Annotated in this window: 49 protein-coding genes, 2 tRNA genes and 2 pseudogenes (1 of these 53 running past the window's edge); 29 read left to right on the top strand and 24 right to left on the bottom strand. The window is 49.0% G+C overall.

The window, feature by feature from the left end:
- The 6 genes from JW881_05630 to JW881_05605 all read left to right on the top strand — a co-directional run.
- On the top strand, window positions 1-784 hold the 3' portion of the coding sequence (locus JW881_05630) for a hypothetical protein (protein MBN1696971.1). Its footprint begins 143 nt before the window's first position; only the last 784 of its 927 coding nucleotides appear in the window; its start codon lies off the left edge, out of view; the stop codon is at window positions 782-784.
- A 79-nt stretch (window positions 785-863) separates the two neighbouring features.
- The gene (locus JW881_05625) at window positions 864-1,100 is read left to right on the top strand and encodes a helix-turn-helix transcriptional regulator (GenBank protein MBN1696970.1); all 237 of its coding nucleotides are present in this window, start codon (window positions 864-866) and stop codon (window positions 1,098-1,100) included.
- 189 nt (window positions 1,101-1,289) lie between these two features.
- Window positions 1,290-1,697, top strand: coding sequence for a hypothetical protein (locus JW881_05620; protein ID MBN1696969.1), 408 nt, complete (start codon window positions 1,290-1,292; stop codon window positions 1,695-1,697).
- Between the two features lie 23 nt (window positions 1,698-1,720).
- Window positions 1,721-1,939, top strand: a complete 219-nt coding sequence (locus tag JW881_05615) for a winged helix-turn-helix transcriptional regulator (protein MBN1696968.1) — start codon at window positions 1,721-1,723, stop codon at window positions 1,937-1,939.
- Window positions 1,940-1,960: 21 nt separating this feature from the next.
- Window positions 1,961-2,272, top strand: a complete 312-nt coding sequence (locus JW881_05610; GenBank protein MBN1696967.1) for a hypothetical protein — start codon at window positions 1,961-1,963, stop codon at window positions 2,270-2,272.
- 66 nt (window positions 2,273-2,338) lie between these two features.
- Window positions 2,339-2,434, top strand: coding sequence for a hypothetical protein (locus JW881_05605; GenBank protein ID MBN1696966.1), 96 nt, complete (start codon window positions 2,339-2,341; stop codon window positions 2,432-2,434).
- 175 nt (window positions 2,435-2,609) lie between these two features.
- Here the strand turns inward: JW881_05605 and JW881_05600 are convergent, their stop codons facing one another.
- The 11 genes and pseudogenes from JW881_05600 to JW881_05550 all read right to left on the bottom strand — a co-directional run bounded on the left by JW881_05600 (window position 2,610) and on the right by JW881_05550 (window position 13,486).
- Window positions 2,610-3,464: a hypothetical protein gene (locus JW881_05600; GenBank protein MBN1696965.1), complete on the bottom strand. Its 855-nt coding sequence runs from the start codon at window positions 3,462-3,464 to the stop codon at window positions 2,610-2,612.
- Window positions 3,439-4,128, bottom strand: a complete 690-nt coding sequence (locus JW881_05595; protein ID MBN1696964.1) for a hypothetical protein — start codon at window positions 4,126-4,128, stop codon at window positions 3,439-3,441. Before JW881_05595 ends, JW881_05600 begins: the two co-directional genes overlap by 26 nt.
- Before the next feature lie 53 nt (window positions 4,129-4,181).
- Window positions 4,182-5,369: a serine hydrolase gene (locus JW881_05590; protein MBN1696963.1), complete on the bottom strand. Its 1,188-nt coding sequence runs from the start codon at window positions 5,367-5,369 to the stop codon at window positions 4,182-4,184.
- Window positions 5,370-5,573: 204 nt separating this feature from the next.
- On the bottom strand, window positions 5,574-5,891 hold the full coding sequence (locus JW881_05585) for a hypothetical protein (protein MBN1696962.1): 318 nt from the start codon (window positions 5,889-5,891) through the stop codon (window positions 5,574-5,576).
- Window positions 5,892-6,046: 155 nt separating this feature from the next.
- Window positions 6,047-6,274: a glutathione S-transferase N-terminal domain-containing protein gene (locus JW881_05580; GenBank protein ID MBN1696961.1), complete on the bottom strand. Its 228-nt coding sequence runs from the start codon at window positions 6,272-6,274 to the stop codon at window positions 6,047-6,049.
- 11 nt (window positions 6,275-6,285) lie between these two features.
- Window positions 6,286-7,773, bottom strand: coding sequence for an HDOD domain-containing protein (locus tag JW881_05575; protein MBN1696960.1), 1,488 nt, complete (start codon window positions 7,771-7,773; stop codon window positions 6,286-6,288).
- A gap of 132 nt (window positions 7,774-7,905) precedes the next feature.
- The gene (locus JW881_05570; protein MBN1696959.1) at window positions 7,906-10,311 is read right to left on the bottom strand and encodes an AAA family ATPase; all 2,406 of its coding nucleotides are present in this window, start codon (window positions 10,309-10,311) and stop codon (window positions 7,906-7,908) included.
- Window positions 10,312-10,321: 10 nt separating this feature from the next.
- A complete protein-coding gene (locus JW881_05565; GenBank protein ID MBN1696958.1) occupies window positions 10,322-11,293 on the bottom strand; it encodes an electron transfer flavoprotein subunit alpha/FixB family protein in 972 nt (323 codons plus the stop codon).
- Window positions 11,294-11,344: 51 nt separating this feature from the next.
- Window positions 11,345-11,509 (bottom strand): annotated as a pseudogene (locus JW881_05560) (4Fe-4S binding protein).
- Window positions 11,506-12,321 carry an electron transfer flavoprotein subunit beta/FixA family protein gene (locus JW881_05555; GenBank protein MBN1696957.1) on the bottom strand — a complete coding sequence of 272 codons (816 nt, stop codon included), beginning with the start codon at window positions 12,319-12,321 and terminating at the stop codon, window positions 11,506-11,508. The pseudogene JW881_05560 and the gene JW881_05555 overlap by 4 nt, the downstream one beginning before the upstream one ends.
- Window positions 12,322-12,325: 4 nt before the next feature.
- The gene (locus tag JW881_05550; protein MBN1696956.1) at window positions 12,326-13,486 is read right to left on the bottom strand and encodes an acyl-CoA dehydrogenase family protein; all 1,161 of its coding nucleotides are present in this window, start codon (window positions 13,484-13,486) and stop codon (window positions 12,326-12,328) included.
- 146 nt (window positions 13,487-13,632) lie between these two features.
- Between JW881_05550 and JW881_05545 the strand changes: the two genes are divergently transcribed.
- The 3 genes from JW881_05545 to JW881_05535 all read left to right on the top strand — a co-directional run bounded on the left by JW881_05545 (window position 13,633) and on the right by JW881_05535 (window position 15,379).
- The gene (locus JW881_05545; protein ID MBN1696955.1) at window positions 13,633-14,394 is read left to right on the top strand and encodes a Nif3-like dinuclear metal center hexameric protein; all 762 of its coding nucleotides are present in this window, start codon (window positions 13,633-13,635) and stop codon (window positions 14,392-14,394) included.
- 146 nt (window positions 14,395-14,540) lie between these two features.
- Window positions 14,541-15,113 carry a signal peptidase II gene (locus tag JW881_05540; protein MBN1696954.1) on the top strand — a complete coding sequence of 191 codons (573 nt, stop codon included), beginning with the start codon at window positions 14,541-14,543 and terminating at the stop codon, window positions 15,111-15,113.
- Window positions 15,110-15,379 carry a leader peptide processing enzyme gene (locus JW881_05535; GenBank protein MBN1696953.1) on the top strand — a complete coding sequence of 90 codons (270 nt, stop codon included), beginning with the start codon at window positions 15,110-15,112 and terminating at the stop codon, window positions 15,377-15,379. Before JW881_05540 ends, JW881_05535 begins: the two co-directional genes overlap by 4 nt.
- A gap of 23 nt (window positions 15,380-15,402) precedes the next feature.
- Here the strand turns inward: JW881_05535 and JW881_05530 are convergent, their stop codons facing one another.
- Both JW881_05530 and JW881_05525 read right to left on the bottom strand, forming a co-directional pair.
- A complete protein-coding gene (locus JW881_05530; protein ID MBN1696952.1) occupies window positions 15,403-17,019 on the bottom strand; it encodes a hypothetical protein in 1,617 nt (538 codons plus the stop codon).
- Between the two features lie 26 nt (window positions 17,020-17,045).
- Window positions 17,046-17,119, bottom strand: a tRNA-Ala gene (locus tag JW881_05525).
- A 225-nt stretch (window positions 17,120-17,344) separates the two neighbouring features.
- Between JW881_05525 and JW881_05520 the strand changes: the two genes are divergently transcribed.
- The 6 genes from JW881_05520 to JW881_05495 all read left to right on the top strand — a co-directional run bounded on the left by JW881_05520 (window position 17,345) and on the right by JW881_05495 (window position 25,288).
- Entirely contained in the window at window positions 17,345-18,700 is a 1,356-nt protein-coding gene (locus JW881_05520) for an MATE family efflux transporter (protein ID MBN1696951.1), read from the top strand.
- A 121-nt stretch (window positions 18,701-18,821) separates the two neighbouring features.
- Window positions 18,822-19,256 carry a MarR family transcriptional regulator gene (locus tag JW881_05515; protein MBN1696950.1) on the top strand — a complete coding sequence of 145 codons (435 nt, stop codon included), beginning with the start codon at window positions 18,822-18,824 and terminating at the stop codon, window positions 19,254-19,256.
- Between the two features lie 24 nt (window positions 19,257-19,280).
- Entirely contained in the window at window positions 19,281-20,723 is a 1,443-nt protein-coding gene (locus JW881_05510) for a TolC family protein (GenBank protein ID MBN1696949.1), read from the top strand.
- 15 nt (window positions 20,724-20,738) lie between these two features.
- On the top strand, window positions 20,739-22,469 hold the full coding sequence (locus JW881_05505) for an ABC transporter ATP-binding protein (protein ID MBN1696948.1): 1,731 nt from the start codon (window positions 20,739-20,741) through the stop codon (window positions 22,467-22,469).
- Window positions 22,470-22,552: 83 nt separating this feature from the next.
- Window positions 22,553-24,376 carry an ABC transporter ATP-binding protein gene (locus tag JW881_05500; protein MBN1696947.1) on the top strand — a complete coding sequence of 608 codons (1,824 nt, stop codon included), beginning with the start codon at window positions 22,553-22,555 and terminating at the stop codon, window positions 24,374-24,376.
- 21 nt (window positions 24,377-24,397) lie between these two features.
- Window positions 24,398-25,288, top strand: a complete 891-nt coding sequence (locus tag JW881_05495; GenBank protein ID MBN1696946.1) for an HlyD family secretion protein — start codon at window positions 24,398-24,400, stop codon at window positions 25,286-25,288.
- Between the two features lie 107 nt (window positions 25,289-25,395).
- On the opposite strand, the gene JW881_05490 is transcribed toward JW881_05495, so the two are convergent.
- Window positions 25,396-25,812 (bottom strand): YjbQ family protein, encoded by a 417-nt coding sequence (locus tag JW881_05490; GenBank protein MBN1696945.1) that lies wholly within the window; start codon window positions 25,810-25,812, stop codon window positions 25,396-25,398.
- Window positions 25,813-26,106: 294 nt separating this feature from the next.
- Here JW881_05490 and JW881_05485 point away from each other — a divergent pair, with 294 nt between their 5' ends.
- The 4 genes from JW881_05485 to proC all read left to right on the top strand — a co-directional run bounded on the left by JW881_05485 (window position 26,107) and on the right by proC (window position 31,409).
- On the top strand, window positions 26,107-27,069 hold the full coding sequence (locus JW881_05485; GenBank protein ID MBN1696944.1) for a MoxR family ATPase: 963 nt from the start codon (window positions 26,107-26,109) through the stop codon (window positions 27,067-27,069).
- The gene (locus JW881_05480) at window positions 27,062-28,291 is read left to right on the top strand and encodes a DUF58 domain-containing protein (protein MBN1696943.1); all 1,230 of its coding nucleotides are present in this window, start codon (window positions 27,062-27,064) and stop codon (window positions 28,289-28,291) included. The genes JW881_05485 and JW881_05480 overlap by 8 nt, the downstream gene beginning before the upstream one ends.
- The gene (locus JW881_05475; protein ID MBN1696942.1) at window positions 28,284-30,530 is read left to right on the top strand and encodes a hypothetical protein; all 2,247 of its coding nucleotides are present in this window, start codon (window positions 28,284-28,286) and stop codon (window positions 30,528-30,530) included. The genes JW881_05480 and JW881_05475 overlap by 8 nt, the downstream gene beginning before the upstream one ends.
- 90 nt (window positions 30,531-30,620) lie before the next feature.
- Window positions 30,621-31,409: a pyrroline-5-carboxylate reductase gene (gene proC, locus JW881_05470; GenBank protein MBN1696941.1), complete on the top strand. Its 789-nt coding sequence runs from the start codon at window positions 30,621-30,623 to the stop codon at window positions 31,407-31,409.
- 303 nt (window positions 31,410-31,712) lie between these two features.
- On the opposite strand, the gene serS is transcribed toward proC, so the two are convergent.
- On the bottom strand, window positions 31,713-33,002 hold the full coding sequence (serS, locus tag JW881_05465) for a serine--tRNA ligase (protein ID MBN1696940.1): 1,290 nt from the start codon (window positions 33,000-33,002) through the stop codon (window positions 31,713-31,715).
- Window positions 33,003-33,118: 116 nt separating this feature from the next.
- Here serS and JW881_05460 point away from each other — a divergent pair, with 116 nt between their 5' ends.
- The 6 genes from JW881_05460 to JW881_05435 all read left to right on the top strand — a co-directional run bounded on the left by JW881_05460 (window position 33,119) and on the right by JW881_05435 (window position 42,672).
- Window positions 33,119-34,219 carry an N-acetylneuraminate synthase family protein gene (locus tag JW881_05460; GenBank protein MBN1696939.1) on the top strand — a complete coding sequence of 367 codons (1,101 nt, stop codon included), beginning with the start codon at window positions 33,119-33,121 and terminating at the stop codon, window positions 34,217-34,219.
- On the top strand, window positions 34,216-34,719 hold the full coding sequence (locus JW881_05455; protein MBN1696938.1) for an NUDIX domain-containing protein: 504 nt from the start codon (window positions 34,216-34,218) through the stop codon (window positions 34,717-34,719). The genes JW881_05460 and JW881_05455 overlap by 4 nt, the downstream gene beginning before the upstream one ends.
- A 108-nt stretch (window positions 34,720-34,827) precedes the next feature.
- Entirely contained in the window at window positions 34,828-35,619 is a 792-nt protein-coding gene (locus JW881_05450; GenBank protein MBN1696937.1) for a hypothetical protein, read from the top strand.
- A gap of 4 nt (window positions 35,620-35,623) precedes the next feature.
- A complete protein-coding gene (locus JW881_05445; GenBank protein ID MBN1696936.1) occupies window positions 35,624-39,865 on the top strand; it encodes a hypothetical protein in 4,242 nt (1,413 codons plus the stop codon).
- A gap of 149 nt (window positions 39,866-40,014) precedes the next feature.
- The gene (locus JW881_05440) at window positions 40,015-41,226 is read left to right on the top strand and encodes a glycosyltransferase (GenBank protein MBN1696935.1); all 1,212 of its coding nucleotides are present in this window, start codon (window positions 40,015-40,017) and stop codon (window positions 41,224-41,226) included.
- Between the two features lie 27 nt (window positions 41,227-41,253).
- Complete coding sequence (locus tag JW881_05435) at window positions 41,254-42,672, top strand: sigma-54-dependent Fis family transcriptional regulator (protein ID MBN1696934.1); 1,419 nt, start codon at window positions 41,254-41,256, stop codon at window positions 42,670-42,672.
- A gap of 139 nt (window positions 42,673-42,811) precedes the next feature.
- On the opposite strand, the gene JW881_05430 is transcribed toward JW881_05435, so the two are convergent.
- From JW881_05430 to JW881_05410, 5 genes are all read right to left on the bottom strand, one after another.
- Window positions 42,812-43,570: an SPOR domain-containing protein gene (locus JW881_05430; GenBank protein ID MBN1696933.1), complete on the bottom strand. Its 759-nt coding sequence runs from the start codon at window positions 43,568-43,570 to the stop codon at window positions 42,812-42,814.
- A 139-nt stretch (window positions 43,571-43,709) separates the two neighbouring features.
- Window positions 43,710-46,412, bottom strand: a complete 2,703-nt coding sequence (gene polA / locus JW881_05425; GenBank protein ID MBN1696932.1) for a DNA polymerase I — start codon at window positions 46,410-46,412, stop codon at window positions 43,710-43,712.
- A 219-nt stretch (window positions 46,413-46,631) separates the two neighbouring features.
- The gene (locus JW881_05420) at window positions 46,632-47,063 is read right to left on the bottom strand and encodes a hypothetical protein (GenBank protein MBN1696931.1); all 432 of its coding nucleotides are present in this window, start codon (window positions 47,061-47,063) and stop codon (window positions 46,632-46,634) included.
- Window positions 47,064-47,089: 26 nt separating this feature from the next.
- Window positions 47,090-47,515 (bottom strand): flagellar export chaperone FliS, encoded by a 426-nt coding sequence (gene fliS, locus JW881_05415; protein ID MBN1696930.1) that lies wholly within the window; start codon window positions 47,513-47,515, stop codon window positions 47,090-47,092.
- A gap of 253 nt (window positions 47,516-47,768) precedes the next feature.
- Window positions 47,769-50,057: a polysaccharide deacetylase family protein gene (locus tag JW881_05410; GenBank protein ID MBN1696929.1), complete on the bottom strand. Its 2,289-nt coding sequence runs from the start codon at window positions 50,055-50,057 to the stop codon at window positions 47,769-47,771.
- Window positions 50,058-50,478: 421 nt separating this feature from the next.
- Between JW881_05410 and JW881_05405 the strand changes: the two genes are divergently transcribed.
- From JW881_05405 to JW881_05395, 3 genes are all read left to right on the top strand, one after another.
- Window positions 50,479-51,024 carry a hypothetical protein gene (locus JW881_05405; GenBank protein MBN1696928.1) on the top strand — a complete coding sequence of 182 codons (546 nt, stop codon included), beginning with the start codon at window positions 50,479-50,481 and terminating at the stop codon, window positions 51,022-51,024.
- A gap of 711 nt (window positions 51,025-51,735) precedes the next feature.
- Complete coding sequence (locus JW881_05400) at window positions 51,736-53,670, top strand: glycoside hydrolase family 9 protein (GenBank protein MBN1696927.1); 1,935 nt, start codon at window positions 51,736-51,738, stop codon at window positions 53,668-53,670.
- Between the two features lie 117 nt (window positions 53,671-53,787).
- Window positions 53,788-53,946 carry a transposase gene (locus tag JW881_05395; protein ID MBN1696926.1) on the top strand — a complete coding sequence of 53 codons (159 nt, stop codon included), beginning with the start codon at window positions 53,788-53,790 and terminating at the stop codon, window positions 53,944-53,946.
- 349 nt (window positions 53,947-54,295) lie between these two features.
- On the opposite strand, the pseudogene JW881_05390 reads toward JW881_05395, so the two are convergent.
- Window positions 54,296-54,448 (bottom strand): annotated as a pseudogene (locus JW881_05390) (IS256 family transposase).
- Between the two features lie 208 nt (window positions 54,449-54,656).
- Here JW881_05390 and JW881_05385 point away from each other — a divergent pair.
- Complete coding sequence (locus JW881_05385) at window positions 54,657-54,854, top strand: hypothetical protein (GenBank protein ID MBN1696925.1); 198 nt, start codon at window positions 54,657-54,659, stop codon at window positions 54,852-54,854.
- Between the two features lie 55 nt (window positions 54,855-54,909).
- Here JW881_05385 and JW881_05380 read toward each other — a convergent pair whose 3' ends face one another.
- From JW881_05380 to JW881_05370, 3 genes are all read right to left on the bottom strand, one after another.
- Entirely contained in the window at window positions 54,910-56,964 is a 2,055-nt protein-coding gene (locus JW881_05380; protein ID MBN1696924.1) for a DUF2264 domain-containing protein, read from the bottom strand.
- Window positions 56,965-56,977: 13 nt separating this feature from the next.
- Entirely contained in the window at window positions 56,978-57,445 is a 468-nt protein-coding gene (gene queF, locus JW881_05375; protein MBN1696923.1) for an NADPH-dependent 7-cyano-7-deazaguanine reductase QueF, read from the bottom strand.
- 62 nt (window positions 57,446-57,507) lie between these two features.
- A tRNA-Ala gene (locus JW881_05370) sits at window positions 57,508-57,581 on the bottom strand.
- Window positions 57,582-57,671: the final 90 nt, after the last annotated feature.

The raw sequence follows: 57,671 nt of genomic DNA, 5'->3' as shown, positions 1-57,671 counted from the left end.
AGCATTTCTGAACGCCCCGATAAAACTGCACGACGCCCGATACGCGATTGCCCTTCACTACGGTTTCAAAAGCTGGCGGCAATTATCCGATTACTGCACTCAGATCAATAAGGAGGATACTATGAGTGGAACCATCAAAGAAGAATTCGATCGGCTCAAAGGATTAAAGAACAGGGCGATGCAAAGGCTGTTGAGACAGGTTGATTCTCAGATCCTTGCCATGGCGCTGCTGGATGCGGATGAAGGGGTAAAACAGAAGGTATTTGTCAATATGTCCGGACGGGCATGTACTCTGCTGAAAAGCGATATCACGGCATTGACGGATACACCCGAAATGGCAGTTACAGCATCAAAGGAAAAAATCCTCGGCGTTTATAAAAGGCTGGTAAAAGCAGGTGAAATTATGAGTGAAAAAGCCGGTAAAGAAGAGACCCCTGTCAAAAGCGAACCTGTCGGGATATTAAAAAAGAAAAAATCGAGTGGGTTTACCAACGCGGAACTAAAAGAGTTTTTTTACGAATTATGCAGGAAAGCCCACACGAAAGGCCTTCTTCAACTCGAAAGCGACGCGGAGATGGTCGACGACGAGTTGATCAAAAAGGGTCTGGAATTAATCGTCGACGGAACCGACCCGTCTCTCGTGGAAAGCATATTAAAAACAAAACTCGAAAAAGCGATCCGCGATTACCGGGTGAAATACGAAAGCTCGATCAACGCGCTCCTGGATATCCAGAAGGGGCATTATCCTGAAATGGTCAGGGAAAGACTCGACGCCTCGCTTTAGCTGGCGGTGGGGAAAATAATATTTATTTTTTCGCTTGCAAATGATATAACATCCGCTATAATACAAATGAAATTATTTAATGGGAAGAAATATGGATAAAAAGAAAAAAGATTTCTCCATAATAATCAAGGAAATCAGAAAGCAACTGGATTTCAGCCAGGAAGACCTAGCCCGCGAACTCGGGGTGAGTTTTGCTGTGATCAACCGGTGGGAAAACGGGCAGACGTCTCCTTCGAGGCTGGCCATGAAACAGTTTAATGATTTTATCGGAGAGATGACGGAAAACGGAAAACTGACACTCGGGGAGATGAAATAGATGGTAAAAACAAGCGGAGTGAATCTCGGATTCGAAGACAAGCTTTGGGCCTCGGCGGAATACCTTGATAACACAATCAAGGAAAATTTTGCATGGCTATGATTCAGGGAATAATGCGGCTTTTTTGTTCTTTGGGAAAAAACAGTAAGGCTCCTTCGCTGCGCCGTTTTTGGCGGGACCGCCAGTTCCATGATAATCGACAGGCATGATTTTGAGGGAGATATCCTTAACCTAATAGATGAAGCCCATAAATATGTTTTAAAGAATATCAACATCGGGATGAAGCTTAAAGGAATAGAACGGGAAGATGTACCGGAAATATCTTCGGAAGCTACACGGGAAGCAATCATTAATGCATTTTGTCATAGGGATTACCGTGATCCAGATTTTATCCGGATAGCCATATTTAAAGACCGGGTGGAAATTAGAAATCCGGGCGGTCTTTACGAAGGACTCACCATAGAAGAATTGAGAAATGGCAATATTTCAAAGCGAAGGAATCCTTTAATAGCAGAACTTTTGCGCAGAATTGGATTGGTGGAAGCCTGGGGACGAGGTATTCCACTTATCCTGGAAAAGGGACCGGAATATTCATAACCGGTTTCAACCGTCCTTCCTTTATGAAAACTACCGATAAGGGATTAACCCTACAAGAAATAACAGTAATTGATTTGATTAAAGGATATCCCAGGATAACCCGGAAAGAAATGGCAGATAAATTAGGACTTTCAGAAGATGGTATCCGGTATCATACTGACAAATTGAAGAAAATAGGTCTTTTAAAGCGTGTTGGAGGGAAGAAGGCTGGCTACCGGGAGGTTGTGGATAGGTTATTGTAAAGTGTATAAAGGTAATAAATTATGAAGAATCAACCAAGTCAAAGTCTTGATAAAATCTATTTTATACGATATTTAAATACAATTATGCTGTCAAATGAAGATAATTTTATTGATTCAGAATGGAATGAATTGCTGCAAAGTATTGATGAAGGTTTTAAAAAGGAAGTCAATCAACTTAATCAGCTTTCTGAGAATACTGATCCAAGAGATTATGAGTTCTTGGGTGAAGGTTATTCCATTGCATTAGATATATCAAGCAATATGTTTGCTGCATTACTCGTATCAGTTTGGGCAGAGATTGAATTACTGATGAAAAAGTACAATAATGAGTGATTGGAAAGTCGGCACTTGGGAAATAGAAATATCACTCGAATATAGGAAACGTTTGACAAACTTGGTCTGAATGAGGATGAGATAGCGTTCTATGATGCCCTTTCGGACAACCGGAGTGCACGGTATTCCTCACTTCCCGTCGATCATTATTTTAGCTTTTGATTCTATCAGATCGGTCTTGACTCCGGTAATGTCTCCTGTTTTTTCATTGAAAAGGAAAAACCTGATTTTGTACTTCGAAAAATTTTACGAAAATATACAACGGGAGGTTTTTTATCAGTCGACAGAAAATTACCTGTCTTGTTTCAACAGGGATGGGGTAATGATTTTTGTGTTTTTATCGATCGCCCTCGAGATAACCATGGAGTTCGCCGAACATCTTCACGATGCGCTTTTTGACGACCTGTTCCGGGAAGACCGTCTTGAGAAAACCGGTCAGATCGTCAAGCCCCTTCGGTTCGTTTCCGGTGAAATATTCCCGTATGTTGGCGATAAAATAGTCATAGTATTCCTTTTCTTCCTTTTTATATTCGGTGAGTTCCGAAAGGAATGTCTTTTTTTCCCGCAATGGAATCGTGTCGAGGACGAAATAAAGACTCCACATATCCTTGATATATTTGTAATCGCTTTCATTCGTGCTTCTGTTGGCAAAGGATATTCCCTTTACAAAAAAGTAGGCCGAAGGTTTGAGTATATTGTATCGTATGCCGGTTTTCCCGGCCGGAATCGCCACTTCCTGCCGGTGCGATTCTTTTAACATAAACTCGACGGTTTCAAGCGGTATCAGATTGACCCCGGCGCCGAGGATTTTTTTCTGAAAAAGGGCGGGGTCGGCGAACTCGTGACTCAGGAAATCGAGTCTCATCTTTTTCTCGTTTCCATCGCCGTATAACGCCCAGATGTCGAATGGTGCCGCTTCACCCTCGTACACCGGTTCGGTCATGTAATCGCCGGATTTCATCAGTTTGTCCAGAATAAGGGGGGAAAAAGGCTTGTATCGTTCGTGCAGGGCGAAATCGATATCGACTGTTTTGACGACAAAGACGTCCTCTTTCAGTTTCCAGAGGTAATTGATATAGATGAAAGGAAGCCAGCCGCCGATGAGGACGATCGTTTCCCTGTATTGTTCCAGATCTTTTAACACGTTCAGGAATCTTTTTTCCTGTTCATCGCCATGCAAGAAAGTTGCCATCGACTCCTCCCAATTGTTTTTCGAAATACGCTTTTTGCGGTTCCGCGATGACCGTATCCGTGACGGACAGAAAGAGATATGTATAAAAATCCGACGGCAGCATGACACCGTTCCGTCCGGCCGCGTATTTCCTCAGGAATAATTTGTAACGCGGCAGGATGACGGTGATGTTTCCCCCGAACCCGACCTTCAATAATTTAAAATCCATTTGAAATTCGGCGAGGCGTTCACCGTAAAAAATCCTCCGGTCCGGGATGAGGAGGGATAACCCCGTCACCGTCGCCTGGATCAGTTCTCCGCGTATGCCTGAAAATCTTCCGGGATAGAATTCGATTCCGCGGCCGATGAGGTCGTTGACGAGTTCGGTATCCGGGCGTTTCGATACGAAGCCGATCGCTTTCTCTTCGTTATTTCTGAAGTTTTCGACGCACATGCCGAGAAGCTGCTGAGGATTGACGAGTTTCGAAATACTGTTCCGGCCGCGCGGGCTTTTCCTCTCGAGGACTCCCTGCCCGATGAGATAATTGAAAAAAGAAACGACGGAAGGCCTGTGGCAGTCCGCAAAATCTCCCGTTTTCCATTGCCTGTCGGGTTCGCAGAGAAGACGGTATGCAATAATGAAATGGGTATCGGTAAAACGCATAAATTGTACCGTATTTAACATTTTATTATATCCGGTACATTTAATCAAGCAGAAAAACTATTGTTTTCCGCCCCTTATTCCTCCGGGAGTGTTGTGATGAAATCGGCGACCAGATTGAGGTTCGCTCTTTCATGCCTCCACGATGTATCGCCGTGTTTCCCATACTGGGGATCAGCCGCAACGACAATGACCATATTCAGCTTTTTTAAAAACGCGATCTGCTGGCCGCCGTGTCCCCACGCGAGACTGTAGGTATGCTTCCCCGACGTGACCGACCACCATTGATACCCGTAGCCGATATCCCGGAAGTTCCTGCCGACGTGGTACTGCCACGCGTTTTTTGAATACACTTCAAGCGATTCGGCGATCCAGGCGGCGGGCACGATCTGTGCGCCGTTATACGCACCGTCATTGAGATACAGCAGGCCGAATTTCGCCATATCGCGGGCTGTCAGGTGGAGTTCGGCGTGACCGAGGTAATACCCTTCCCAGTCCTGCGTCCATTTTCCGGGATCGATGCCGAGCGGTGAAAAAAGATGTTCTCCGGCAAACGCCCTGAGATCGGTTTTCACCGCCCTTGCGACAATGACGCCCAAAAGGTGTGATGTCAGGTTGCTGTAGTGAAACGAAGACCCCGGGTCCTTAATGAGGGGCACATCGATCAGATCGGAGGGCCGGAATCCGTGATACAGGAGTTCGAATAATTTCGGGGTCGACTCCTCCCAGGGGTACCCGGCGCGCATCTGAAGCATGTGCCGTATCGTAATTTGTTTTTTGCGTTCGTCCTTTATGCGTGCGGCCAGTTCCGGAAAGAATGACATCATCTTCTCGTTTATTCCCGTGATGTGCCCCTGTTGTACGGCAATTCCCACCAGCGCGGAAACGAAGCTTTTCGTTACCGACTGCAGGCTGTTCTTTATCCAGATCGCGCCCTTGTTGTAATAGTCTTCTGCGATAATAAAGCCGTTTTTTACGACAAGAAGGCCGTATATCGACTCGACGTTCATCGCATTGTAATAAAGCCGCGCAAGCAGCATCGGATCGACACCCTGTTCTTCGGGAGTGGATGTTTTCCAGCCGTCGTCCTGTACATGCGGTGTGTAATCGATTTTCGCAAGGACTTCCGGGTCCGGTGCGGAGCTGCATTGCGTACAGCCGGTTACTATGGAAAGAACAAGGATGATAAGAAAATTAAAAGAAGAGAATCGGCATGTATGACGCAGGTCATATGGACTGCCGGTTTGTTTTTTGTTTATTTTCATAATTAAATTTTTCATTGAACGGGATCATTGTCAATGATCGAAATGACCTTTTTATTCGATTATCATCCGTTTTTACAGAATAAACCGGCGTCAGGCGGAATGGTGCATCATTTAACGGCAATTACCGGGCGTGATGTCCGCAGATGTGCCGGCATCGCGATAGAATTCCGGCCGGTTTAACTGGATGAATTACCGCATAATATATCATGCCGTCTGTGCGGGGTATGTTCCCCGTTCATACCTGTAGTCGATCCTTTTAAGTATTTTCCGGCTGACTATCAGAAATATGAGGACGATACTATATAATATAATGCCGGGAAAGAACGTATGAAACACAAGCATGAGAAGCAACGATGAGGATAGGCAGATCAACTCAAGAATTAAAAATAAAACCGCAAGCCCGTAAACAAAAACCGTGTGAAATTCTTTGCTTTTGTAAACCGATATTCGTAACGACATTTTCTGGATGATGAGGATTAATGAAAGAATAAATAAAACGATAACGGCAAAGGGAATAATCACGGATCCTCCTTTTCGATCAAAGGACCGATAAGGGAAATAATCCCGATAATGTCAGCTGAATGCTTGTGAGATGTCCGGGCCGTAAGTGCAAAAAGAAAGCGGACTTTCTTTCAGTCAATCCGTCATATCTTGCATTAAATTACGCTTTGATACCGCTATTTGAGTGCCTTATCGATTTCCGGTTTGTTGAATCCCACGATGATCTTGCCGTTGATATCGACGACCGGGACACCCATCTGCCCCGATTTTCTCACCATTTCTTCCGCTTTTTGTCTGTCATTCGCGACATTGTATTCGGTGAATTTGACTCCTTTTTCCTTCAGGTAGTCTTTCACCTTTCCGCAGAATCCGCATGCGGGGGTCGAATAAACGATAATAGCCATACCGGTCTCCCTTATATTGTCTTTTTTCCGTCTTCGAACAATTTCTGAAGACGCGAGGTCAGTTCCCTGAATTTTGCTTCATCGGTCAATTTGAAATACGCGCGGACCGCCGGGTCTGATTGATCGAATACCACGATATCCTTTTCCACGCTGCAAATGAAATTTGCGAGGTAGACGGGGAATATGACATTCATGTATTCTCTGGGTCCGGCGGTCGGCTCATGATGCCATCTGATTGCGGCAACGAGTTGTTTTGGGAAACTCCATTTTTCCGCCATCTGTGCTCCCGTTTCGGCATGATTGAGTCCGACGGTGATATCTTCGACGAGATTGATCGAAATTCCCTTTTCGATGCAATATTTCACGATCTTGTCGACGACATCCGGATGAAGTGAGGAGAGGATGATTTTTCCGAGGTCATGGAGAATGCCGCCGATAAACACGTCATCGAGGACATCTCCCCGCAATCCGTTGTTCCGTGCGATGTTATACGCGTAGGTGGCGACCCTGAAGGAGTGTTCCCAGAGCTCTTTCATCTCCCTGTATTTTTTTTCAAGGATTGTCTGTGTTCCGTAGGAATAGAGAATATTCCGTAATGCCCGCATGCCTACGAGTTTGACCGCGTCCGCGATTCTTTCGATACGTTTGGCGACACGGTAGATGGGAGAATTGACGAGCTTGAGCAATTCCGCAGTGAGTGCGGGGTCCGCCTTGATGTGTTTCGCTATTTCATTGATATCGACTTCCGGATCAGCGGTCAGCTTCTGGAGGTACAGTATCGTATCCGGGAAACTGGGAAGCGAATTGATCTCCTTCACTACCGCGTTTGTTAATAGATCGACCTGTTCGACATGAATGTTTGAAAAGGGAACGCTGATCCGCGAAATTGTCTCGTCGTTTTTGACTTCGAGTTCGAAGGCGTCTTCGCTCAGTCCGATCTTTTTCAGCATGAGAATGAGAATGATAATACCAAGTCCGGCGCCCTCCGTGTTGTCCATCACCGTGTTGAATGCGTCGGTAATCGATTTATAGGCCCTCGCCCGCGCGATCCTGTCGAATACCCTCATGTGTTCCACCCGGTTGATGGTGACATTGTTATGGACCGATATGATAAATGATTTTCCTTTTGTCTGAAAGACGATTTTGATATAGAGGCCTTTCTGTTTTTGCATCTCCAGATAATGATTGATATTGTCGAGGGTTTCCGTCTTGAAGTTTTTCATGCCGATCTGGTAGTCGTCCTGGTTTTCGATATCGAGGTCCTTCTCCTCGAAATAGACGCGTTTCGTATTCGCTTTTTTCGCGTTAACGGCAAGTTCCTTGAGGCAGTAGGAAAGGGGATTTTTCAGTTTTTCATATCCCAGTTCGACAAGAAATTTTCCCAATATCTTTTCCACATACATTTCCGTTTCGTGTGACAGGGTAAAGGATTTTATAATGATGGGAATTGAATTGCTGATCGCCTTCCGGATCTCAGCGCTGCCCAGTTTATCGACCATCTCGCTTTTTACCTTGAATAATGTGCGTGACGTATCACGTCCCGTAACGGGTAATTTAAACTATACCGGTATTTAAAAAAAAGTCAAGAGTAAGACGGTGATAGGTCGTTCGTCCGGTCGTTTGCGAATGCACTATCCGCTGTATTCCTTGACCCGTTTGGCAAGTTCTCTGAGTCTGTCTTCGACAAGCCTGTTAAGGGAGCCTTCGGGGTATTTTTTCGAATCGTCCCGCTCGCCGGCATCCATGCCGGTCAGGATTTGGATGCCCTCGTCAATGGTCCGGATCGCGTAGATATGAAAGCGACCTCCCTTTATCTCTTTTTTGACGTCTTCCGAAAGGATGAGATTCTTGATATTCTGAACGGGGATGATGACCCCCTGGTTTCCCGTAAACCTCCGCTGCTTGCAGACATTGAAGAATCCTTCCACTTTTTCCGTTACCCCCCCGATGGGCTGGATTTCTCCCATCTGGTTGACGCTTCCGGTCACGGCGATATCCTGCCTGAGTCCGACATTGGAGATGGCGGACAACAGGGCGTACACTTCCGCTGACGATGCCGAATCGCCGTCGATATTCGTGTAGGATTGTTCGAAACAGATACTGGCCGTTACGGAAAGCGGGAAATCCCGTGTATAGCGGCTTCGGAGGAGGCCTTCGAGAATCAGAATGCCTTTGTCGTGAAACTCCCCGGAAAGGCCGGATTCCCGTTCGATGTTGATAATGCCGGAATCGCCGGGAGAAATTCTCGCGGTGATAAGCGTGGGTTTACCGAACGAATAATATCCCCTGTCATAGATACTCAGGCCGTTCACCTTTCCCACTGCCGTTCCGTCCACAGAGAGAATGATATCCCCATTGACGATAAGTTCCCGGATTTTTTCTTCCGGCAGATTGAAAAGGTAGTTTCTTTCTCTGATCGCCCGCTTTACGGCGTCTTCGTCGATGTATTTTTTTTTCATCTTTCCCGCCCAGTAATCCGATTCCTTGATAATGTCGGAAATCATCGAAAACCTTGTTGAAAAACAGTCCTTTCGCTCCGCGATCCGTATGCCGTATTCGATCACCCTCACGATCCCGTCCGGACGAATCGGCTTGAGATTGTGTTCCTCCGCGATACGGACAATAAAGGAAACATAACTCCGAAGGTTGCCGGGGGTTCTGTCGATCACCGAATCGAATTCCGCGTTTACTTTGAAGAGCTTCTGGAAGTCTTCATCCATTGAATAGAGGATATCGTAGAGATGGGGATTGCCGATAATGATGACCTTCACATCGACATCGCAGGCTTCCGGCTTGATTTTCGACCCCGGTATAAGCACGGAGCCCTCGATCTGCTGTATATCGACCTTGCCGGTCATAAGCGCGTTTTTAAGGCTGAACCAGCAGAAATCGTCCCGCAGGACATCGTCCGCATTGAGGACGAGGAAACCGCCGTTTGCGTGAATGAGGGAGCCGGCCCTGATCATCAGAAAATTGGTTTTTACCTCACCTCCCAGTTCGACCCTGGATTCTATCGAACCAAAGAGGTTGGTGTAGGTGGGGTGCTGTTCGAATATGATGGGCACAGATGTACTGTCGGCATTATCAACAACGATATTCACCCCGTAGCGGACCAGGGCGGATCTTCCTTCCCTGTTTTTTTCAAGTGACCCCAGAGTGAATAAAAAGATGTTCTCGGAAATATCCTCGCACAGATCCTCGAGGTATTCCTTGATTTTCTCACCTGAATATTTGCCCGTCAGATGTTCGATTTCAGTTTCGATAAGGGGCCGTGTCTCCCGTATACCGAGATCGCGGATTTTTTCATCGGTTTCGGCCCTGGATGCCCTGAGTACCTTGAATATTTTTTTCATTTCGTCCATGTATTCGAAATATTTCTGCCTGGTTTTATTCCAGTACGAGCTGTCGATCTCGCCCGACTGGACGAGTGATTGCAATTCGTCGAAATCCACGGCACGGCCCTGATACAGGGGAACGATATCGGTGACCTGTTCGTCTCCCTCCCCGATCTGTACGATCTGAAACCCTTCCCTTGAAAGATGGGATTCGAACTCGGTGAGTTTCCTGTTTTCGTTCTGCTCCAATACCTTGACGATTTTGTCTTTTTTTGTTTGAAACATCCTGCTTTCGAGGCGCAATTTTATTGCCGATTTGAGATGTTCGATAAGCTGATGCATGTCCTTTTTAAAGGCCTTTCCCTCTCCTCTGGAAAAGTAAAGCACACGCGGCCTGTCCGGTCTCCGGAAATTATAGACATAGCCGATATCCCGGAGGTTTTTTTTGCTCGACCTGACGTTTTTGAGAATTTTTCTGATTGCGGTTCGCTTTCCCGTGCCCGAAAGTCCCGTGACGAAGATATTATATCCTTTCGCCTGAATTTCCGTTCCCATTTTCAACGCTTTCAGAGCGCGGGGCTGACCGATGATCTCGAACTCCTCCGATGTCTCGAGGCATGATTCGATATCCTCGATGGAAATATCCAGAGAAAGCTCTTCCACGGAGAGTGTTTCAGGCGAACCATGTTTTTTTTGTTTCAAAAAAGACCCTCTATGAACTCTTTATTTGTCTGATGAATTCGGGGATGACCTCAAAGAGATTCCCGACAATGCCATAGTGTGCCACGTCAAAAATCGGAGCACGGGGATCCGAGTTGATTGCCACAATGATATCCGATCCTTTCATGCCCGCCAGGTGCTGTATGGCCCCAGAAATACCGCATGCGATATATACCGTGGGATTCACCGTTTTTCCGGTCTGTCCTACCTGATGCGAGTACGGAATCCAGTCCGCGTCCACCGCGGCACGGGAAGCACCGACGGCGCCGCCCAGCGCCTTTGCGAGCTCTTCGATCAATGCGAAATTCTTGGGGTCCCTGACGCCCCTTCCCCCGGAAACGATGATGTCGGCTTCGGAAAGATTGACGGTATCCGTCTCCTCTTCGACGAACTCGAGCACTTCTATCTGGGCTTCGGGAATCGGGATATGATTCATTTCCGTGATCTTCCCTTCGTATCCGTCGATCAGCGCGGCCGGTTTCATCACCTTGTGACGGACCGTCGCCATCTGCGGCCGGTGGTTTTTGCAGAGAATCGTTGCCATGATATTGCCCCCGAAAGCCGGTCGTGTCTGTTTCAGGAGGTTTTCAGCCGTATCCATGGCCAGCTCCGTACAATCGGCGGTTAGTCCGGTAAGCAGCTTTGCCGCGACTTTTGGCAGCAGCGACCTGCCGATGACCGTTCCGCCGCCCAAAAATATTTCCGGTTTTGTTTCGATGATGATATCCGAAACCAGTGACGCCTGGATATCTTCGGCAAAGTCGCCGATCCGGGGGTTGTCGATCATAAAGACTTCATCCACCCCGTATGAAATGATCTCTTCGGCAAGCGGTTTTACCTTGTGCCCGACCAAAATCGCGCTGATGGGGACGTTTCTGCTTTCTTTGAGATTTCGCGCCACACCGATTATTTCGGGAACCACGGAGGAGAGTTTCCCGTGCCTGTGCTCCGCGTACAGGCAGATGCCGGAATAATCTTCCGTTTTCTGACCGACAAATGTCCGTCTCGTAATGACGATCGCATTGAATTTTTTACAGGCATCGATACAGGCCCCGCAGAGTGTGCATTTCTCGTTGATCACCGCTTTCTTGTCGATGAGGGCGATCGCCGCATAGGGACACACCTTGATGCACAGCCCGCAGCCGACACATTTTTCAGTAATCACCTTGATTCCGCTCATGAGGCGTCCTCCTTCTTCGTTCCCATAGGAAGTCCCGCCGCGTGCAGATGATCGATAAGCTGTTTGACCATATCGCCGGGCTCTCCCTGAAATATTTTTCCTCCACTCGGTTTTGGCGGGGTAAAGATTTTTATCACCTGGGTGGGAGAGCCGGTCAGGCCGATACGTTCCATATCGACATCGAGGTCGTCTTTCGTCCAGACCGCGACCTCTTCCTTTTTCGCACGCATTTTCCCTTTCAGCGAGGGAAGCCGCGGTTCGTTGATTTCCTTGACAACGGTGAGAATCACGGGAAGTTTCGTTTTCAACCGCAGGTAACCGTTTTCGAGCAGCCGTTCTACAACGATATAACCGGATGAGTCTATCGCTTCGATTTTTCTCACATCCGTGATATGCGGAAGCGAAAGGTTTTCGGCTACCCCCGGACCGACCTGTCCGGTATCGCCGTCGATCGCCTGTTTGCCCATGAGAATGATATCCGCGCCGTCCAGTGCGTTGATTCCCGCCGCAAGGGTATAGGCCGTTGCCAGGGTATCCGACCCTGCAAAAGCCCTGTCGGAAAGGAGGTACGCATTATCGATTCCAAGGCTGATCGCCTCCTTCAGTGAGATCGATACCTGCGGTGGGCCCATTGATAAGGCGATCACTTCTCCCCCGTACTTTTCCTTGATACGGAGGCCTTCTTCGAGGGCATACATATCGAACGGATTGATGATAGATTCGACCCCTTCACGGATGAGGGTATTTGTTTCGGGATTGATCTTGACGTTCGTCGTATCCGGTACCTGTTTTATGCATACTATCACCTTCACCTGTTCAATCCTTTCCCCGTGCGCTTTCCTTGATAAGCTGAAGTGCGATAACTTCCCGCTGAATCTGGTTGGTCCCCTCGTAGATCTGGGTTATCTTCGCGTCGCGCATCATCTTTTCCACCGGGTACTCTTTCATGTACCCGTAGCCGCCGAAGACTTGCACCGCGTCCGTTGTGACCTTCATTGCGGTATCCGAAGCAAAGAGTTTCGCCATGGACGATATCTTCGAGACGTTTTTGACACCCGAGTCGATGGTCTTTGCGGCCTGGAGAGTGAGCGCCCGTGCCGCCTCGACTTCCGTCGCCATGTCCGCGAGGAGAAACTGTATCCCCTGGAATGAGGAAACGGGTTGTCCTTTCTGGTGCCGTTCGCGGGAATAGGCGACCGCCTTTTCCAGGGCGCCTGCGGCAATACCGACCGCCTGTGAGGCGACTCCCGGTCTCGATTGGTCGAAGGTCTTCATCGCGATAAGAAAACCCTGGCCTTCCCTTCCCAGAAGATTTTCCTTCGGGACCTTGCAGTCCTGAAAAATAAGTTCCCGGGTCGCCGAAGCGCGGATTCCCATCTTGTTTTCCTTTTTCCCGAACTCGAATCCGGGCGTTCCCTTTTCGACCAGGATGGCCGAAGAGCCGCGCGCTCCGCGTGAGGGATCGGTGATCACGATGACCGTATTGATAAATGCTTCACCCCCATTGGTAATCCACTGCTTGGTGCCATTAATTATATAATTGTCGCCGTCGAGCTCGGCGCGCGTTTTGATCGCGGCCGCATCGCTTCCCGCATCCGGTTCGGTGAGGGCGAACGCGGCAAGAATTTCTCCCGTTGCAAGCCGCGGCAGGTATTTTTTCTTCTGTTCCTCATTCCCGAAAAGGATGATGGGAATCGTGCCCAAAGCGGATGCGGCGTAGGAGAGTGAAATACCGCCGCATGCCTTTGAAAGTTCCTCGACAACAAGACACATTTCAAAGACACCGCCGCCCAGGCCGCCGTATTCTTCAGGTATGAAGACGCCGAAGAGATCGGACTGGCCCATGATTTTGACAATGTCCCAGGGGAATATCCCCGCCTCATCGTATTCCAATGCAACAGGCTCTATTTTTTCTTTGGCGATTTTTGCAGCAAGATCTTTGATCATCTGCTGTTCTTCTGTTAGAAAGTAGTTCAACGTAGGTCCTCCATAAAAAAGATCTATCCCTGATTTTTTTCTTTTTGATACGTACAAGGATGTCATGTATATTAGTAGTTGTTTCCTTTCATTGTCAAGGGGTGAAAAAGACTTGATCAAAGCGGTGAAAAGGCTATAATGATGGCATGACAGCGGGTGAATTCGATGCCGTCATGCATGAACTCCTTCAGATTGATCTTGTCAGGGGAACGGACGCTTCTCTCAATGGATTACAGGTCGGAAGGAAGGAAAAGGAGATTCAAAAGGTCGCGTTCGCCGTGGATGCATCGCTTCAAAGTTTCGAACAGGCCGCGCGGGAGGACGCGGACCTCATCTTTGTCCATCACGGACTGCTCTGGAGCAAACAAGAACGGATCGTCGGGAATTTGTACAAACGTCTTGCTTTTCTCGCCGGCCGCGATCTTTGTCTCTATGCGGTCCATCTTCCCCTCGATATGCATCCCGAACTCGGGAACAACATCGGAATCGCAAAGCGACTCGGCCTTGCTTCACCGGAACCCTTTGGGTCGTACAAGGGTGTGAAAATCGGTTTTAAGGGGCGATTCGAAACACGAAAAACAATCGATGAGATCACGGACCTTCTTTTGAGTAAAAAGGAAAACCGGCCGTTTGTCCTTCCTTTCGGACCGGAAAAAATAGAGACGGTCGGTATCGTGTCCGGCGGTGATCCGAAGTCGGCACTGCAGGCGATCGAGGAAGAACTCGATCTCTTCATTACCGGTGACGCTTCTCATGAGATCTATCACGAGTGCCTCGAAGCGGGACTCAACGTCATCTTTGCGGGGCATTATCTTACCGAAGTGTGGGGTGTCAAACAGGTCGCGGAGTATCTGAAAAAAAACACGGATCTCGAAACGCTTGTCCTCGATATCCCCACCGGTTTGTAAACCGGAGGTCTTGAATATCCCCGCATTATCGAATACTATTTGACTACCGGGCTTATGTGGTTATTTTCTATGAAATGCGTCCCGGTTCTCGTGCCGGGCTTGCCGTATGGGCACGTTATCAATGTAATATAGAGGAGAGAACATTCGTGAGCGACGAAACGAATCGGAACACAACAGGAAAAGATTTCCTCATCACAAGGGTCGTCCCGTTCAGCCTTTCTGCGGGAATACTCCTCATCGATCAGATCGTGAAGCTGCTGATTGTCATCAACCTTCCCCTTCGCGCATCGATAAATATTCTGGGAGATTTTCTCAAGTTAACCCATGTGCGGAACAAGGCGATTGCGTTCGGTATCGGTGGAAACCTGCCGGGAGGGCTAAAAGAGGTGCTTTTTTTCGTGCTGCCCCTGCTGGTAATCGTGTTTCTGGTAATTTTTATTCTCCGTTCCAACGATCTCAAACCCCTTCAGCGATGGACGCTTTGTGCCATCGTTGGCGGCGGACTCGGCAATATCATGGACAGAATTATCCGGCCTGAGGGGGTCGTGGATTTTATCGATATGGATTTCTTCGATATAACGATAAAAGGGATCATCGATATAAAACGATGGCCGACCTACAACCTTGCCGATGCCACCATTGTCGTGGGTATCTGTATCCTCGTCGTCTCGATGATTATTGAAGAGATCCGTGCAAAAAAAGAAAGGAATGAAAAATGAATAAAATTGTCAATACGATTCTTTTTATTTTCGTTGCAACGATAGTGAATATCATTATCATGATCGCCCTCTTTCTGATCCCTTACATTCTGCTTGCTTTGATTTTGCGTGAAAATATGGAACACATCCTTATCGTACTCTGGGTGGTTCTTCCCCTTTTTGCGATGGGCGGCGGGCTTTTTATCTATTCGAAAATCATGAATTATATATCCGCAAAAATCGATATGCAGAAGTACTTTCATCCGATTATAAAACCAAAGAAATAGCAGCCCGAAACGGAGCGTTTCACTCAATACCCGTCGGAACGTGATATGTTGATATCCTTTTTATAGAGGTCGTTGTATACGAATCCTCTGTTCCGCAATTTGTCCTTGATTTCCTGGGGGAATGGAATCAGCCGCCAGAATATTCCCCGTACTTCCCGGTCGAGTTTTTGGGTTCCCTCGCATTCCTTTGTAATCCAGAGGATATAATCGTTGATAAAGTATTCCTTTACATCGCCGCGGAGTTTCCGGCTTTCAAACCACCGATAATAGTGACCCGTGATTCCTTCCTCCATCCAGTAGTGCAGCGCCTTTTCCTTGGCGACCTGCCACCTGAGATCGGCCAGCGCGGAAATAACGGCGAGCCTGAGATTTTTCGTGAACAGCGGAACAGCTATTCTTCCCCTGCCTGTCGCCCTGTTTTTCCGTTCGAAGGGTTCCCAGCATATTCCCCGTTCGCCGTAATTGGGGAGAATGATGAGGTGGGGAACGATCCGTGTCGTCCGGTTTTTATAGGTCCTGAGAAAGAGACCGGGATCGAGTTCCTCGACCCTCGCCATCTGGTTTATGATATTCTCCCTGGTCCCGAGTTCACGGAAATTGGGCCTGAAATAGTGCTTGATAAGAATCGGGAAGTGATTTCCTTTTCTTCCCACGCAAAGCTTGTTCATCTGCCGTATGGTGGTAAACTCCGAGATTACCGTCTGCGTATCCGCAGCCGTCCCGGAGATTCCTTCGGTTTTTTTATCGAGGGTTTCGATGTTTTGATCGATGCTTCGGAGAATGTGACAGCACCGGACGATTTCACGGTCCAGTAAGCCCAATTTTTTCAAAATATCGGAGACGGAACTCAGCGCCCTTTTCTGCTCGGGCGAGTATTCGATCTCGAGTCCGTCGAACTCAAAGGCATTGTCATGATTCCGGATGACCTTTATCATCTCGATCAACTGTATTTCATAATCGTCCCGTTGCGCGATTTTGTTTTTTAGCAGGAGAATTTCCGAATCACGCTGGCCTTTTGCCTGATCGATTTTATCGAGCATTTTTTGTCCTTCGTCTTTTTTCACCCGTTTCAATTCATCGGTTGCCGATATGCCGACCTCGCCCGCCGCGATCTTTATCATCCATTCATCGAGGTAATGAACGGGTTCATCTGTTCTGTTTTCCAGAATGATGCGGCTAATAATGGAAAGCTGTTCGGATGAAAGGAGGGTGGGGGAAAGCAGGCCGTAACGGAGAAGGCATTTTTTGTACAGAGAGGTAGTGGCGGTGACCTTCGAAGCGACTGCGGCGGCAAGATTCCAGTACGCTGAAATAAGCCGCCCCCGGAACATCGATTTGTCCTGCGGGTCTCCGGCGTTAAGGAATTTTGAAAGCAACTCATGAACGCGGGCAGCCGCGTCGCCTTCCCCCGCAATCACCTTTTTGTAATAATCCTTTTCCCTGAAAAATGATTTGGGAGATTCTTCCGTTTCAATGATTTTTTTAAATTGTGCGGGAGGCATCCCGACGGCCTCGCCGGTATCCCCTGCGTTCCTTGTACCGATGATGTCGTCCAAAGATGGGGATCCGCCCCTGCCTTCATCCTGTGAAATCAGTTCCGCGATGGCCGGGTCAAGTTCGCCTTTAAATTTATCTGTCACGCTTCATCAATCGTTTAAAAAGAATATGGAGGCGACGGGAATTGAACCCACGACCTCGTGAATGCCATTCACGCGCTCTAGCCAACTGAGCTACGCCCCCATGATATGTTTCCGGGTATTATGTCATGGTATCGGGTTATATGTCAAGTGTAAAAGACGGATACATCGACATCGCCGTCGTGAGACCTGGTTTTTTTATTTGACGCAGCGGTATTATTTGAATAAAATACCACTCCGATCACAATCGTGATTGTCATCGTCAATCACTCGCCGCGCGTATGGCCCGTGAATGATCGGAACCGGCCATGAGAAAAAGGAAAAACATATGGTTGGAAAGATCGATTTGAACCGGGTATTCGTAAAAAAACTCATATCGCTCGCTGTCCCGCTTTTTCTTCAGTCTGTGGCGATGTCGCTACTGAGTTTTATCGATGTGATCATGGTCGGCCAGCTCGGGGATACGGTTGTCGCCGGCGTGGGGATCGGTAACCAGATCAATTTCATACGTATTATTCTGACCTTTGGAACGGCGTTGGGAGTGGGGGTTTTTATCGCCCAGTACTGGGGGGCAAAGGACATCGGCCGTCTGCACCGCTTTCAGGGAATCGGACTGGCGCTTTCGCTTTTAATCGGTATCGTGTTCTCTCTATTTTCAATTTTTTTCCCCCGCCTCATCATCTCCCTCTATTCGGACGATCCGGGAGCGATAATGGTCGGTTCCGGGTATATCCGGATACTCGGAATATCGTTTATCATCAACAGCGTTGCCATAATCTTTTCCCAGGTTCTTCGCAGTACTGAAAATGTCAAAATACCGCTTTTTTCCAGTGTATTGGGATTCGGACTTAATACCCTTCTCAACTATCTTTTGATTTTCGGAAATTTCGGTTTTCCCCGGTTGGGGTATCAAGGGGCCGCAATCGCCACCGTCATATCGAGATTCGTCGAAGCGGGATTTTTGCTTGTCGTCACCTATGTGAAACGGCTTCCGACCGCCTCGTCATTAAGGCAGCTTATCGATTGGGACCTCCGGTCTGTCGTACGGTTTTTCAGGATAGGAGGGCCGATAATCCTGCATAACGGATTCTGGATCATCGGTGTCAATATCTATACAATGGTGTACGGCAAGGTCAGTACCGAAGCCCTTGCCGCATTTTATATCTGTAAATCATTTGAAAGCGTCTCCAACATGCTTTTTTCCGCCTTCGGAAACTCGAGCGGTATCATGCTGGGAAACCGGCTCGGTGCGGGCGAATTCGAAACCGCCCGCACGTACGCCTACAATTTCTTTTTTCTCGAATTTCTGGTCGCCGCTTTCTTTGCAGCGGTCTTTATCCTGGGCAGGCCGGTCTTTGTCATGATGTACAATCTTTCCGACACATCGGTTTATTATCTCTCGGTAATTCTCGTCATTTTCGGCCTGTTCACTTTCCCGAAGGCGGGCAATATCGTCCTGAACATGGGAATTCTCAGAAGCGGCGGTGACACGACCTTTGCCATGTTCCTCGATCTGGGGGCGGTCTGGCTTTACGGGGTCCCCATGGCCTTTATCGGGGCTTTTGTGCTGAAGCTTCCCGTTTATATCGTTATCGGACTGGTAAGCCTGGAAGAGGTGATCAAGTTCACTGTCGGCTATCTCCGCTTTAAAAGCGGCCGCTGGCTGAGAAACCTGACGGAGTAACCGGTATACTCGAAGAAATTCGCCGGAAAAAACCGGAAAATCGGCATTGATCATTGCCATTAACACGCTTTTTATCTATATTATTTCGGATACGAAATATTCGATACGGAAATAAAAGGATATGGGAAACGAGATTCTATTAATCGAGTTATTGAATAACATAAGGAAGAGGTTGTTGAAACGATTGTCTCCGCTTAAGAAGGAAGGTCCATTGTCGTTCGCGGAAATACTTGTTCTCCACAAGCTGTACCATAGGAAAAAGTGCAGGGTAACCGATCTCGCCCGGGAATTCGGTATACCGCCCAGTACCCTTACCGGGATGCTTGACCGGCTGGTGATACAGGGGTTTATCGAACGCGGCATGGACCCGAATGACCGCAGGGGTGTTATTTTAACCGTTACTGAGGCTACCGTAAAATTAGTGCGGGAAAGGATTGCCGCCGTCACGGAATCATTAAGAGGGATATTTCTGTCCTTGCCGCCCGAAAGACAGGAGCGATTGATAATCGAGTTACAATATGTTCTGGAGTGTCTGGAGCGTGAAGAAAAAAAATGATTATTTATACAACAAGGAGTGGATATGACGATAGCAGAAATCCATCTCAGATGGTCTGTAACGAGAATGAACGTGAGAAAATATTTCTTCCCGGCCAATATAGTTCTCCTTACGCTTTGCTTTACGCTGCCGCTTTGGTCCGAGGCGCCTGTTTTTTCAGTGGAAGATGCAGTCAAGGCGGCGATGGAAACAAATCCGGGTATCGAAAGCGCGCACTGTGAGTGGCTGTCGGCATCGGCGAAAGCGGAAGCGGCGCAATGGCGCCGGTTTCCTTCCCTTTCCGTTTCTGCCGGTTATCAGCGATTAAGCGAGTTGCCTCCGGCTTCCATGGAGATCGACAATCCTTTCGGCCCCGGTACCGTTTCCTTCGACTATCCGCCGTCATTGATAAATATGTATTCGTTCGATGTCAATCTTCAGTATCCCGTTTTTTCGGGTTTCCGAATACGGGAAGCCGCGGCGATTGCGTCGCTTCAGGCCGATGGTAAATTGGTCACTCTGGAGATGGTAAAATTGTCCTTGATTTTTGAAGTCCGCCGTGCATATTGGGAAGCGGTTCGCGCTTCCAATAATGTCGAGACATTGAAAAAAAACCTCGAGCTTGTACGGACGAACCGCGAGCTCGTCGACAAGCTGGCCGCTCAAGGCTCTGCGACGCGTGCCGACCAGCTAACGGCCGCAATGCGCTATAACCAGGCGGAAATCGATCTCGGAGACGCACTCTCGATGCAAATGCGCGCTTACATGGTGCTTGCGTCGCTTACCGGTGACATTGAAAAAACCGGCCATGTTGCCGCCGATCCTTCGGAATCCGGATTGCCCTATATACTCTCATCACGACCCGGTGAAGAAAACGGCACCCGCTTCGATGAAAACCTCGATGAGATGCGGCTGATTCAAACAGCCCTCGAACGGCGTCCCGAAACCCGCCTTTCCTCCATTGCAGTAAAAACAGCGGAGCACGGCACAAAACTCGCACAGGCCCCGTTGTATCCGGCGCTTGCGCTTAACGGAAATTATACGCTGGCGAACCCGAACCAGAGGGTTTTTCCTCAAAAAGATGCATTTACCGGAACATGGACCGTCGGTGTAAATATTGGTTATGATCTCGGCGGGTTGGCGGCGACAATCAATGAAAGCGTTTCACAGAAACAGGCGATCGGGAAAGCCCGTGCGGATGCCGAAAAACAGCGGAATATAGTTATCCTTGATGTTCGAACCTGTCTATTGAATCTCGTTCGAACCCGTAAAGATCTCGGCCTGACAAAGGGCATGATCGGGCAGGCGGAAGAAAACCTCCGTGTCGTTCAACAGAAGTTCGATATCGGTGTGGTAAAAAGCCCGGATCTGCTTGCAGCGCAGCTCGATCTGTTACGGACAGAGTTCGCAATTATAAACAGGGAGATCGATGTAAAAATAGCGAATGCCGATTTGTCGCGGGCATTGGCCCTTGACGAGATTCGGTAAGGGGAGACCGGATTTATGCTGCGATTGTTGAAATTCCTGAAGCCTTATACCATCCCTGTCTGTGCGGTTGTTATCCTGATTTTTTTTCAATGCATGGCCGAATTGTACCTCCCGAACCTTATGTCGGATATCGTCAATACGGGTATTACGAAAGGCGATACCGATTTTATAATACGAACCGGCGGATTAATGCTGCTTGTCACCCTGGTCGGTTCTTTTTGTGCGATGTTGGCTGCGTATCTGGCTTCTCATTCCGCCATGGGGTTGGGCGAGATTTTACGCGGCAGGATTTTTACCCATGTTTCGGGCTTCTCTCTCAAGGAGTTTGATAAAATAGGGACTCCTTCCCTCATCACAAGGAACACGAACGATGTTACCCAGATCCAGATGGTGGTCATGATCATGCTGCAGATGATGATAAGGGCGCCGATCATGTGCATCGGCGGGATCATCATGGCTGTATCGAAAGACAGTGGATTGTCATGGGTTATCGCTGTTGTCATCCCGGTTCTCGCCGCGACCATTATTGTTGTGGCCATAAAAGGATTTCCCCTGTTTCAATCGATTCAGAAAAAAATCGACAAAATAAATCTCGTCCTCCGGGAAAGCCTTACCGGTATAAGGGTTATACGGGCTTTTAACCGGGATGAGGATGAGAGAAGACGCTTTAACGAAGCGAATCTCGATCTTACAAAGGTCTCCATAACGGTGAACAGGTTGATGGCTGCGATGATGCCGATTATGATGCTCGTTATGAATTTTACCACGATCGGTATAATATGGTTCGGCAGCATCCGGATCGACAGGGGAACCTCCAATATAGGAAATATGATGGCTTTTCTGCAATATGCATTACAGATTCTTTTTTCACTCCTTATGGCTTCGCTTATGTTCATCATGATTCCCCGCGCCCAGGCATCCGCGGAAAGAATCAATGAGGTACTGGACATGAAGCCGGAAATTAAAGATCCGGAAAAAAAGACAACGACCGCAAGTGATAAAAGGGGATGTATCGAGTTTCGTGATGTCGGTTTTACATATGAAGGCGCTCTGGAACAGGCAGTCAAAGGCATTACATTCTCCGCATCATCCGGTGAAGTCACCGCAATTATCGGAAGCACCGGTTCCGGTAAATCGACACTGATAAATCTTGTTCCCCGTTTCTATGATGTGAATACCGGATGCATTCTCATCGACGGTACGGATATACGCGACATGTCACAGGATTATTTACGGGCAAAAATCGGGCTTGTTCCGCAAACGAGCGTTCTTTTTTCCGGGACAATAGCGGAAAATATCCGGTACGGCAAAAAGGACGCAACGGAGGAGGAAATACGGAAAGCCGCCGACATCGCGCAGGCGACGGAGTTTATTTGCGGAATGAAAGACGGATTCGAATCGGTCATTGCACAGGGCGGTACCAATCTCTCCGGCGGCCAGAAACAACGGCTGGCAATCGCCCGCGCCCTTGTAAAACGGCCCGAGATATATATTTTCGATGACAGTTTTTCGGCACTTGATTTTAAAACAGACGCGAAACTGAGGGCCGCCCTTAAAAAGGAAATAACATCCTCTACGGTTCTCATTGTCGGTCAAAGGGTAGCTACAATCATGGATTCGGACAGGATTATTGTCCTGGACGAAGGCAGGATAGCCGGAATGGGAAGGCACAGGGAATTGTATGAAACATGCAATGTCTACCGGGAGATCGTACTGTCGCAGCTTTCCGAAGAGGAAATCGCATGAGTGACGGTCGCACCATAAACAAGAATACCACTCCGCCCCCCGGCCCCCCGGGAGGCATTGGACGTCCGCGGTTCGGTCCGGGAATGATGGGGAGGGGGCCTGTCGAAAAGCCGAAGGATTTCAAGGGAACATTGAAAAGGCTGATGGTTTATCTGAAACCGCACGCGTTACAGCTTTCAATTGTATTGATATTCGCCGTATTGAGTACCGTCTTTGCTATCGTGGGTCCCAAAATTATGGGCAAGGCAACGACAAAGCTTTTTGAAGGAATCATGGCAAAATATATGTCGATATATCTGAAGAAACCTGTTCCATCGATCGATTTCATGTTTATCGGGAGAATTATACTGTTTTTGATATTCCTTTATTGTATGAGTGCGCTGTTCAGTTTTATTCAGCAATATCAGATGGCCGGTATTTCCCAGAAAACGGTGTTTGATATGCGTAGAGACATCAATCATAAACTCGCACGACTTCCCCTCAGGTTTTTCGATTCACGGACTCATGGTGAAATAATGAGCCGGGTAACGAATGACATTGATACGATAAGCTCGTCACTCCAGCAGAGTCTTACCCAGCTGATCACTTCCGTTTGTACGATAATCGGCGTTTTAATTATGATGCTTACGATTAGCCCGTGGCTGACCCTTATCACGATGATAACCCTGCCGCTTTCGTTTTTTGGAACGGCGAATATAGCGAAGGTCTCGCAAAAAAGTTTTGCGGCACAGCAAAAGGAATTGGGCGCGCTTAACGGCCATGTGGAGGAAATGTATACGGGCCATATCATTGTCAGGGCATTCGGGCATGAGCGGGAATCGATTGCCCGGTTCGATACGATAAACAAGCGACTCTATAAAGCGAGTTGGAGGGCACAGTTTGTTTCCGGAATTATTATGCCGATGATGAACTTCATCAACAATATCGGGTATGTCCTGATTTGTGTTATCGGAGGCATCATGGCCGCCAGAAAGGTGCTCGAGCTTGGCGACATTCAGGCTTTTATTCAATATTCAAGACAATTTACACAGCCGATTGCACAGACGGCAAATATCGCCAACATTCTCCAATCCACAATCGCCTCGGCGGAACGTGTTTTCGAAATTCTCGACGAACAGGAAGAACTTCCCGACAGTCCGGAGGCCGTTTCACTCGCCTCGCCCAGGGGTGAAGTGATATTCAGCCATGTACGGTTCGGGTACCGGGACGACGAAGTCCTCATGGAAGACATGAACATTAATGTCACGCCGGGAATGACCATCGCGATAGTCGGACCGACAGGGGCGGGAAAAACGACGCTCGTCAATCTCCTGATGCGTTTTTACGATATTGCCGGCGGTACAATCACCATTGACGGGGTGGATATACGAGATTTCAGGCGCGGAGCCCTGCGGACAATGTTCGGCATGGTTCTTCAGGACACATGGCTGTTCAACGGAACGATTATGGAAAATATAGCCTATGGACGCGAAGGCGCCGCGGAGAAAGACGTTTTTCAGGCCGCTAAAGCGGCCCAAGCGGATCATTTTATAAGGGCGTTGCCGAACGGTTATGATTTCCGCCTGAAGGAGGAAGCCTCGAATATTTCACAGGGTGAGAAACAGCTGTTGACCATAGCACGGGCCATTCTGGCGAAACCGGCAATACTTATCCTCGATGAAGCGACCAGCAGTGTCGATACAAGGACCGAGGTCGCTATCCAGCGTGCAATGAAAAAACTCATGAAAGGGAGAACAAGTTTTGTCATTGCGCACCGGCTTTCTACGATCCGTGATGCGAAGTTGATCCTGGTCATGAACGCCGGAAGCATCATAGAAATGGGAAATCACGAGGAATTGCTGGCGAAAAACGGTTTCTATGCAGAGTTGTATAACAGCCAGTTTACCGGTGCACACATATATACTTAACTGTAAAGGGGAAGATGACACATGAAAGACAAGGATCGGAAAAGACCGTTTTTTATCGGTCTGGCGGTATTGCTTATCCTCGTTGCCGTGGGCATATTGTTCGGCTATATCTGGATTGTCGAGACTATTAATTATGCCAGTACCGACGATGCCGCGATTGACGGCGACCATGTGAATATAAGTGCGAAGATGCCGGGACGGATAAAAAGCCTGCTTCTTTCGGAAGGAGATACGGTCGAAAAAGGGCAGTTGTTGGTACTTCTGGATGATGCGGATTTACGCGCACAGGAGAAACAGGCGGAGGCTTCTTTAGAATATTCAAAACAGAACCTGCTTCTGGCAAAAGTAGGTCTCGATAATGCAGGGGATGATTTCGATCGTATAAAGGTGCTGTTTGCCTCCGGGGCGGCAACAAAAGAACAAAATGACCACGCAGCCAAAGCTTTCGATATGGCACGGGCGCAATATGCAATTGCTGAGGCACAAATTAATACCGCCAAAGCCCAGTTGGGAATTATTCAGACCCAATTGCTGAATACACGGATTACCTCTCCGATGTCTGGGGTTATCGCGAAACAGACGTCAATGCCCGGGGATGTGGTCCAGTCCGGTCAGACTATCTTTTCGATAAATAATCTCTCCGATCTATGGGTTATTGCAAACTTCGAAGAAACGAAAATCAGAAAGATCCATGTGGATGCATGGGTTGAGATTTCAATCGACGCGTACCCGGAACTTCACTGCACGGGCCGGGTCGCACGTATAAGCGCCGGTATTGTTCCCCCGCCGTTTTCTATCGGGGAGTTTACGAAAACGACGCAGCGTATTCCGGTTAAAATCGTATTCGACCGTATACCGGAAACCCGATTTCTCCTGCCGGGGATGTCCGTGGAGGTAAAGGTCAAGATATAAGAGAAAAGTTTTCAAAAACCACGAAGCGGGTTTCGAGAGCCGCTTTTGATTTGTGTTTCACATTGCCGTTATCCCCGGTCTGACAAAGCATATGATACATTGACTTCTTATTCACCGATTATCTTTACCAGTACCCTTTTCCTTCTCTTTCCGTCGAACTCCCCGTAGAAGATCTGTTCCCACGGTCCGAAATCGAGTTCGCCGCCGGTTACAGCGACAACGACCTCCCGCCCCATGATCGTCCGTTTCAGGTGGGCGTCCGCGTTGTCTTCATACCCGTTATGACGGTATCGTGAATACGGTTTTTCCGGCGCGAGTCCTTCGAGCCATGTTTCGAAATCGGCATGCAGCCCGGCTTCGTCGTCATTGATAAAGACGCTTGCCGTGATGTGCATCGCATTGCATAGTAACAGCCCTTCCTTTATACCGCTTTCAGTAAGGCAGTTTTTTACCATCGGGGTGATATTGATAAGTTCCCTTCGTTTTTTTGCCTCAAACCATAATTCCCTGCGAAAGCTTTTCATAACAACCTCCTTCTTTGTCGTTTCATTTTACCCCCGGATGTCAATTATGACAATTGTTTTTGTTTATCACGCATATGTCTTTCACAGAGTATACAAAGATCATAATGAGTAACGGCAAATGATACGGAATACCGTCGGGATTGAATTACCGGATCATTCATTGGTTCCGATAATCCCTGTTCTGATTTTCTTCGTGAGCTTTGATGCACTCGACCGAGGATCTTTTCTCCCGTATCATTTATTTTTTTTCTTTATCCCTTGCATTTTGACATGCGGTAACCTAAAATTTGATTCATGGATGAAGAACTCATTGCCAAAAAGGCGGAAATCGTCAACAAAATAATCGAAAATATCAGCAAGGTCTTCGTGGGAAAAGAGTACCAGATCAGGATCCTGCTGATCGGTTTCATTTCAGGCCTCCACGTGTTGATTGAGGATATTCCCGGTGTGGGTAAAACGACCCTCGCCCGGTGCCTTGCTGCCAGTGTCGGGCTTGATTTCGGTCGTATCCAGTTCACGCCCGACCTTCTCCCCGGAGATATTGTCGGGATGTCGGTATGGAGTAATGAAAAAAGAGAGTTTGTTTTCAAGGAAGGAGCGGTCATGCACCAGTTTATCCTTGCCGACGAACTCAACCGTGCTTCACCCCGTACGCAGTCGAGTCTCCTCGAGGCCATGCAGGAGGAAAGCGTCACGGTCGACGGGGTGACCTACAAACTCAAGGAGCCTTTCTTTGTCGTCGCGACCCAGAACCCGGTGACGTTTGTCGGATCGTTTCTTCTTCCCGAAGCGCAGGTCGACCGGTTCGGTATTTCGTTTTCCATCGGGTACCTGGATGAAGACAACGAAGTGATGATGCTCAACAGGTTTCAGGAAGCAAATCCGCTTCTCGGCTTGAAGACGGTCTCGACGCCTGAAGAAATAATCGACATCCGTAAAATCATACGTAATATCCGTGTTGACGACGCCATCAAACATTTCATCGTCCAGATAGCCTCGGAATCGAGAAAAAGCAAGAATATAAAATTGGGACTCAGTCCCCGCGCATCCCAACACCTTCTTCTCGCTTCCCAGGCGGAGGCGTTCATGAAAAAACGCGGGTATGTGATACCGGAAGACGTGCTTAAAATGGCGCAGCCGGTTCTTGCCCACAGGCTGGTCCTCTCCGCCGAGGCCAAGATCGAGAGTAAAACGGCGGACATGATTGTGACCAGAATCAAGCAAAGCGTGGAGATACCGACGGGAATCAATGAATAAGAGTTATCCGCTCCGGCTTCGGGCATTATCCATCTACCTTTTTGCGACGTTTATCGCGTTTCTGGCGGGTACGTACTTCGATCCGTTTTTGTATATGCTCTTTGTCACCCTCTCACTCTTTCCGGTTTTTTCCTTTATAATCCTTGTTCTTGCCTACAGCTTTCTTAAATATGTACAGAAATTCAGTACGGAACACCCCGTCAAGGGAGAGACGGTTAACTATACTGTCTCTTTTACCAATGAGTTCATCGTACCGTTCCCGTGTGTCAACATCAAGTTCAAGACGATCACCCCCCTCATGGACGTGAATCTTCCCGATTTTAAGTTTTATCTGAAATCGGGAGGGATGTTCAGCCGGACCTTCGATATCGATTGTCCGTTCAGGGGTATTTATACGGTCGGTCTCAAGGAGGTCGTCGTCGAGGATATCCTTCATTTCTTCAGGTTCCGCATGAAGGTCTGGCATAAAACCTTTTATGTCTACCCGCGGGTGCTGCACCTGGAGCGGTTTAAACCGGGACTCGAAGATATCGAAGGCGGCGATAAGGGGCTTCCCTTCGGCGGAGAACCCGATTACGCGATGTTCGACCAGTTGAAGGAATACAGGTCGGGTGAACCAATCAAGCATATCTACTGGAAGAAATTCGCGATTATCGGCAAGCCGTTTATCAAGCAGTTTGAAACATCTCCCCAGCCCGCGGTGAGGATCTTTTTCGATCTTATAAGGCCGGTCAATCAAAAGATAAATGAACTCGAAGTCGAGGATACATCGGTCGAAATTCTTGTTGCCCTGGTTAAATTTTTCCTCGATAAAGCGATTAAAACCTCGATTATCGCTCCCGGGAGGGAATTTTATAATTTCGAGGGAAAGGATGGGGCGGATTTCGGACAGTTTTATGAATCGACGACCGGTCTCATTTTTCAGGATACGATCCCGCTCGCCCGGCTTTATAAAATTCAGGAGCAGGAACAGAAGATAGATTCGAACTCGATATTTTTTATCACCCATAATCTCGATCTCGATCTTTTTAATCTGATAGAGGCTTCGCTTGGCACCGGGATAATATTTACCGTCGTATTTAATCAATCGGGGTTTATTCCGGAGCAAAAAGAAAAAAATATGGATTTCTTTTATTCCCTGAAAAACAGGGGCGCCAGGATTATTGTCGTCAACAGTTCAAAGACAATTATCGAAGATCTCGAGATGGAGTATCATGGCTGAAGAAACGACCGCTGGATCAGGATCGAAACTCACCCCACTCAACGTAGTGAAAAACCTTGCGGCAAAGGTGATCGTCGCATATCTTTTCGCGCTCGCCATTCCCATCGCCGCCCGGCTTATCCTTCAGTCACATCTGTCGATTCCGTTTATCGTTATTCTGGTCATGGTAAAACCGACCCTGATTCTTGTCGCGGAATTGGCTACACCCCGTATAAAACGGGCTTGTATTGTTCTTTCGGGCATTTTCTCCGTTGTTTTTGCACTGCTTTTGACTGTCGGCATTCTTATCACCCCGGCAAACTCCTACCGGCGGCTTTTTCAAATCATGCAAACCAATTTCATGAATCCTGGACGGGTTGTCAACATTTTCATACTCTTTATTGCCTTTTTTTCCACGACATTTGCCTGTACCGTCATTACCCATGATTTCGGCGGCGCGGTTTTAGGTATGTTTTTGATCATCAGCGCGCTTGCCGCCCTTGTTTTCCAGATGGATATCATCTATGGTATTTTTCTAGCGATCCTTTTTTTCGTCTTCATTTATAACGCACGCAAATATCTCAATCAGGGAAGCAGGGTGAGAAGCATCGTTTTTTCGTGCCTTGTCGTCACCCTCTGTTTTCTCATCGGCTATGGATTGCAGAATGTAGTGAAAGTGCGGGAAAGCGATGCGATCGACGAAATTTCCACGACACTGCGCGGTACGGTTTCGACTTTTTTCCCGCAGATACCCCTCATTTATGAAATTCCGGAGTTCGGATTTTCTTTTGAAGACGAGTACAAACGGGCACTCGGCGCGACACCCATCCTCTCCTCGATTCCCCTTTTCGAGGTCGAGGGAAATCCCGGCGATACCGCGATATACTTGAGAACCCGTATTCATTCTACATTTACGAATGATGAATGGCAGACACCGGCATATACGGATTATCACCTCGAATCACAGAAGTACGGGAGTTCCCCAAAAACGGGAGAAGGGGAGAACGATTCCCCGATCCAATACGAGGTATCCAAAGATAAAAAAAAGGAAGGGGAGATCAGGGTTACCGTACTGGGCGAATATTATGCCTTTCTCCCGCACACACTCGACACCGTCTTTTTCCGGTTCAAGCGTGTAAAACCGATGATCGTCTTCGGCGATTACGATACGGGATTTTATCTCGACGATCACGACAAACTGATTTCAAACGATACGGTCTATCTCCGGAGGGGGAAACGGCCGCGTGAAGATCGTATTGATGCGGACACCTATCTCGATATCCCCTATTTCGTTTCGAATGATGTCCGCGCCCTGGCCGAAGCGTTAAAGGCGGAGGGCGACCCGCGGCTCTGTGTCCGGCGGATCAGGGAATATCTTTCACTCAACTGCATCTACAATCTCGAGACCGGAGAATCGGAGGCGCGGGTGACACTGATCGACGGATTTCTCTTCGAACGGAAGGGAGGATACAGTGTGCATTTTACCACCGCTTTTATCTTTCTCGCGCGGCTCAACGGTATCCCGGCAAGATACGCGACCGGTTTTCTTGCCATTCTGCCGCAGCCAAATGAAACCGGGGGGAGTGCGTTTGCAGGGTACGTGACGACAATAAACGGATACGCGGCCCATGTGTGGCCCGAAGTCTATTATAACGATACCGGCTGGACGATTGAGGAGGCAACACCGGCCGTCCTTCCGTTCAATTATCATAAAACGGAGTCTGGACTTGTCTTTGACAGACAGATAATGCTCAATCAGCAGACACAAAGGCAGCTTTCGTATATGATGGGACGGCCTATTGTCGAAGAAAAACTGCTTACGGAAAACTGGCTGTCCTTCAGTATCGATCCGGTGCTTATCCTGTACGGACTGGTCCCGATAATGCTCTTACTTCTCTTTATCCGGTATTTCTACATGTTCCGATATATGTTCATAAAAAACAGGAAGACACTCATCATGCTTTCTCGTAAAATCGTCAGGAAGCAGCAGAAAAAAGGAATCGATCTACCCGAGACGATCGGCTGGATCGAGTGGGGTGAGCGTATAAAGGAATCCGTACCAAAATACTCGAACTTCATCGACACGTATATACAAAACCTGAATCGGATATTCTACGGCGCATCCAAAGTCGTAAGGGATGACGTTAAAACAGCCTACAGATTTTTCCGGAAAGTAAAGGCGAAAAAACAAAAAAAAGAAAACCAGAAAAAATCACCAGCTGCTGAAAAAACCGCGCTCATCGGAAAAGCGGATAAATAACCGAAGGATGAAGTCGGTCCCATTTTGACATTATTCATCACACCGGTTATGATTGGTGCTTGAGAGAAACTATCTCATAAGGAGCGGAAGGTGAAAACAATAGGTATTATCGGTTTTGGAAACATGGGATCGGCCCTGGCAAAAGGTCTGTTGAATAAAAAAAGCGAGTATGAGGTTGTCGTGGCCGAAGCGAAGCGGGATCGAATCACAGAGGCAACGGAAAAGCATCACATCACCGTCGTCGATAAAAAGGAGTTGTTTGCGCGGGCGGATATCGCGGTGATAGCCGTGAAACCCCAGGAACTCACCCGGTTTTTCGGGGAAACGGGAAAATCGGCACAGAACGGCAAGATCATCAGCATCGTCGCGGGCAGGACCATCGATTTTTTCAAACAACACCTGTCGACCGATACGGTCTGCCGCTTTATGCCGAACCTCGCGGCCATGGAAGGGAAAGCCCTCGTGGGGATTGCCTTCGGCGACGGGGCGGACGAAGAGTTCAGGAAGGATTGTACTGCGATCGCGGGCGCCCTCGGCACCCCGTGCGAACTTCCGGAAAACCTCATGCCCGCCGTGACCGGGCTTTCGGGGTCGGGTATCGCTTATGTGTTCGCGTTCGTTCATGCGCTGGCCCTCGGCGGTGTCGCCTCCGGGATTCAATATCAGACCTCGATACAGATCGCCCTCAAAACAATCGAAGGGGCGTGCGCGGTCATGGAAAAAAGCGGCGAAAACCCGGTCGAACTGCTCAGCAGGGTCATCTCACCGGCCGGAACGACGATAGCCGGCATCCGGGCGCTCGAGGCAGGCGGATTTACCGCCGCCGTCATCGACGCGGTAGAAAGCTCGGCCTTTCGGGCTGCGGAACTCGAAGGGTGACGGCCGGGTCGGGAGGTGCCGATCCGCAAAATTATGGTCACTTCTAAAAACCTGCTTTGAGGGTTTTTAGAACCGCAAATTATTTCCTTAAGCCAACAAGGGCGCCTAAAGGGAAACTATCTTTTTATTTTACAGAGAATTATAATAACCGCTGTGTTTCTATACTATTTTCTATAGGTGACATGACATATATACATCATAAAAAGATAGTTTTTAGAGGTGCCCTTATTTCTTCGCGATATTCGGATATCCCGATAATCAAGCGGTATACGAACAATACGAGTTATTCTTGACATTCGAAGATTAACGCTGATTTTTTCCCAGTGTTTCTTTTTTCATCCATGGGCGGAGGACATCCGGAACGGCGACCGTTCCGTCTTCCCGCTGGAACTGCTCCAGTATTGCCGGCAAGAGCCTGCTCGTGGCAAGCCCAGAGGCGTTGAGGCTGTGGATATACTCGTTTTTTCCAGTATCCTTCCGCTTGAAACGGATGTTCCCCCGCCGGGCCTGATAATCGCGCGCGTTCGAGGCCGAACTGACTTCCTTGTACTCGTTCATGCTTGGAATCCAGACCTCGATATCATAGGTCTTTGCCATGGACGCGCTGCAATCCGCGGCGGCGAGTTTCGAGACACGGTAATGGAGTCCCAATCCTTTTACGAGGTCCTCCGCTTTTTGTATCAGTCGTTCGAGTGCGGCCGCCGATGTTTCGGGGGTGGTAAACTGAAACATCTCGATTTTGTTGAATTGATGGCCGCGTATCATCCCCCGTTCCTGGGTACGGTAGCTACCCGCCTCTTTCCGGTAACACGGTGTGTAGGCGAAATATTTTTTCGGCAGATCTTCTTCACGGAGTATTTCATCCCGGTGATAATTGATCAGCGCGGTCTCCGCCGTGGGGAGGAGAAAGTGGCTGAAATGCTTTCCGTCTTCGGCCTCGAGATGAAACACGTCGTCTTCGAACTTGGGAAACTGCCCCGCGGTATAACCGCATTCGTAGCCGAGGATATGCGGGGGAAGGATGAACTCGTAGCCGTCCGCGCGGTGTGTTTCGATAAAATAATTGAGCAGGCCCCACTCCAGAAGGGCACCGTCGCCCTTGTATAACCAGAAACCGTTTCCTCCCATTTTTACCCCGCGTTCGTAATCGATGAGCGAACATTCTGTGGCGAGTTCGATATGGTCTTTGGCCTTGAAGGTAAAGGCGGGTTTTTCGCCGAATGTACGGATGACCTCGTTGTTCTCCTTGCCCCCGGGTTTTACATCGTCGTCCGGAATATTGGGGAGCCGTTCGAGGATTTCCTTGATCCTGGCTTTTGTTTCGGCAAGCCGTGTATCGAGCGTCTTGATCTTTTCAGACACCCCTTTCATCTCCTCGAGAAGTCCGTCCACGGCTTTCCCTTCTTTTTTCATTTTCGGGATAGCACCGGACACCTCGTTCCGTTTTGCCTTGAGTGTGTCGGATTCGATGATAAGCCGTCTGCGTTCATCATCCAGGCCGATCACTTCGCTGAAATCGACTGAGGCATTTTTTTTGAGGAGGGCTTTCGTCACTTCCTCTTTTTTCTCTCTAATCAGGTTTATATCAAGCATAGGCCGATCATATCACAGATGGAGAAGTTAGTCAAAGACGGCGTTCTCCAATAACGCCGACATTTTAATCCGCTTGCAGGAAATGCGGAAAAAAACGTATAATCGGAGACATGGGAATGTCGATAAACATCGGAGAAAGAACGGTCGGAAACCGGTCACCCTGTCTTATCATCGCCGAGGCCGGAACGTCGCACCACGGCGATCTCGATGCGGCGTATTCGCTTATCGACGCGGCACGGACCTCCGGCGCCGATTGCGTGAAATTCCAACTCGTCTATGCCGATGAAATCTGCCATCCCCGTACCGGCGCCGTCGAACTTCCCGGGGGCAAAGTCGACCTGTATGCCTCGTTCAAGGCCCTCGAACGGGATGAAGGATTTTACCTCCTGTTGAAGGAACGCGCCGAAGCCTCGGGGCTTCTTTTCCTATGTACCGCTTTCGGTCTTCGCAGTGCCCGTATCCTGAAAGGGATCGGCGTCAAGGCGGTCAAAATCGCTTCTCCGGAACTCAACCACTTCCCCCTTCTCGAGGAAACCGCCTCCTACAATATCCCCCTCATTCTCTCGACCGGGGTGTCCCGGCTCGGGGATATCGAGACCGCACTCTCGGTCACGGGCGCCGATACGGCCATCCTTCACTGCATTACCGCATACCCGGCCCCTGAGGATGAATATAACCTCAGGCTGCTTCCCCCTCTTTCGGATCTTTTCGGCGTGCCGGTGGGAGTTTCCGATCATTCCGCCGATCCGGTCCTGGTGCCCGCCCTTTCCGCTGCGGTAGGGGCGCGCATCATCGAAAAACATATCACCCTCTCGAACGAAGGCGGCGGCCTCGACGATCCGATCGCTCTTCCGCCTTCCGCTTTCGCGCTCATGGCCGCCGAAGTGCGCCGGGCGGAGGAGGCGGGTTATGAGGAAACGGTTCTATCGATGAAAAAAAGATACGGAGAAGGCCGGGTCGAAAAGGTGCTCGGGGACGGTGTGAAACGCCTCGCTGCTTCCGAACAAAACAATTACCGGACCACCAGGCGGTCTATCCATGCGCTTACCGATATTGATCGGGGCGGGCTCTTCACTCAGCACAATACGGCGATACTCCGAACTGAAAAAAATCTGCGGCCGGGTATCGGGCCGGAATACCTTTCCTTGATATGCGGAAAATCCGCGAAACGGCCGGTACCCGAAGGCGAGGGGATTACATGGGAGGATGTCATATGAATGAGGAGATGCTTCCTCTTGTGGATGAAAACGGCCGGTTTTACGGAACGGCCACCCGCGCGCGGTGTCATTCGAACCCCCGGTTGCTTCATCCCGTCGTCCACCTCCATGTCTTCGATGCGGAAGGAAGGATATACCTTCAGCGGCGCGCCCTCACCAAGGATCTTTTCCCCGGATACTGGGATACATCGGTCGGGGGCCATGTCGCGGCCGGCGAGACAATCGGCGAAGCCCTGGCAAGGGAAGGCCGGGAAGAGCTCGATATCGATACCTCGCGGGCGGTTTTTCTTTTTACTTATATCTGGAGAAATGAAAACGAAAGCGAATATGTGTACAGTTACAAAATCATCTGCGACGGACATATCCTCCCTCCCCCGGAGGAAGTGATCGAGGGGCGGTTTTTTACCGTTTCCGAATTGAAGGCAAACGCCGGCAATCTCAGAATAACACCGAATTTTATACATGAATTGCGACTGCTTCAATCAAACAGGGTTGTATAATCCGTGTATCGTCGGTATAGCCGCCTGTGGGACCGTATTTGTTGGACTCGATAATAAAAAGGTATTTTGCTTGACTCCGCCATCCATCCATATAATATTATAAGTGAGATGGTAAAAAGCAAAATAAAATCGTACTGGAAAGAATATTCGTCGAATATCGTACGGCTTGACCGGTTCGCTATCCAGAAAATGGGGCTCCTGCAGTCCCAAACCCTCCTGAAAATCGAAAATTATATCATCATCTGCGCCCCGTATCAGGTGTCAATGAAAAAAGCCCTTCTTTTCGCGGTATTGAACGAAAGGGAGCTTCCTTTTTTCACGCAGTACCTCTCAAAACTCGCTGCCCTCAAATTTACCTTTCAGAAAGATCTCAAGGGCATACCCCTCAAGTTTTTCGTCTGGGCCATTATCGACAGGATCGAGCCGATAAAGGGAAAAGAGAACATGTGCCTCATCGAGGTATCGTATAAAAGCTATCCGGAAGCACTCATCACGATAATCGGCGAGTTTCTTGCATTCAAGGCAAATTTACGCAAACAGTACGAGAAGCTGAAGGACAGACATGTTTTCGTCAATAACGATACCTCCCGCCTTCTCAAATTCAATAATTATATCGAATGCCATATCGGAAAGCGGACCGTCGAAGCGAAACTGATATCCCTTTCCGTCAACAACCTCACCCTTTCGATTCCGGGAGTCGATCCGAATCTTAAAGAGGGATACGGGTTTGTCTCGAAACTGTATTTCCAGACATACCGTTTCAACGTAAAAGGGACGATCGGTTCGATAGAAAAAAACGTCGGCGGATTTCTCAAAATAATTTACGAGATCGAGTATGTCCCCGAGCTTACCGAAATCCTTTGGGAATATTTCGAAAACGCCGCATCCCGCGCGGGTTGACCGGATGAACACCCGGCAGGTTTCCCGTGTCATGATTCACATCGTGTGTCTTATTACGTTCATTGCGCCAGGCCTTCCGCTGAGGCTGTCCGCCGCCCCCCAAAAAGAAATACCCCTTGTGCCGGGAGAGAGAGAGGAACTGTCGCTGAACGGAAAGTGGCAGGTGGCGACGACGTCGGAAGGCGCCGCAGTAGCCAAAAGCGCCGCATGGAAAACCATGAGTGTTCCGTGCCTGATAAGCGGCAACGCGGTCGGGGGGAGCCGCTATGTCTGGTACCGGAGGGACATCCGAATTCCGGATAAGTGGGACGGGCTGGCCGTCTTCCTGCTGCTCGTCGGGGCAAGATTCGATCCGCATGTGTATATCGACGGCCGCCTGATCGCTTCGCGGCTCGACGGATGGACCCCTTTCGAAATCGATGTGACGGACCACATCAGGCCGGGAGGGAGTGTGACGCTCGACATCCGCTGCCGGGACTGGAGTGCGACATTCGCACCCGGATTCGCCATTCCTCCGGGGACGGAGGCGGGGTGGGATACTTTACGCGGATATCCCGCGGGGAACATACTCGCCCCGATCGGCGGTCACTTTACCTCCTACGGTATCTGGGACGACGTGATACTCTCGGCGCGTCCCCGCGCACACCTTTCCGATATCGCGGTTTCGACATCGTACCGGAAGAAAACCCTTTCGGTAAGGGGAACATCATCGTCTTACGCCCGCGTCCTCCGCGTCCGGGGGGAGGTCTTCGAAGAAAATCCGGACGGAGAGGACCGCGGGGAGTGTGTTTTGGCCCTTCGGTCTTCGGTTGTCGATGAGAAGGGCGGCTGGTCGTTATCGGTTTCCATCTTCGGCGGGGAGATCCGTTTTTGGTCGCCGGAGGACCCCTTTTTATACCGGCTGCGTCTTTTTCTCGAGGACGCTTCGACCGGCCGGATCATCGATGCCTGTGACGAACGGATAGGGTTCAGGGAACTCTGGGCCGAGGGGCCAGAGTTCTATCTGAACGGGGTAAAGCGGCATCTTCTTGCCTCGAGCGGATGGCCGGCCTCCTCATATCAGACGGACGCGGAAGTACGGGAAGCCCTCGAGACAATAAAGGCGGGAAACAATGTCGCTTTCCGTTTTCACACACAGCCGTGGCAGCGCAAATGGCTTTCACTGGCGGACGAAATCGGTCTTATGATAATCGAAGAAGGCGCCCTCTGGTGCGACGGGGGCGGGGGGTATGCGTATAACGACGATCGCTTCTGGGAAAACGTCTGGAATCATCTTTCGGGCATGGTCCTGAGGGACCGGAATCACCCGTGCCTTGTTATGTGGAGTATCGAAAACGAACTTCTCCACTGCGGGGCGTCGAGATACTCGGATAATGCGGAAAAAAATCTCGCCGCTTTGGGAGTGAGACTGAAAAAGCTCGATCCCGACCATCTCGTCACCTATGAGGCCGATCTCGATCCCGGCGGTGTCGCAGATGTCATCGGTCTTCACTATCCCCATGAAATGCCCGAATATTCGGATTATCCCGATACCGCGGATTGGCTTTCCGAGAGGGTCGTAACGGGGACGGAGGGAGGACTCATGGGAAGCAGGGGAGAAGAGTTTTTCTGGGACAGGGAAAAACCCCTCTACATCGGGGAGTATCTCTGGATACCGAGGGAGGATTACGCTCCGGGCACCGTTTTTTTCGGGGACGAGGCGTACGGAAACCTGAAAGACTACCGCATCAGGGCGAAGGCGCTTGCATGGGAATTCCAGACGATCGCCTACCGGCGCGCCGGCGTTTCGGGAATGTGTCCGTGGACGATCGCCGATTCGGGGGGGCGGATCGATACCGGCGGTGTGCTCTTCCGGACCCAGAAACGGGTTTACGAACCGGTTGCGGCGTTCGCGCGCGAACTCGATTCGAGATTCTTTGCCGGTGAAATTGTGTCGAGGCATTTCGATGTGTTCAACGACAGCCCCCGCGCGCTGTCGCTGAAGCTGAAATGGAACCTCCGGGGAATAGCATCCGGTGAATCGGATGATTTTAAGCTGGGTCCGGGCGGGCGTACCGTCGCGACGGTCAATGTTCCGATGCCGGATGCCGAATGCGTCGGGGGAAGGAAGTTTACCGCCTCACTCGAAACGGACGGAAAGATTGTTCATTCGACGGAGACGGCCTTTTCCATCTTCGAAAAAAAACCGCTCACCGTACCCAAAGGGATAGCTCTTGCGATTTACGATCCGGGGAAGCGGTGGGCGTTGGGGGGAGAAAAAATCGATGCCTCCCGGATATCGAACCTGAAGGAAATTTCGCGATTTCAGCCCGAAAAAACGATACTCCTCATCGGCCCTTATGCTCTCCATAAGCGGGAAGCGGTTGACGGTCTTCCCGTTATCGGCGGCGGTGTCGAAGGTTCGGCCGATGTTCGGAGGTTTCTCGAAAATGGCGGACGTCTTTTTGTCATGGAGCAGGAAACTTTCGGAGGACTCGCCGCCGGTATATCGCTCGTCGATCATCCGGCGACGATGACCTTTCCCCTCGACCGCCGGCATCCTCTGTTCGATGGTCTCGCCGCCGGGGCCTTCAGATTCTGGCGGAACGGCCATTACGTTGCGAAAAAACAGATTGTACGGCCGGAAGGGCACGGGGGAAAGGCCCTTCTTGTTTCCGGGGGCGATAACAGCCTCGACCAGTCCCCGCTTGTGGAACTTCCTTTCGGCAGGGGACGAATCATTTTATGTCAGGCGCTTGCCGGTACCTCCTGTGCCGATGAACCCTCGGCGCGTATGATCGTCGGCAACGCGATTTCCTTCCTCGCGCCGGTATACCGGCACGCTTCCGTATCCGCTGTCCTGGCTGAAGGAAGGGAGGCCGGTTCCTTCGTCGACCGGCTTGACCTGATGGGACTTGATTACCGGGAGATCACCGGGGTTCCGGCCGCCCGGGATATACGGGGTACGGGGCCGGTTCTTCTTCACGGCGGCGGGGAGGCCCTCGATCGATCAATCCCCCTGCTTGCGGAATATCTTACCGATGAGAAAAGGAAGCCCGTTCTCTACTGGCATTGTCCCGAAAAAGACTCCTTCGAAAGACTCATGAAGGCCCTTTCAATGCCGGATTTGACACTATCAGCGGGAAGCGGTCCACTGACGTTCCTTGACGGGGATCACGAGATTTCCGGGGGAATCTGCCGGGAGGATCTTGTTTTTATCGGGGAGTACCGAGAACCGGTCTGGCAGCGCGGGTTCGATCCCGATCCGGCGATTGCCGATACCGTTCTGGATATCGCCCCCGGGAAGGACAACGGGGTGCGGTATGAAGTGGAAACGTGGGAACGCGAAGGGAAATATGTCGAAGTTGCCGACGGCGGGAGCACGGTCAGGTTCGCCACAAACGGTTCGGTTTCAGGAACGATCGATGTCCTTTCCGAAGGATTGCACAGAATAACGGTCATGGCCGGCGGAACTCGGGCAGAGGGGATATGGCCGCTTCTGGTTATCTCCGGGAAGGAAATCCCCGAGACCTATATCGCGCTTACCGGTAGTGAGGTCAAAGCCTACCATACTTTCATGAGTCTTCCCGCAGGGAGGTGTTCGTTGAGACTATCTTTCGTAAACGATTATTATAAAAACGGGGAAGACCGCAATCTCAGTGTCGATGCCGTTATCATTTCGAAGGTCGATGCCGATGAAAACGGGATTCATTTGATCAGTCTCCCCCCGGCGATCGCGGTGATCGATACGCCGCCTGCCGGCCGTATCGTCTGTGACTGCGTCAGGTGGCATACTGCGGGGCACAACCGGGTCCGGGGAATGCGTTACGCATCGGTACTCCTTGCGAATTGCGGCGCGGCATTCGTCCCGCCGCCGGTCGAACCGGAATGGATACCGGTTGCGTTTTTCAAGCCCGCCGGGAAGATCGCCCACTTCCGGCAGACGGATAACGAAATTGCGCTGTATTCGGCGGGAACCGTGACGGCGGACTTTTATTGCCGGGAAGAGGATGATTATGAGATATTTGTCCGGGGATATTCGACGCCGCTCGACGGTATATTCGCCCTTATACGGATTTCAATCGATGATAAGGAAAAAACGGGGACGGAGGTGGTATCCGCCTTCACTACTACCTTTGAAGCCGGTTCGGTTCATCTGAAAGCCGGTGTTCACAGGATTTCGGTTACCTATGTAAACGACAAATGGAAACCGGAAGGCGATCGAAATCTTTTTCTTGAGGGTATCGGTTTTTCGGGTAAAAAGTAACATCGGTCTTTGCGATATATTCGGTGCGGACCCCTGCCGGAGGAGGTCGATACGGAAACGGCCGTATGCACGGATAATCCGGGGTAAGACAGTTTTTGGCTATGAGCCCTTGACAAAGGCGGCATAATCTGGAGAATACGATCATACCTATGCATATTGGAATATTTACAGACACTTATTATCCCGTTATCAACGGCGTTTCGACCTCGACACTCTCGTTTTCAGAGGAACTCGTAAAGCGAGGGCACCATGTTTCGATTTTCTGTCCACGGTATAAAGGGACGAAAAACGAACCGAAGGACCCCTCAAAACCTGGAATTTCGGTGTATCGATGTTTCGGTTTCCCGCTTCCGACGCATCAGGAGCATTACATCACCTTTCCATGGCTTGGATTCAGGGTCGACATTGAAGCCCTGAATCTGGATATCATCCATATCCAGCATCCCCTTCTGGTGAGCGGGTACGGTGTCTGGATTTCAAAAAAACTCGGTATTCCACTGACACATACCTATCACACTCATTTCGAACAATACGGCCATTATATCTTTCTTCCCAGGCGAATCATGAGGGTTTTGGTGAAAGCCGTCAGTAAACTCATATGCGGGCTCGGCAGTTACACCTTTGTTCCGTCCCCGCAGATCAAGCGGATTCTCGAAGGGTACGGCGTTACATCACGCCTTGTTCTTTGTCCGACGGGCATCGATATCGAAGGGATGAAGAGAACGGTCAATCAGGAGCTTGTGGATCGTCACCTCGATATCGACAGGAAGAAGCGGATTCTGCTTTTCGCATCGCGTATATGCCGTGAAAAATCTGTCGGGTATGTCGTGAAGGCATTCCCCCTGATCAAAAAAAAGATCCCCGATGCCATTCTCATCCTTTCCGGCGACGGTCCCCTGGTACCGGAAGTAACCGAGATGATCAAACAGATGAAGATGACCGATAGTATCATTCTCAAGGGATATTTAAGCAGGGAAGATCTTTATGCCTATTACAAGGCGGCGGATATATTCGTGTTCCCCTCGATATCAGAAACACAGGGTCTTGTTGTTCTCGAGGCGCAGGCCTTCGGTACCCCGGTCGTCGGTGTGAGTCAAAACGGCGTCCAGATGATCATGGAAGGAAACAGGGGCGGATTGCTGGCGTCATCGAGAAATCATGAAGAGATTGCCGAACTCTGTATCGCCCTTCTATCGGACAGATCGCTCTATGAGGAAAAATCAAGGGAGGCCGCCGATAACGCGCATAGTTGGAGGGCGGATAAATTCGTTGCCGTGATGGAAAAACATTTCCGCGAAGCAATCGACGAATACAAAAAAAAGCCCGGGAAACCTCTGCTTCGAAGACTGCACAGCGTATGAAAATTTTCCGTTATCTGACGGAGGTACATGAATATGAAAACAATATTCCCTCTCGACCCCCTTCTTCTCGTTGATGATGAAGAAGATGTGCTCGAATCGTATAAAATGGCTTTGAAATTCAATGGGATAAACAATTTCATTCTTTGTTCCGATTCGAGAGAGGTGCCCGGGATGCTCGCCGAAAGGAAAATTTCTGTAGCCGTTCTGGACCTTTTCATGCCTCATGTCAAAGGCCAGGACCTGCTTTCCCTTATTAAAGAAAAATATCCCCAGATTCCGGTTATCGTGGTAACGGGTTCCAATAAGGTGGAAACGGCCGTCGAATGCATGAAATGCGGGGCTTTCGATTACATGGTGAAACCGGTTGAAAACAGCCGCCTCACTTCCAGTATCCGCACCGCGCTGGAGATACGTGAATTGCAGTTTGAAGTGGATACCCTGAAACGACAGGTTCTCTCACAGGATATCCATCACCCGGAGGTTTTTGCGGAGATAATCACGACCGCCAATGCCTTGAAGAGTATTTTTAAATATGCCGAGGCGATTGCATGTACGCCCAAACCCGTTCTCGTTACCGGTGAAAGCGGTGTCGGAAAAGAGCTCATAGCCAGGGCTATACACCGGCTCAGCAACAGAACGGGCAATTTTGTTCCGGTCAATGTGGGCGGACTCGACGATACAATGTTTTCAGATACCCTTTTCGGCCATAAAAAGGGGGCGTTCACCGGCGCGGATTCTTCGCGGCCCGGTCTCATTGAACAGGCTTCCGGAGGAACCCTTTTCCTCGATGAAATCGGTGATATGGATAACACTTCACAGGTGAAGCTTCTTCGTCTGCTGCAGGACAAGGAATATTATCCCCTTGGTTCCGATGTGGTAAAAATTTCGGACGCGAGAATAATCGCCGCAACCAATACGGATCTCGAACAAAAACAAAACGACAATACCTTCCGCAATGACCTCTATTACCGTCTCATTATCCATCATATACATATGCCGCCGCTCCGGGAGAGGCCGGAAGATATCCCCCTTCTCATCAATCACTTTGTCGAACAGTCCGCGCAATCAATGAGCAGGAAAACCCCCGGCATACCGGACCAGATATTCCCGTTACTTTCCTCTTATCATTTTCCCGGAAATATACGGGAACTGCAATCGATGATTTATGACGCGGTCAGCAGATGTGAAACACCGGTGTTGTCCCTTTCCGTTTTCAAGGAGTATATTAAAAAGCGTACGGGGGGAAATGCCCGGGAGGATTCGCGGACCGCGAAAAAGGATTTTTCAATTTCCTATTCGGGCAGAATACCCACGCTGAAAGAAGCGGAAGATTTTTTTATTGAAAAGGCACTGGAACGGGCAAAGGGAAACCAGTCGATCGCGGCGACCTATCTCGGCATCAATCAGTCCACCCTGAGCCGGAGGTTGAAAGAAAAGCAGGGATGATACATCCCGGCAGGGCCGCGAGACATTAAAATATATCCGAAAAAAAAAGCACCGAGTTTCCAAATACTTTTTTTTGATAAGGAAAAACGGTGCCATAAACCTTTCAACCGGAATAAACGTTCGATCATCCGGTAATGTATTAGTTCGTGTGTTTTTGAGTCGGTACTTCCGAAATATAACTGTCCTCCATACCGTCGATTACCTTTATCCAGGAGAGGAATTTTTCCGCCTCGGCCTTGTTCCGGTACGGCCCGATTCTCACCCGGTAGTAGGTCGTTCCATTGACGTCCTTTGTCTGAATACGCGCCTGAAATCCGTGCTGAAGGAGTTTCTCGTTTTGCTCCTCCGACTTGCTTTTGCTTTTATACGCACCGATCTGTATCCAGTACTCGATTACCCGTTTTTCCTTCCGGGGGGCGGGAGTGGGCGCGGCCGTGATTTTTTTCGTCGCTTCCGGTTTTTCTACCCACACCTTCGGATACGTTTCTTTTTTTCTTTCGACCCTGATAACCACTTTTTCTTGTTTTTCTTCTTTATTTGTCGGTTCCTCTTTTTTCGTATCGTTCTTTTCCGCTTCGGTCTTCACTTCCGTCTCTTTCGTCTTTTCCGATTCCTCTTCCGAAAGCTCATCCGCCGTTTCTCCGGCGTCCCGCTCCTCCTTTTCACCATAGGTAATTTCCATTGTCTCGGACGGGGCGGCAGTAGGTTTTAGACCGATTGGTTCACTCTCGCTTCTCGTGTGCTGTATAATGTCATAGGAGGTACCCGACCGGTCGCCGCCCGCCGAATCGGTTTGTTTTTCGAGTTCGGGCAGCGTCCACCAGAAACCGACGCCAAAGACAACGACCAGAAAAGCGCAAATACAGATAATGACGATAAGGATGTGTTTACTTTCCATTATGACATACTCCCGCGATAACCTCATTTAGTTTATCGACAGATCGCCGTTATGCATTGAGGAAGAATTTCGGTATTCAGGCGGGCTATATACAGGGCCGGATTGCCCCGAATAACCGGATTGTTCCGGTTATGTCCGGCTAATGGATTTCACCCCATGTTTTTCCTTTTTCGATCGATACCTTGAGGGGGACCTTGAGAGGGACCGCCTCTTCCATCGTCTTTTTTATGAGCCGGCCGGCCTCATCGGCCTCCTCTTCCGGTACCTCGAAGATGAGTTCGTCATGTACCTGGAGAAGCAGTTTTGTTTTCAGATTTCTTTTTGCGCATGCATCCGTCACAGAGATCATCGCTCGTTTTACGATATCCGCCGCGGTTCCCTGTATCGGGGTGTTGACCGCTATCCGCTCTTCGGCGGTTTTTACGGTTTTGTTTGGATTATTGATATTGGGAAGCCTTCGGCGCCTTCCCCAGAGGGTTTCGACGTACCCCTGTTTTTCGGCTTTTTTTATCGTTTGCTTTCTGAACTCGTCGACTCCGGCATATTCGGTAAAATATGCCGAAATAAAGCGGTCGGCATCGGCCCGTGCGATTTTCAGATCCCTGGAAAGCCGATAGGAGGACATCCCGTAGATGACGCCGAAGTTGATCGTCTTTCCGACTCTTCGATGGGCGGGAAGGACTTCCTCTTCCTTTTCATGAAACAAAACGGCGGCCGTGTGAGTGTGAATGTCCTTTCCCGTGCTAAAGGCCTCGATAAGTCTGAGGTCGTTCGAGAGATGGGCTAAAATCATCAGTTCGATCTGGGAATAATCGGCGGAAAGGAAGAGACACCCCCTTGCAGCGGTAAAGGCGTCCCTGATACGTCTCCCTTCATCCTCCCGTACCGGTATATTCTGGAGATTCGGTTCGATACTGGAAAGCCTGCCCGTTGCGGTACCTGTTTGCAGATAGTGGGTGTGCAGCCGTCCCGTTTCACCGATTATCTGTTCCGGGAGGGTGTCCACGTAGGTCGATTTCAGTTTGGAAAGGATTCTGTGCCGCAATACGCTTTGCGCGACGGTGCTTTGATTCTGCAGCTCTTCGAGGACCTGGGAGTCGGTCGAATAGCCGGTTTTCGTCTTCTTGAGTCTGGGGAGACTCAGTTCCTCGAAAAGCACTTTCTGCAGCTCTTTTGTGCTGCGTATATTGAACTCGTGTCCGACGTCCCGGTAAATTTGCTTTTCGATTTCTATCAGACTCCCGTCGATTTCCTTTCCGTATCGCGACAGCTTTTCGTGATCGAGGATGATCCCATTCAGTTCCATTTCCGCGAGGATAGTCACAAGCGGCATTTCCGTTTCATAAAAAAGTTTTTCGAGTTTTTCATTGCCTTTTTCCCCGAAAAGATTTGAAAAAAAATGATAGAGTCTGAGTGTGATATCCGCATCTTCTCCGGCATAATCGGAAACGGCCGCGATGTCCAGTTCTTCCAGCGTCGAGGAGTCCCCGCGGGGAATGAGTTCGCTGTAACGGATTGTTTTATAATGAAGGTGCCGCTCCGAGAGTGTGTCCATATTGTACCGTCCCGCCGTCGCGTCGCATACCCACGCCGCCACCATGGTATCGAAATAACAGTTCCGGATTTCGATCCCCCACCGTTTCATTACCTTGTAGTCATACTTGATATTCTGACCGACCAAACGAAGCGAGGCGTCCTCGAGCAGGGAGGCGATTCTTTTTTTGATGTCCTCTTCGTCCGGGCATTGGACGTTGTGCGCGTGAATTGGTATATAACATGCGCGGCCTTTTTCAATCGCCAATGAAATACCGATAGGCCGCGCGCGCATCGCGTCCTTATTGTCGGTCTCGACATCGAATGAAAACACGCCGGCTTTTTTCGCCGCACCAATCCATGAATCTATCTCCCCGAGTGTGGTCACGGGCCGGTAGGTTCCGGGGGCGGTCGCCGAGAGTCCGGTGTCCGGGACATTTTCCTCATCGAGGTCCGAGAGAAAGGACTTCATATCCTCTTCCCGGTACAATTCGATGACGCGCATCCGGTCCGGGGGTCTGCGGATGAGAGACTCGATGCCGTAAAAAGGAACATCCCGCTTGAGGACGATGAGTTCCCTGCTCATGCGGGCGCTTTCCCTGCCTTCAGCGAGTTTCCGGCGTTGGGATTCCGGGGCGATATCATCGAGATGGGCGTAGATGTTGTCCAGGGTTTTCCAGTCTGCGAGGAGTTTCAGCGCACTTTTTTCACCGATTCCCCTGACCCCGGGAATATTGTCGGATGTGTCGCCCATAAGACTCAGGTAATCGATTATCTGCTCGGGATACAAACCCTTGTTTTTGAAGACTTCCTCCCTTCCCCATTCGACTAAATCTTCAAACCCCTTTTCAAGGTTGATGATCTTTACCGATTCATCGACAAGCTGGAGAAGGTCCTTGTCCTTTGAAAGAATCCAGCAGGGTCTCTTTTCGGCGCTGCAAAGCCCGGCAATTGTGGCGATTATATCGTCGGCTTCATATCCGTCTTTTCGAATACATGCAATGCCCCGTGCTTCGAGTATTTTCTCGATACGGGGTATCTGCGCGTGAAGATCGGGCGGCGCTTTTTGACGGGTTGCCTTGTATTCGGGATACATATCGTGCCTGAAGGTCGGAGTCGTCGAATCCATAATGACACCGATATATTGCGGTTTTTTTAACTTCATCAGTTTATCGAGCGACCGGAAGAATCCGAATATCGAGGAAGTGTTCTCCCCCTTCGGGTTTCTGAGGGGATTTCGCAGATGAACATAGTATGCTCTGTAGATGAGACTGTATCCGTCAATTAAATAAACAGGTTCCTTTTCCATTTACAATACCTCTTTCCCGATACCCCGGATATACTTTCTGTTTTATACAATCACAGATCACTCCGATGTTCAAGATCACACCCCGGCTATTTTTTAATCCGCTCAGTCCGGGATCCTTATCAGGACCGATGGACCCCAACGGTCAAAGCGTTTTTTACCGGGTATTGTAAAAGAGGCTTGAGCGGGCGGGAGTTTTCCCTCCGCCGGATGTTACCGGGATTATACCGAAATGTCTATAAATGAGGGCAGGCTGGTTTTGCGGGAACGAATACGACTACTCTTTTTCTTTCTCACCGCATCGAGTTCCGTTTTTAGCCCGGCAAGCTTTTTCTCGAGATGTTTCCTGTTTCGTTTATGCTGATGAATCACCTCCTTCATCAGCCGCTCGATATCATCTTTTACCGGCTTAATATCTTCGTTTTCTGTTGGAAAGTTCTCTTCCTGCCGTTTCAAGGGGGGGAGGAGTTTTTCATATGATGCTATCTCCCCGCAGAGAAACTTTTCCTGCATTTTATAGGCTTCGAGTTTTTCTTCTTTTCCTGCCGTTATCGCTTCTTCTATTTTTTCTCCCAGCAGAACCCATTGTTTCAGTTTTTCTCTCTCTGAAACGAGCAGTTGATATATGTGTGTACCGAGTGTTTTCTTTTCCATAGTATATGGACCGTTATAAAAAACGATCAGCCCGCGATATTGATTCCGCCCGTCCCCATGGCATTATTCGAATACATTCCCTTGTCCGCGATCTGACTCCATGCGTCCCGCAGTTCGGTCAGGATTTTCTTGACCGTCTCCAGATGAGTGACGTCTTTACGTATATTGGCATTGAGAAGTTCGCGGTTGATAAAAACATAGATGCTGAAGAGGTTCTTCGCGATGTCTCCTCCCTTCTCGAAATCAAGGGCGACCATCAGTTCGGAGACGATATCCTGTGCTTTTATAATGGCGTTACTGATCATATCGAGTTTTTTGGATTTTTTCTCAAATCCTTCGATCGCAATATTGATATTTTTTATCGCTCCATCATAAAGCATGATAATGAGCTGGCCGGGGGTTGCGGATTTGATTTGTGTTTCTTTGTAGGCTTTCAGCGGGTTGCTTCCCATAAGGTTTTCTCCTTATCTTAAGGTATTCTCCTCATCTTTGGTGAATACCTTATCTCTCCTGCTTTATACTGCAGGGCATTCTTTCACCTTATCTATATCGACACATTATGAACTAAACATGAGGGCTTTTTTCAAAAAACCATCATCCTTCCCTGCAGGAAGCGTTTTAGGACTAAAACGCGGTCCATAAAGGACAATTAAATCGTAACTGTTTCCGGTATAGTTTTCAATAGTTTTCAAAAAAAAATTGAGTTTATTTTGCATGTTTGATCAGGACGGAAACGGGAACGATATCATAGCCGGAATTCAGCAGGCTGTTGATAAGAACATCGAGTTTCTGAAAAAGATAATCTTCCCGTTTACCACCGGGAATTCCCGCCTGAATCGGAATGATGGACCCCGGTTTCTTTTCCCCGATAATCTTCTCGATTAATTCACTGGCGGTAAAATAAATCCCCCGTGTCACATTCGTCTCCCCGTCCGTTACCCAGTCCATTGTATCGATATCTTTCCCCACATAGGTATAACCCATTTCTTTCGATACCGCGATTATATCGGAATTGACGAAATAATGCGGCGCATGCCAGAAAAGCGCGAAATCGCTGCCGGTTGCCTTGAAGTAATCGTCTTCATTGATTGCAAGCCCGGTTTTTATAAAATCCCTGTCGAGCCTGTATTTTGAATCGGTCATATTGAAATAGGCATAAAAGAGCGACCCGACTTCGTGTTCGGCTTCCGCGATCTCCTTCACGGCTCCCGGGAATCGTCTGATTGCCTCTCCGTTGATAAAAAAGGTGCAGGTAAGGCCGTATTCGGAAAGCGTATGAAGGATCGCGGTGAGTCCCTGTATCGAGTCAATTACATTGAAGACAAGCGATACCTCCCGCCGCCTGAGCCGTGAGCCGTGATTAAAATAATCAAAATCGACCGGTTCGTCCTTTTCCGGAAATTCATCGTACGCCGGTCCCGAATCATCGTCAATAAGGGGAACCGTGCCGAAAGTATCCTTTTCGATATTTCGTACCATGATCATATTTTTGAACGCGCCGTGGGTCGAGCTGGAAAAATAGACGCGATAGGATCCGGATTCGATACGCGGCTGTTCGATGTCGTAACTCGAGATCTGCTTCCACATCGTTTCATCCGGTCCGATCAGATATATGTTTTCCTTCCCCTTCGAGAGAATCGATTTTTCGTCGATCGAAAAGCCGTATGCCTTTACCTGTGAAATGGCTATCCGTGTACTTTTTCTCTGAAGCATATCATAGACCTCGGTATACCACGGGCCTGCGATTACCAGTTCGTCGTCCGATTTCCAGATACAATTCCTGGGTTCGGGGTGTGGGATCGAATCACGAATTTTCCATGCGTCAAAGGTGCGAAGTTCGATTTTATCGGGCTTAAGGAGGGCTATCGTTTGCTCATCGGGCGAGAGAACAATATCGGCGATATCGGTATCGTTTGTCTGTTCGAAATAGGAAACGATCGGTTTTTCGGGTATACTGAGCCGGAAGAGAGTCGATGTAATCTTGCCTTTTTCAATCCGTCGGACTAAGATAACAAGCTTGTCCCGGGACGACCAGACCACCTTCCACACCTGCGTGTTTTGGGGAAGGTAAAGATAGGGGAGTGATGTTACGTTACCCACGGAGGTATAGTCTTCCGTACGGATGTGATAGAGAAATACGTTTCTTCCGCCCTTACTTAGCAGTATCTTCTTACCGTCCGGTGAAATCCAGAACCTGTCGAAATTGGGATCGAACTCGAAAGGTATTTTACCTATCACCTTGCCGATCTGAAATATTTCCTTGTAAAACGGCAGAGAAAAGAACTCCCTGTTTTGTATGGAATATATCAGTTCCCCGGTTACATAGATAAGGGTTTTTCTGTCGTACCAGACGACATTCTGAAGCCTCCCTTTGCCTATTTTACGCAGGTGTTCGGTAAATACCCTTTTTTCTTCCATTTGATCGAGTGCATAATAGTAAATGGTGTTTTTGTCGGCATAGACAAAATAGCGTGAATCCGGCGACCAGAGGGCGATGGGATTGTCGAAATCGAGTTCGATTTTCTCCGATACGATCGTCTCTTTCGATGTTTCCGTCTCGCATAGAATAAGCTTGCCGACACCCCCGGCGGTATTCTTTATGTACAGCAAATAACGGCCGTCAGGTGACGTCTGAATCGGATTGAGTTTACCCCGCTGAATAACCTTGTTCCTGACAAACGATGAGAAAAGATCGAGTGATGTTATCGTTTTTAAACCGGGATCGACTCTGAATACGCCGAATCTGTTCTGAAGCTGTATCCGGCCGGTTCCTTCAAGAAGAAGCACCGATTCGGGGAAAAAGGTAAGCTGCCGTATCTCCTGTGTGTCGAGATCGGTGAGGAAGAGGGTTTCGTATTCCCCGTAACCGGGCATGTTCATTGACATGGAAAAAAGAAGCCTGTTCTGGGTCGAAAGTTTCATGTCGACGAAGCTGATATCCGCATACGCGGCAAAGCTGATTATCAATAGAAACGGAATGATCTTTTTCACCATTTATACCCTTGTCCTTATACCATATTTGTCGGCATGATCAGGCCGTGAAAAAATGAAAAATAATGCCGGCAGCTTTATAAAATATAAACCCTGCGGTCCCGTTCTTCAAGGTCGGGAAGGGGGTAGTGAATGCAAGATTGTGCATGAAATCAAAAAAAATGAACAATGAACATCGGATGACGCGGATTGAACGGATTGGTAATCAAATACAGTTGTTTCGTATTTACGGCAAACCGTTCATTAATGATTTTAAAAATCCGTGTAATCCGATAAATCCGCTGTTATCCTGCTATTTTTTAAATATACAGAATGCGCAAAGAATCTATTAATTATTGGTATAATTGACTATCCTGATTATTATTTGTACCCTTCCTTGAGTTTATGATGAATATAACGCATAGAAGTCATCAGGAGGTAAAAAATGGAATTTTGCCTGTTTTATAGAGGAAAACTTCCAAGTAATGGCGATATAAAGGAAAAACACCGGATTCGTCTTGCATTGCAGCCCCAGATTGAAAAATTATGGGAACAAAAGCCTCTTTCCGGTTTGCTTTCAAAAAAAATGAAAAATGGAAAAGAAAATGATCTGGTAACGGATATTGGCGGCATACGATTTCAATCGATTGTTACTGGTAATTTGAATATGATTGCCGATCTTGAAATCGATTTCTTACGTTACGGAAATCCGGGTGAATTGGTACAATGCGGTGATATCGACAATAGAGTCAAAACACTTTTTGACGCACTGCGGAGTCCGAATAATTCATCTGAAATTCCAACAGGCCCCGAGTTTGATTCTGAGAATAAAAAAATTATATTCTGTCTTCTTGATGATGACAGGCTTATCGCCAATTTGAAAATAAATACATTTCAAAATCTCAACGGTGACGATGAAAATGATGTGATCCTGTTGATTAAGGTAAAAACCAGATTGACGAGTTTGATATATGATAATATGGGATTATAATAAAAGTTTAGGAATGAGACATTTAATGTAGGGCACTTCTAAAAACCTGCTTTGCAGGTTTTTAGAAGTGCCCATAAAGAATTTTTATCATGAGTCACTATCAGCCACTATGCATAAAACACCCGGAGAAATCTGCTTGTGGATAACCCGAGCCGCTGTTTATCCTTGATATTTTGGTTGCGGCCGTGAGGCCGTGTCAGGCAATCGGTGAAGTATGTGATTTCTGCGCAAGAAATTGCTAACCGCGAACTATAACTGCCTGACTTGACAAACCGAACCGGTTTTCACCGAAATGAAGAAGAAAAAATATGTGCCTGACGCGATAAGACAAGGTCATACTCCCATGTAATTGACGGGTAGGGCGTTCCTGCGGAGAAACATGAGGAAGACGTCACCCTTCCTGTAGAATGCCTGTCTTTTTTTCCGAACCTTTCAATTTTCAGGTCGAATGCCCTATATTAAAAAAGCACGAAAGACCTATTTTAATATAGGGCAAAGTATGGTATGAATATATTGGCAATATACTCATTGAAGCGATTTATTATCGTACTATACGTCTGTATAAAGAATGAATGGTAAAATTCGGTGGGAAGGCTGATTTTAATATTCATGAAAAGCCGATATGGTTATACAAAAGAACAACGTTTTCCGGTCCGGCGATCCGGCCCGGTTGAAAAAAAATGTAAATTTAACAAAACAACGGAGGATTACATGAAAACTTACTGCCCGGTTCACGGACTTCCGGTCCGGATTTTTATCATTGCGCTTCTGCTTTTTTCCGGTACGCTCCTTTTCGGCCAGGCCCTCGGCGATGTGAACTCGAGCGGCGCCGTCGATATCGTCGACGCGCTTCTCGTTGCTCAGTACTATGTGGGGTTGAACCCTTCCGGATTCGACCTCTCCGTCGCGGACGTCAACTGCAGTTCGTCAGTCGACATCGTCGATTCGCTTGTCATTGCCCAATTCTACGTGGGACTCATTCCCGAGCTCCCCTGCGGCAATTCGACGCCCGACCCGACCCCTTCACCGTATACCGGTCAGACGCCGGTACCATCGGCGACGCCCCGGATTCCTTATTCGGTGAACGAGAATATCCGCCTCAATTCGATAGGGTACCTTCCCGGCTCGAAGAAGGGCGCCTCCATCGCGGTTAACAGTTCTTCTTTCACCGTACGGAGGATTTCCGACGATTCCGCAGCCTTTTCGGGGAATGTATCCGGCCAGGTAAACGGCGTCTACCAGGCCGATTTTTCGGCCCTCACCGAGGAGGGGAGTTTTTACCTCGATGTGTCCGGGGTCGGGAGATCCGCTCCTTTCGAGATCAAGGGCGGGCTCTACACATTCCCGTTCTATACGGTAATGAGGGGCTTCTACCTCTGGCGTTCCGGAACGGCCGTATCGGGGACGCACTACGGTGTCACCTATTCCCACGCCCAGTCGCATATGAACGACGGCTACATGGATTACATCACCGGCAGCCATACCAGGGTGGACGGTGTGGGGGGCTGGTACGATGCAGGTGATTACGGAAAGTACGTGGTCAACGCGGGTGTCACCGTCGGCGTCATGTTCATGGCATGGGAACACTTCCAGTCGAAACTGGAAAACATCGTCCTCGACATCCCCGAATCCGGCAATTCGCTCCCCGATTATCTCGATGAGTTGAAGTGGGAGATGGACTGGATCCTCAAGATGCAGTATACGGACGGCACCGGAAGGGTGTCCCATAAACTCACCAGGACCGATTTCGCGGGCTTCGTCATGCCGGAAACCGATACGGCGGACAGGTTTTTCGTCCCCTGGGGAAGCGCAGCTACCGCGGATTTCGCGGCAATGGCTGCCATGGCGTACAGAATCTATCAGCCTTACGATCCGGCATATGCCCGGCGGTGTCTCGATGCGGCGACGGTGAGTTACGATTTTCTCCGAAACAATACCGCCTACCATGCGGCCGACCAGTCGGGTTTTTCCACGGGCGGCTATGAAGACAGCATATACCGGGACACCGACGACAGACTCTGGGCTGCCGCGGAGATGTGGGAATCCACAGGCAATGCGGCCTATTTGAGTGACTTCGAGAGCAGGGCTCAGAGTTACAGCCCCAAGATGTACGACGACTTCGACTGGGGCAATGTGAGCAACCTCGGGATGATCACGTACCTCCTCTCGAACCGTTCCGGCAAGAACCAGTCCCTCGTGAACGATATAAGGAATTCGCTCATCAGCGTATCGGACGACATGGTGCAGATCGCGAACACCGAGGCCTACCGCCGGCCCCTCGGAGATTCGTATTACTGGGGATGTAACGGCGGGCTTGCAAGGCAGACGCTCATACTCCAGGTGGCAAACATGATCTCACCCAATCAGGCGTACGTGGATACGGCCCTCGATGCGGTGAATCACGTGTTCGGCAGAAACATCTACAACAGGTCGTATGTTACGGATCTCGGTTACAATCCGCCGATGCATCCGCATGACAGGCGTTCAGGTGCCGACGGCATTACTCCTCCGTGGCCCGGTTACCTCGTGGGCGGCGGACACTCGGAAACGGGCTGGTCCGACATACAGGACGACTACGAGACGAACGAGATTGCGATAAACTGGAGCGCCGCCTTAGTCTACGCGATCGCGGGATTCCTGGATTAATACAATTTTGGAAAAATCATTCGGGGCCGTCCCCCAACAGGGACGGTCTTTTTTATCTGCAGCCGGGATCCATTCGTAGTGAGCGGCGCAGGGATTGAGCTTCCGGAAAATGTACTGGTGATGAACATAAGAGGTGGGCCGCTATTAAACGCTGATGAAACCCGTGTACAGGTATTGAAAGAACCGGGAAGAAAGGCGCAGACACTTTCATGGATGTGGGTATTTTTAGGCGGATCACCTGAGAAAAATGCTGTCGTATTTTCCGGTATCACCTGAAAAGATAAAATATGAATCGTTTCATGGTAATTTTCTATTTATAACGCCAAAGGACAATAACCATTTCAAGGAAAATTTCAAAAGTCTTGATGGAAGGAGTATGAACATTTATGCAGGCTTGTTCCTGACGGCCGGAAAGAAAAACAAGAAATTAATGAGAAGTTGTAACAAGAGGAAGCAGTACGAGAAGAAACACCTGCAGTTGGTGCAAAACAACAGAGGTCTTACTGGGAGATGCTTATAAAGAAGGTCTATGGTGTGGATACATTAATCTGTCTGAAATGCGGTTAAGACGGTACTGTCAATAATTTTTCGTACATTTTATTGGCCCTCAAACTGAAATAATGTATTAACTGGTTTCTTTTTGCAATGCCAATTCCTTGAGTAATTCAATGTTGAGATATTTTTTAATGCCCCATTTGCTCCCGGCGACATATCTCAACCTATCCGCGGCGAGCATAAGCGCTGAATTACCGTCAGGAAATGATCCCACTACTCTGGTGTCTATTATGAAAAAAACCATGATCTCAAGCAAAGAATCACAATTGAAAAGATTGAAACCTCCTTAAATCTCAATGTACCTTGACAGAGGCTACCGTTTCCCAATACCCTTTTTCAGGATTTCGTTGTCGTCGATTATTCGTTCGACCGCAATCGATACCCGGAAAACAGGACGGTCGAAACCATCATGAGGAAAGGAGATCGCGCTTATGTCGCACCCGGCTTCAGAATATCCGATTATCCGCCCCGCCCATAAGGTAAGTGAAGGGGTATCCCGCAGTTGTATTTTTACGGAGCACCTGATGCTTGCCGTCCCTTCGGGAAAGAAACATACGGTCAAAATACTCACGGAACGGGTAAGGTTGATCGACAGCTTTCACCCCGTACGCGGGGATTTTCTTGAATAAACGGCCGATCCGCCTGCCTGCGGTTTCCACGGAGGTGCGCCGCGGGCACCGGGTTTCAGCAGGACCTGTTTCCGTCGATATTCTTGAAATCGATCCGGTATCTTTTATTGTTCCCAAGAACGATGTCCGCGCCCATGGCCGATAATGAGGGGGTAACGTCCATTATGGCGATCTCTTTGACGGGTGACAGCTCTTCCTCCGTCCATTCCCCGTCATCCGTTTTATGAAGCATAACGGCTATCATCAACTCCATCGCCGGATTTTTCGACGTTCTTTTTCTTTCGGCATACAGAACGGTACTCTCGTCCGCTTCGGCATTCCGGCCTTTGTGTATCAGCCCGCCTACCTTATCCCAGCCGCTGTAGGTAATAAGCGCGAGACTCCTTCCCCTGATCGTGGCGGTAATTACTTTTTTCATAGAGTCTTCGAATTGTATGATTTCGGCCCGTTCACCGTCGATATGGGGCAGGCCGTAATGCCCGAGCGTCAATTCATGTTCGAACGCCAGACGGCAGCGGTCCGCACGTATAACGCCGCCTGGTATCGTGATTTCCGCGAGGTCGATGATATAGCCGACGCCGTTATTCGGCGGCTGCCTCATGACAAGCTGCCTGTAGATGACTTCGTTATGGACGCCGTTAAAAAGGATGTTCCGGGAAGTGGTAAACCCCATATTGTTCTCTGAAGTATTTTCGAGCGACTGGCCGGTGAGATAGAAATTGATGTCATCGCCCCTCACATCGCGGGGGTCGAGGCTGCGAAAACTGTATTCCATCGATGTTCCGCCTTCGGGGTTGTGGTCCTCCCACGGGAAATGGGTATTGAAAGCGAGTTTCGAATAGTTGTGATCGTCATAATACACCTTGCCGGGTATTATTTCCGAGGCGCCGGTTTTCCCGTGATTGACGAGAACGATGCCCGGATTTTCAAGAACGACCCGGTTCGATCTGTTCCCGAGTTTTTTCCAGATTCCTTCGTTTTCTCTGGCGGTCCAGAACGGAGAATCGTCCGGCAGCGCAAGACATAAAAACGGCAGAAACATGATGAACGGACTGGCCGGACAGCTGTAATTTTGAAGCATATATTCCCTGTGTCCGTAGAAGCCGAGACTCGGGATATCATTGTCGTAAAAATCCTCCCTTGTGACAAATTGCAGAAGAGAGCCGGAACAAAGCCTTCGAGCCCAGCCCGGATCAAGGGGATGATCCTTTTTCAACATGAACGAAACCGGAAAGCCGCCTGATATCCATGTTCTGTAACAAATACTTCGCGCCCACATGTTTATAAATCCGTTTCGTGCGAAAAAGGCGGTATAGGTTTTCATTAATTCCCGTGCGGATTGTTCGATCACTTCCGATATTTCGGGATAATGAGCGTCCCCGAAGGCCCTGTTCCAGACGGTCCCGTAAACGATGAACAGGCTTATTGTGTAATAATTGTATGTCTGTTCCAGGTACCAGCCGTTTCCCGAATGATAGGAAGCCACCCAGAGGAGATGGCTTTTGAGTAACCCGTCGTCGATCTCGTATCCGTGCTTCTTCAGGAACGAAAGGGCCACGATATTGAACACGCGCCAGTTATTCTGGGTCGTTCTGTGATGCGCCCATTTGGAAATGGTAACGGCCATTTCGTCCTTTTGTTTTTGCGTATAATATGGCCATATGATGTCAGGAAAAAGTAAAAGGGTTTTGAACAGCCCTCCGAACTCGCAGGTAAACTGATAGGTTGCATCGGGCAGGTCTTCGGGCAGGGGAAGGGAATTGGGATGTCCGGGCGTCAGGGTATGATACAATTGCAGGCAATAATAATCTTTTAGTCTGATGTTATTAATGCAGACATCGGGTTCGACATGCATAAGGGGGCCGGCGAGTGTCAGTGTCCTTTCGAGCGCTTCGAATTCAAAGGAACGATAGCGCCAGGCGGGAGCATCCGGCTGCGGATAGGTTTTTCCCGGTACTGTCGGAAATATCAAGGGTGTCCCGGCGGAGGGAACATATGTGAAGGCTCTTGAGAGAAGATATTTCGCGCAATCAATATAATGCCTTCTCGTCATTCCCGTATAAGGACTCGTGTAAAAGTCGGGATTGCCGACTTCATACGCCTTTTTCATGTCATCTCCGGATTCAATCACCGGACCCCTGCCGCTCCCTGACGACGACGCCAATCCACCTGTTCCGTACCTCTTCCGTCTTCACATGTTCCGCATGTACGTCGATACCGATCCCGCCGCGGATATTGAAGACACCCTTTACGAGGCACCAGTGCGGATCGATTACTTCGACCAGATCGTCCAGAATCTGGTTGACGAGGTGTTCGTGAAACACTCCTTCGTTCCGGAACGACCAGAGATAAAGCTTCAGTGATTTGGATTCGACAATCTTTTTATCCGGGACATACCAGATCCGGATTCGAGCAAAATCGGGATTTCCGGTTTTTGGACAGACACAGGTGAACTCGTCCGTTTTCAGGGTGACAAGATAATGCCTTTGAGGTGAATGGTTGGGAAAGGCTTCGAGTTTTCTTTGCGGTCCGGATTTGCTGCCGAGAATGAATAAGTTGTCGAGGTCTGAAGTATCTGTCGGCACAAACATGCTCCTTTTAAAAAAAAAGTAAAAGATCCTGACGCCACCGTTTGATCTTTTACTTTTTTTAGTGGAGGTATGGGGATTCGAACCCCAGACCTATGGCTTGCAAAGCCACCGCTCTAGCCAGCTGAGCTATACCCCCGAATTAAAAAAAAGGGAAGGGGAAAAAGAGGGGAAAATTAGAAAACTCTTTAGAAAGGAGGTGATCCAGCCGCACCTTCCGGTACGGCTA

It is taken from the genome of Spirochaetales bacterium (assembly GCA_016930085.1).
GTDB lineage: Bacteria > Spirochaetota > Spirochaetia > SZUA-6 > JAFGRV01 > JAFGHO01.
The sequence above is the reverse complement of the archived record's forward strand: the minus strand, read 5'-3'. Positions and strand labels throughout refer to the sequence as shown.

Coding starts and splice junctions, on each gene's coding strand:
- JW881_05595 (MBN1696964.1), bottom strand. CDS start 4,128: ATGTTAAATACGGTACAATTTATGCGTTTTACCGATACCCATTTCATT.
- JW881_05625 (MBN1696970.1), top strand. CDS start 864: ATGGGAAGAAATATGGATAAAAAGAAAAAAGATTTCTCCATAATAATC.
- JW881_05405 (MBN1696928.1), top strand. CDS start 50,479: ATGGAATTTTGCCTGTTTTATAGAGGAAAACTTCCAAGTAATGGCGAT.
- JW881_05495 (MBN1696946.1), top strand. CDS start 24,398: ATGAAAGACAAGGATCGGAAAAGACCGTTTTTTATCGGTCTGGCGGTA.
- JW881_05575 (MBN1696960.1), bottom strand. CDS start 7,773: ATGGTCGATAAACTGGGCAGCGCTGAGATCCGGAAGGCGATCAGCAAT.
- fliS (MBN1696930.1), bottom strand. CDS start 47,515: ATGGGAAGCAACCCGCTGAAAGCCTACAAAGAAACACAAATCAAATCC.
- JW881_05500 (MBN1696947.1), top strand. CDS start 22,553: ATGATGGGGAGGGGGCCTGTCGAAAAGCCGAAGGATTTCAAGGGAACA.
- JW881_05610 (MBN1696967.1), top strand. CDS start 1,961: ATGAAGAATCAACCAAGTCAAAGTCTTGATAAAATCTATTTTATACGA.
- JW881_05460 (MBN1696939.1), top strand. CDS start 33,119: ATGTCGATAAACATCGGAGAAAGAACGGTCGGAAACCGGTCACCCTGT.
- JW881_05430 (MBN1696933.1), bottom strand. CDS start 43,570: ATGGAAAGTAAACACATCCTTATCGTCATTATCTGTATTTGCGCTTTT.
- serS (MBN1696940.1), bottom strand. CDS start 33,002: ATGCTTGATATAAACCTGATTAGAGAGAAAAAAGAGGAAGTGACGAAA.
- JW881_05455 (MBN1696938.1), top strand. CDS start 34,216: ATGAATGAGGAGATGCTTCCTCTTGTGGATGAAAACGGCCGGTTTTAC.
- JW881_05520 (MBN1696951.1), top strand. CDS start 17,345: ATGGTTGGAAAGATCGATTTGAACCGGGTATTCGTAAAAAAACTCATA.
- JW881_05440 (MBN1696935.1), top strand. CDS start 40,015: ATGCATATTGGAATATTTACAGACACTTATTATCCCGTTATCAACGGC.
- JW881_05475 (MBN1696942.1), top strand. CDS start 28,284: ATGGCTGAAGAAACGACCGCTGGATCAGGATCGAAACTCACCCCACTC.
- JW881_05410 (MBN1696929.1), bottom strand. CDS start 50,057: ATGGTGAAAAAGATCATTCCGTTTCTATTGATAATCAGCTTTGCCGCG.
- JW881_05580 (MBN1696961.1), bottom strand. CDS start 6,274: ATGGCTATTATCGTTTATTCGACCCCCGCATGCGGATTCTGCGGAAAG.
- JW881_05515 (MBN1696950.1), top strand. CDS start 18,822: ATGGGAAACGAGATTCTATTAATCGAGTTATTGAATAACATAAGGAAG.
- JW881_05510 (MBN1696949.1), top strand. CDS start 19,281: ATGACGATAGCAGAAATCCATCTCAGATGGTCTGTAACGAGAATGAAC.
- JW881_05615 (MBN1696968.1), top strand. CDS start 1,721: ATGAAAACTACCGATAAGGGATTAACCCTACAAGAAATAACAGTAATT.
- JW881_05480 (MBN1696943.1), top strand. CDS start 27,062: ATGAATAAGAGTTATCCGCTCCGGCTTCGGGCATTATCCATCTACCTT.
- JW881_05490 (MBN1696945.1), bottom strand. CDS start 25,812: ATGAAAAGCTTTCGCAGGGAATTATGGTTTGAGGCAAAAAAACGAAGG.
- JW881_05380 (MBN1696924.1), bottom strand. CDS start 56,964: ATGAAAAAGGCGTATGAAGTCGGCAATCCCGACTTTTACACGAGTCCT.
- polA (MBN1696932.1), bottom strand. CDS start 46,412: ATGGAAAAGGAACCTGTTTATTTAATTGACGGATACAGTCTCATCTAC.
- JW881_05505 (MBN1696948.1), top strand. CDS start 20,739: ATGCTGCGATTGTTGAAATTCCTGAAGCCTTATACCATCCCTGTCTGT.
- JW881_05590 (MBN1696963.1), bottom strand. CDS start 5,369: ATGAAAATAAACAAAAAACAAACCGGCAGTCCATATGACCTGCGTCAT.
- JW881_05420 (MBN1696931.1), bottom strand. CDS start 47,063: ATGGAAAAGAAAACACTCGGTACACACATATATCAACTGCTCGTTTCA.
- JW881_05435 (MBN1696934.1), top strand. CDS start 41,254: ATGAATATGAAAACAATATTCCCTCTCGACCCCCTTCTTCTCGTTGAT.
- JW881_05620 (MBN1696969.1), top strand. CDS start 1,290: ATGATAATCGACAGGCATGATTTTGAGGGAGATATCCTTAACCTAATA.
- JW881_05400 (MBN1696927.1), top strand. CDS start 51,736: ATGAAAACTTACTGCCCGGTTCACGGACTTCCGGTCCGGATTTTTATC.
- JW881_05445 (MBN1696936.1), top strand. CDS start 35,624: ATGAACACCCGGCAGGTTTCCCGTGTCATGATTCACATCGTGTGTCTT.
- queF (MBN1696923.1), bottom strand. CDS start 57,445: ATGTTTGTGCCGACAGATACTTCAGACCTCGACAACTTATTCATTCTC.
- JW881_05600 (MBN1696965.1), bottom strand. CDS start 3,464: ATGGCAACTTTCTTGCATGGCGATGAACAGGAAAAAAGATTCCTGAAC.
- JW881_05450 (MBN1696937.1), top strand. CDS start 34,828: ATGGTAAAAAGCAAAATAAAATCGTACTGGAAAGAATATTCGTCGAAT.
- JW881_05535 (MBN1696953.1), top strand. CDS start 15,110: ATGAATAAAATTGTCAATACGATTCTTTTTATTTTCGTTGCAACGATA.
- JW881_05385 (MBN1696925.1), top strand. CDS start 54,657: ATGTCGCACCCGGCTTCAGAATATCCGATTATCCGCCCCGCCCATAAG.
- JW881_05545 (MBN1696955.1), top strand. CDS start 13,633: ATGACAGCGGGTGAATTCGATGCCGTCATGCATGAACTCCTTCAGATT.
- JW881_05485 (MBN1696944.1), top strand. CDS start 26,107: ATGGATGAAGAACTCATTGCCAAAAAGGCGGAAATCGTCAACAAAATA.